This window comes from Micromonospora sp. NPDC092111 (assembly GCF_044755745.1).
Classification (GTDB): Bacteria; Actinomycetota; Actinomycetes; order Mycobacteriales; family Micromonosporaceae; genus Micromonospora.
Map to the genome: position 1 here is coordinate 421,604 of NZ_JBIVRQ010000003.1, position 46,825 is coordinate 468,428.

Sequence of the window (46,825 nt, forward strand, 5' to 3'; positions counted from 1 at the left end):
CTGATGGCGAGCACCACCCGCCGGCCGTTGATGGCCGGCAACTGGAAGATGAACCTGAACCACTTCGAGGCCAACCTGCTGGTGCAGAAGCTGGCCGCGAGCCTGACCGAGAAGCAGCTCACCGACGTCGAGACGGTGGTCCTGCCGCCCTTCACCGACCTGCGCACCGTGCAGACGGCGGTCGACGGCGACAAGCTGCTCATCGGCTACGGCGGGCAGGATCTGTCGCCGTACCAGTCGGGCGCCTACACCGGGGACATCTCCGGGGCGATGCTGGCCAAGCTGGGCTGCACGTACGTGACGGTCGGGCACTCGGAGCGGCGGCAGTACCACTACGAGGACGACGCCCTCGTCAACGCCAAGGTGGCGGCGGCGCTGGCCAACGGGCTCACCCCGATCCTCTGCATCGGTGAGGGCCTGGAGATCCGCGAGCAGCTCAAGCAGGTTCCGCACTGCTGCGACCAGCTCGACGGGGCGCTCAAGGGGCTCACCGCCGAGCAGGTCACCAAGGTCGTCGTGGCGTACGAGCCGGTCTGGGCGATCGGCACCGGCAAGACGGCCACCCCGGAGGACGCCCAGGAGGTCTGCGGGGAGGTTCGCAAGCGGCTGGTCGAGACCCACGACCAGGCCACCGCGGACCAGGTCCGGATCCTCTACGGCGGGTCGGTGAAGTCGTCCAACGTCGCGTCGATCATGGCCCAGCCGGACGTCGACGGGGCGCTGGTGGGCGGGGCGAGCCTGGACGCCGAGGAGTTCGCGAAGATCTGCCGGTTCCCGGAGCACACCGCCCGCTGATCGCTCGCTATCCTTGACTCCGCCCGTCCGTCGGTCGGTGCCGCCGTGCCCGATCTGTCCGGGCGAGGATCGTAACGAGAGGACTGACCCCAGCCATGCCGATCTGGTTCGCATACACGTTGATCGTGTTGCTGGTCATCACGAGCGTTCTGCTCACCATGCTCATCCTGCTGCACCGTGGTAAGGGCGGCGGGCTGTCGAGCATGTTCGGCGGCGGGGTCAGCTCCAGCCTGGCCGGCTCGTCGGTGGCCGAGAAGAACCTGGACCGTTACACGGTCCTGGTGAGTGTCGTCTGGTTCGCCTGCATCGTGGGGCTCGGCCTCTGGCTCCGCCTCCAGCTCAGCAGCGGGTCCTGAGCGACTCGATCAGGTCGTACAATCTGCGCGCGGTCCGTCACGGACCGCGCGCAGTTTTGTTCGTCGCCCGCCGTCCGCCCCCATCGGGCGGCGGTCCCCTCCGACGACAGGAGCGAGCAGCCGTGCCCAGTGGCAACGTCATCCGCGGCTCACGGATCGGATCCGGACCGGAGCGCCCCGCCGAACGCTACAAGCCGGCCCCGCGCCGCGCGGTCACCTACTGGTGCCGCAACGACCACGTGACCGAGATCCGGGTGGCGCTGGACGCCGAGGAGCCGGCCGTGTGGGACTGCCCGCGCTGCGGCCTGCCGGCCGGCCGGGACGCGGACAACCCGCCCGGCCGGGCCCGCCCCGAGCCGTACAAGACCCACCTGGCGTACGTGAAGGAGCGGCGCAGCGAGGCGGAGGGGGAGGCCATCCTGGCCGAGGCCCTGGCCGCGTTACGCCGCCGTCGCGGCCGGGCCTGACGCCCGGCACCCGGTCCGGGCCGGCGGCTCCGCCGGGCGCGCACCCCGCCGGGCGCGCACCCCGCCGGCTCGGGACCCGGGCCGCGCGCACCGTGCCGCCCCCGGACCCTCGTGCCGGCCGTGGAAGGAGCCGGGCAGCACCGTGCCCTTCCCGGACCCCGTCGTGCCGGCGGTGGAGTGCGCCGGCAGCACCGTGGCGGCCCCGGGTCGGTCGGACCCGGGACCGCCACATGATCGTTCAGCGCAGGCTGCGCAGCCGGGTCGGCACGTCGGCCGCCGCCGCCCGGTCCAGCAGCCAGAGGGTACGCGAGACGCCCTGCACGCCGGCCGCCGGCAACTGCACCGCGCCGGCCCCGGCCAGCGCCATACCGACCGCCCGGGCCTTGTCGGCCCCGCTGGCCACCAGCCAGACCTCCTCGGCCGTGTTGATCGCGGGCAGGGTGAGGGTGGTCCGCACCGGCGGCGGCTTCGGGCTGCCCCGCACCGCGCTCACCGGTCGGGTGTCGTGGTGCACCGGATGCTCGGGGAAGACCGACGCGACGTGCCCGTCCTCGCCGACGCCGAGCATCAGCACGTCGAAGTGGGGGAGCGTGGCGTGGCCGGGGCGGGCCGCCCGGGCCAACTCCTCGGCGTACGCGGCGGCGCCCGCCTCCGGGTCGGCGCCGGTCGGACCGTCGGACGCCGGCATCGCGTGCACCCGGGCCGGGTCGAGCGGCACCGCGTCCAGCAGCGCGGCCCGGGCCTGCGTCTCGTTGCGCTCCGGGTCGCCCGCCGGCAGGAAGCGTTCGTCGCCCCACCAGACGTCCACCCGGGACCAGTCGACGGCGTCGTGGGCCGGCAGCGCGGCCACCGCCCGGTACACCGCCGCGGCGATCCGCCCACCGGTCAGCACGACCGACGCCTGGCCCCGCTCGGCCTGCGCGTCGAGCAGCTTCACCACCAACCGGGCCGCTACCGCCTGCGCCAGCAGGTCGGTGTCGGCGTGGACGGCGACACTCGCCTCACTCATGTTGGCCTTCGTCTCCCGACCGCTGTGGCGCGGTCCTGTTCGTCCTGCCGGGGGCCGGTCGGCCCGCCGTCGCGGCACCCCGCCGCCACCGTGGGCGGCCCGGGCGGGCCGCCGTGGTGGGCGGTCAGGGTGTCGCGCTGGTGCCGGCGTGGGCGGTGACGCCCGCCTCCGCCCGCCGCGCGGTGGCCGGGTCCTTCCAGACGTGCACCCGCTGGGCCGGGCGCTGCTCCAGGCCGGAGAGACCCGCCGCGGTGCCCAGCGCCTCGGCGTACACCTGGTCGGCGTCGAGCCGGCGCAGCTCCTCGGCCAGTTCGTCGCCGAGCGGGCGGCGTACCAGCGGCAGCATCCGGTCCTCCTGGCCGGTACGCCGGAACGTCGCCATGCTGTCGTCCCGGGTGAGCGTCAGCTCGTCGCCGTTGGCGCACCGTAGCTGCACCTCGCGCATCCGTGGGTGTGCGTCGGTGTGCCGCCACTGCGGGTCGATGCCGAGCCGCGCGGCCAGCCAGCCGCGCATCAACGCCGCCGTCGGGTCGGTACGGGGCGCCTCCACGGTCGCCTCGGTGACCCGCGCCTCGGTGGTGTCGAACGCCCCGGCGACCAGGGTGCGCCACGGGGTGATCCGGGTCCACGCCAGGTCGGTGTCGCCCGGGGCGTAGTCCCGGGCCCGCTGGCGCAGCGCCTCGATCGGGTCGGCCGCCTGCGCGGCGTCGGTGATCCGCCGGTCGGCGACCACCCCGAGGAAGTCCGTGGCGATCTCGGCCGGCGGTTCGCCGTGCCACCAGGTGACCACCGGGACGTCCGGCACCAGCAGCGGCATCACCACCGACTCGGCGTGCAGGGCGAGCCGGCCGTACATCCGGGTCACCACCGCCTCGCACGGGCCCAGCCGGCCGCCGACGACGATCTCCGCGTCCAGCCGGTTGCGTTCCCGCTCCACGTCGGCGCGGACGACGACGAGCAGCCGGCACGGGTGGGCGGCGGCGGCGATGGTGGCCGCCGCCTCCGCCTCGCGGACCCGCTTCTCGTCCACCACCACGATCAGGGTGAGCGCCATACCGCTGGCCACCCCGCCCGCGCTTCGCCGCTCGGCGGCGAGCGCCTTGACCACCTCGTTGCCGGTGGTGTCCCACAGCCCGATCACTGGTGCCTCCCGGTCGGTCCGCTCTGCGTGTGCCCTGCGCGTTCGTTCACGCCCGCCGCCAGGCGCGGCCCTCGCGGGCCAGCATCTCGTCGGCGGCCCGTGGCCCCCACTCGCCGGCCCGGTACGGCTCCGGCTTGGTCCCCGTCCAGGCGTGCTCCAGCGGGTCGACCACCTGCCAGCTCTGCTCCACCTCGGCGGCGTCCGGGAAGAGCGTCCGGTCGCCGATCAGCACGTCCAGCACCAGTCGCTCGTACGCCTCGGGGCTGGACTCGGTGAACGCCTCGCCGTACTGGAAGTCCATCGCGATGTCGCGGACCTCCATCGTGGTGCCGGGCACCTTCGAGCCGAACTTGAGCACCACACCCTCGTCCGGCTGCACCCGGATGACCAGTTGGTTGTTGCCCAGCGACTCCATGTCGGCCTGGTCGAACGGCAGGTGCGGCGCCTTCTTGAACATCACCGCCACCTCGGTGACCCGCCGGGGCAGCCGCTTGCCGGCCCGGATGTAGAACGGCACCCCCGCCCAGCGGCGGTTCTGGATGCCCAGCTCGACGGCGACGTACGTCTCGGTGGTGGAGTCGGCCGGGACGCCATCCTCCTCCAGGTAGCCGACCGCCCGCTCGCCACCCACCCAGCCGGGCAGGTACTGCCCGCGCACGGTGCCGTGGGCGATGTCCCTCGGCAGGGTGATCGCCTTGAGCACCTTCAGCTTCTCGGCCCGGATCTCGTCGGCGTCGAAGCTGGTCGGCTCCTCCATGGCGACCAGGGCGAGCAGTTGCAGCAGGTGGTTCTGGAGCACGTCACGGGCGGTGCCGACCGAGTCGTAGAAGCCGGCCCGGGTGCCGATGCCGACGTCCTCGGCCATGGTGATCTGCACCGAGTCGACGTACTTGGAGTTCCACAGCGGCTCGAAGAGGTTGTTGGCGAACCGCAGGGCGAGGATGTTCTGGACCGTCTCCTTGCCCAGGTAGTGGTCGATCCGGAAGACGTCCTGCCGGGTGAACACGTCGTCGACCAGGTCGTTGAGTTCCTTCGCCGACGGCAGGTCGTTGCCGAACGGCTTCTCCACCACCACCCGGCGCCAGCCGCCGGACTTGTCGTTGTCGGCCATGCCGGTGCGGGCCAGTTGCTTGAGCACCACCGGGAAGGCCGCCGGGGGGATGGAGAAGTAGAAGGCGGCGTTGCCGTGGATGCCGTGGCTGTCGCGGAGCTGCTCCAGGGTGGCGGCGAGCTGGTCGAAGGCCGCGTCGTCGTCGAACGAGCCGCCGACGAACTTGATGTTGCCGGCCAGCCGCGACCACACCTCCTCCCGCCACGGGGTGCGGGCGTGCTTCTTCGCCGCCTCGTGGGCCAGCGACTCGAAGTCGCCGTCGCCCCAGTCCCGACGGGCGAAGCCCAGCACCACGAAACCGGGCGGCAGCAGCCCCCGGTTGGCCAGGTCGTAGACCGCCGGCAGCAATTTCTTGCGCGCCAGGTCACCGGTCACCCCGAAGATCACCAGGGCGCACGGCTCCGGGATCCGGGGGAGCCGTCGGTCCTGCGCGTCGCGCAGCGGATTCACGCTGCCTCCTCGCTCCGTGTGGTCCATGTCGTTCATCGTCACGCCCGCCATCGTCCGATCGCATCCAGGAGCTGGGCCAGTCCGGCCGGCCTGTCGGTCAGGTGCAGCCGCAGCACCGGTCGGCCCTGGTCGGCCAGGGCCGACCGGTCGCCGGCGGCCTGCGCCGCCTGCAACTGTCCGAGGGAGTACGGCCGACCGGGCACCGGCAGATCAACGTCGATCGCGCCGGTTAGCTGAAGATAGCCGCCAACCGGTGCACCGGTCTCGTGGCACTTTGCGGTGGAGTGCCGGCACCCCGGCCCCCAGCCGAAGGTCACCGGGCGTCCGGCCGCCGCCGCGAGCAGTGGCCGCAGCCGCGCCGCGTCGGCGTCGGCGACCCGGTCCAGGTACGCCGTCACGGCCAGGTGACCGTCCCCGGTCAGGCCGTCGACCAGCCCGCGCAGCACGCCGTCCAGGTCGGCCGGGCCGCCCGGTGGGGCGTACACCTCGACGGCGCCCTCGGTGAACGTGGGTGCCTGCGGCGGTGGACCGGATTCCAGGATCCGCCGGGTGTGTGCCGCCGAACGGGCGTCGTCCGGCTCCTCGAACGGGTCGACGCCGCGTGCCGCCGCCAGCACCGCCGCCGCGTACCTCCAGGCCAGGAAGTGCGCGCCGAGCGGGCCGAGGACCGCCAGGTCGGGCCCTCCGCCGCCCGGCACGTCGCCGGCGGTGAGCGCCCCGCCGTAGCTGACGGCCAGCACGCCGGGGCCGGTCGCGCCGGGGGCGGTCGGCGACTCGACGGGCACCGGCAGCAGGCCGGTCGGCCCGGCGAGCAGGTGCGCGATCCAGTCGCCCAGGCCGTCCAGGCCGGTGCCGTCCGGGATCAGGGCCACCGTGCGGCGGCCGGTGTCGGCCGCCACGGCGAGGGCGGCGCCGAGCGCCAGGGCCGGATTGTCCCGGTCCTGGCCCAGCGAGGCCGCGAACGCCTCGGCGTCGTCGAGCAGGTCGGCCACCGGCACCCCGGCCAGCGCGGCCGGGACCAGCCCGCAGGCGGTCAGCGCCGCGTGCCGGCCGGTCGCCCGGGGGTCGGCCGGGACGACCAGCACGCCCATCGCCTCGGCGACCTCCGCCAGCGGGGAGCCGGGGTCGGCCACCACCACGAAGTGCCGGGCCGCCTCGGCCTCGGTCATCCCGGCGTCGAGGAACGCCTGCCAGTACGTCCGGCGGTGGCTGTCGGCGGTGACGGCCGTACCGGAGCCGCCGGCCAGCACCACCACGGTCCGGTCCAGCCGGTCGGCCAGGGTCGCCCGGACCCGGCCCGGGTCGGTGCTGTCGAGCACGGTCAGCGGCCGGCCCAGGGTACGCGCGGCGGCTGCGGCGGCGAGCGGGACGCCGCCCGTCCCGGCCAGCACCACGTGGTCCAGGTCGACCAGTTCCGCCGTCAGCTCGGCGAGCTGGGGGAGCAGCTCCCGGCTACGGCGGTGGGTGTCCAGCCAGCCGAGGCGGGACCTCGCCCGCTCCTCGGCGGCCGGCCCCCAGAGGGTGGGGTCCTGCGCGGCCAGCGCCGCCGGGAAGCCCCGCGCGACCAGGGCGGCCCGCACGGAAGCGGGCGCGGCCTTCTCGACCGCGTCCGCCCCGTGCACCGCCAGACCGGCGGCGGCGTCGGCCGGGCCGGTCAACAGGTCACTCACGTCGCCACCCCGGTGGGGTGGACGGCGGCGTGGCGCGTCGCGGGGCGGACCCCGCGACGCCTCCGACGCCGTTCGTCACGCGTTGCCCCCGGCCCGTTCGGCGGCCTTCGCGTTGCCCTGGGCGGCCTGGTTCGGCGCGCCGGTGCCCTGCGCCGCCGCGGCCAGCGACGAGCGGACGCCGTCGAGCAGTTCGAGCCAGCTCGCCTCGAACTTCTCCACGCCCTCCCGCTCCAGGACGGCGATCACGTCGGACATGTCGACGCCGACCGACGCCAGGCCGGTGAAGACCTCGCGGGCCGCGTCGTACGCCCCGGTGATGGTGTCGGCGCGGGTCTCGCCGTGGTCGGCGTACGCGTTGATGACCGACTCCGGCATGGTGTTGACCGTGCCGGGGGCGATCAGCTCCTCGACGTAGATGACGTCCCGGTAGTCCGGGTTCTTCGTCGAGGTGGACGCCCAGAGCGGGCGCTGCGGGTGCGCGCCGGCGTCGGCGAGGGCCTGCCAGCGGTCGGAGGAGAACACCTCGCCGTAGCGCTCGTAGGCGAGCTGGGCGTTGGCGACGGCGGCCTTGCCGCGCAGCGCCCGGGCCTCGGCCGAGCCGATCTTCTCCAGCCGCTTGTCGACCTCGGAGTCGACCCGGGAGACGAAGAAGGACGCCACCGAGCCGATCTTCGACAGGTCGTGGCCGTTCGCCTTCGCCTGCTCCAGGCCGGCCAGGAACGCCTCCATCACCGCCGAGTAGCGGTCCAGCCCGAAGATCAGCGTGACGTTGACGCTGATCCCCTCGGCCAGGGTCGCGGTGATCGCCGGCAGGCCCGCCTCGGTCGCCGGGATCTTGATGAACAGGTTCGGCCGGTCGACCAGCCACCACAGCGCCTTGGCCTCGGCGACGGTCTTCGCGGTCTGGTGGGCCAGTCGCGGGTCGACCTCGATGGAGACCCGGCCGTCCAGGCCGCCGCTCTTGTCGTACGACGGGCGCATCACGTCGCATGCCCACCGCACGTCGTACGTGGTCAGCATGCGGACGGCCTCTTCGACCTCCAGCCCGCGGGTGGCGAGTTCCCGTAGCTGCCAGTTGTACTCGTCCGCGTCGCTCAGCGCCTTCGCGAAGATGGTCGGGTTCGTGGTCACCCCGGCCACGTGCTTCTCCCGGCGGAGCCGGTCCAGCCCGCCGGAGCTCAGCCGTACCCGGGAGAGATCATCGAGCCAGATCGCCACACCCGTGGCGGTGAGCTCGCTCAGCCTGTCCGTCATGCCGTCCACGCTCCCCTCAGTTGCCGGTCGTGAAACCGGTGATGTCGCCCACCCGGGTCAGCGCCGCGCGCGCGGCGGCCACGATCCGGTCGGGGGTGAACCCGAACTGCTCGAACAGCACGGTGTGCGGGGCGCTGGCGCCGTAGTGCTCCAGGCTGACGCTCTCGCCGCTGTCGCCGACGATCCCGCGCCAGGACATGGCGATGCCCGCTTCCACGCTCACCCGGGCCTTTACCCCGCGCGGCAGCACCGACTCCCGGTACGCCTCGTCCTGCTCGTAGAACCACTCCTGGCAGGGCATCGAGACGACCCGGGTGGGGGTGCCGCCGGCCTCCAGCCGCTCCCGGGCGGTGAGGCAGAGCTGCACCTCGGAGCCGGTGCCCACGATGATCACCTGCGGCTTGCCGGTGGACGCCTCGGCCAGCACGTAGCCGCCCTTGGTGACGCCCTCGGCGCTGCCCAGGGTCGCCCGGTCCAGGGTCGGCAGCGGCTGGCGGCTCAGCGCCAGCGCGGTCGGCCGGTCGGTGTGCTCCAGCGCCTGCCGCCACGCCCAGGCGGTCTCGTTGGCGTCGGCCGGCCGGACCACGTCCAGGCCCGGGATGGCCCGCAGCGCGGTCAGGTGCTCCACCGGCTGGTGGGTCGGGCCGTCCTCGCCGAGGCCGATCGAGTCGTGCGTCCAGACGTACACCACCGGCAGCTTCATCAGCGCGGCGAGCCGGACCGACGGGCGCATGTAGTCGCTGAAGACCAGGAAGGTGCCGCCGTAGGGCCGGGTGCCGCCGTGCAGGGCGATGCCGTTGAGGATCGCGCCCATGGCGTGCTCACGGATGCCGAAGTGCAGCGTGCGACCGTACTCGTGGCCCGGGAAGTCCTTGGTGGCGTGGGCGGCCGGGATGAACGACGGCTCGCCCTTCATGGTGGTGTTGTTGCTCTCGGCCAGGTCGGCCGAGCCACCCCACAGCTCCGGCAGCACCGGGGCCAGGGCCTCCAGCACCTTGCCGGAGGCGGCCCGGGTGGCCACGCCCTTGGCGTCGGCGGGGAAGGTGGGCAGCGCGTCGGCCCAGCCCGGCGGCAGCACCCGGCCGGCCATCCGGTCGTAGAGCGCCTTGCGCTCCGGGTTGGCCGCCGCCCAGCCGTCGAACGCCCCGGTCCACGCCTGCTCGGCCTCGACGCCGCGGGCCAGCACCGCGCGGGCGTGCTGGAGCACCTCCTCGTCGACCTCGAAGGTCTGCTCCGGGTCGAAGCCGAGGAGCTGCTTGGTGGCCCGCACCTCGTCGCCGCCGAGCGCCGAGCCGTGGATCTTGCCGGTGTTCTTCTTGTTCGGCGCGGGCCAGCCGATGATGGTGCGCAGCGCGATGAAGGAGGGGCGGCCGGTCTCGGCCTTCGCCGCCAGCAGCGCCTGGTAGAGCGCCTCCACGTCCTCGTGGTAGTCGCCCTGGTCGGCGTCGCCGGCGCGCCAGTCGACGGTCTGCACGTGCCAGCCGTACGCCGCGTAGCGGGCCGCGACGTCCTCGCTCTTGGCGATCCGGGTGTCGTCCTCGATCGAGATCTCGTTGTCGTCGTAGATCAGCGTGAGGTTGCCGAGCTGCTGGTGCCCGGCGAGGGCGCTCGCCTCGTGGCTGATGCCCTCCTCGATGTCGCCGTCGGAGGCGATGCACCAGATGTCGTGGTCGAAGACGGAGCCACCCGGCTCGCTCTCCGGGTCGAGGAGGCCGCGCTCGCGGCGGGCGGCCATCGCCATGCCCACCGCGTTGCCCAGGCCCTGCCCCAGCGGGCCGGTGGTGGTCTCCACCCCCGGGGTGTGCCCGTGCTCGGGGTGACCCGGGGTGAGCGAGCCCCACTGCCGCAGCGACTTCAGGTCGTCCAGGCCCAGCGGGTAGCCGGCGAGGAAGAGCTGGATGTAGAGGGTCAGGCTGGAGTGCCCGGCGGAGAGGACGAACCGGTCCCGCCCGGGCCAGTTCGGGTCGGCGGGGTTGTGCCGCATCACCCGGTTGAAGAGCAGGTAGGCCGCGGGCGCGAGGCTCATCGCCGTGCCGGGGTGGCCGTTGCCTGATTTCTCCACGGCGTCCATGGCCAGCACGCGGACGGTGTCGACGGCCCTGCGGTCGAGGTCGGTCCAGTTGAGTGCGGGGTGCTCGGGTCGGTTGGCAGCCACGATGGTTGTGCTCCTCGGCAGATGGGCGGAACCCTCACTGATGACCCTATCGAGCGGGCCTAAACGTCCGCCCGGGGATCTCTGCACGCTGTTACGTACGAGTCGTGCCGGATGGTTCGTTCACCCGGCAGGTGTGACGGCCCGCACCGTTGTCGGGTCGCCCGGGCAGCGAAAACGACGACGCGTAGTGTGTGGGTCGGTGTGTGGACCCTCGTGGGCCCCGCCGGACCGACCTCTCCCCTGCCGACGCCGGAAGGTGGCAATCCGTGAGCATGATCACCGAGCGCCCCGTCAGCAACCCTGCCGGGCAGCCGCCGGTGCGCACGGTGGCCGAGGAGCCGGCGGCCGGTCGACGGGACGTCCGGGCGGTGGTGTCGGCGTACGTCGCGCTGACCAAGCCCCGCATCGTGGAGCTGCTGCTGGTCACCACGGTGCCGGCGATGATGCTCGCCGACGGCGGCCTGCCGTCGCTGTGGCTGGTGGCCGTGGTGCTGGTCGGCGGCTCGCTCGCCGCCGGCGCGGCCAGCGTCCTCAACTGCTACATCGACCGGGACATCGACCAGCTCATGCGGCGGACCAAGCGCCGCCCGCTGCCGGCGCACACCGTGTCGCCGCGCAGCGCGCTGGTCTTCGGGCTGGTGCTGGCGGCGGTCTCGATCGCCCTGATGGCCACGTTCACCAACCTGCTGGCCACCGCGCTGACCCTGGCCGCGATCGCCTACTACGACCTCGTCTACACCCTCTGGCTCAAGCGCACCACGACGGCCAACACCTTCTGGGGCGGGGCCTGCGGGGCGGCTCCGGTGCTGATCGGCTGGGCCGCGGTGACCGGGTCGTTGGCGCCGGCGGCGTGGGCGCTCTTCGCGGTGGTCTTCTTCTGGCAGATGCCGCACTTCTACCCGCTCGCCATGAAGTACCGCGACGACTACGCCCGGGCCGGCATCCCGATGCTGCCGGTGGTGGCCTCGGCCCGCCGGGTCAACGCCGAGATCCTGATCTTCGCGTGGCTCACCGTGGCGACCTCGTTGGCGCTCTGGCCGATGGGGATGAGCGCCATCTACGGCGTCCCGACCGCGGTGGTGGGCGGCGTCTTCCTGGTCGAGGCGCACCGGCTCTGCCGCCGGGTCACCCGGGGGGAGGCGGTCAAGCCGATGCGGCTGTTCCACTGGTCGACGACCTACCTGACCATCGTCTTCGCCGCCGTCGCCCTCGACGCGCTGATCTGACCGGCGGCCGTCCGGCAACCCCTGCGCGGCGATCCACAGGTGAATTTCCCGCATCTTTTTCTGACTGATTAACGGCACCGCGAATCGGGCACATGGGGGCGATCCAGCCCGCCGTCTATGTGCCGAACTATCCGACTTATCCGGGCAATTTACCTGTGGTCTTCCTTAAACCCTTGGGTAATCGGCATCACAAATAGTTCATCATTCTCGCGCGTACGGGTGGAAGTCTGCTTAGGCTTCGCGTCATGGCAGAAGGTTCCGATACGACGTTGACGACTGAGCAGACCACCGAGCACGCCCCCGACGGGCTGGTCTCGGGCATCAAGTCGTTCGCCGCCGGGCACGGTGGTGCGAAGGCGGTCATCGAGTACGTCGGCAAGCGTGGCGCCCGGATCGTCCTCGTCGGCGCCGACGGGGAGTGGGGCGACCAGTTCGCCGACGACACCGTCGTCGCGCGGGAGGCGTGCGCCAAGGCGGGAGTCACCGTCGAGAACGCCTGGGAGCGTGAACTGATGGACCAGATGCGGCCGAGCAACGACCTGTGGCGGTCGATGGCCCGTCGCACGATGGCCCGTTGACGGCCGAGTTGACCCACCACCAGCAGTCGACCCGGGGGGAACCCCGGGTCGCTCTCGTCACCTGCTCCCGGCTGGCCGACCTCGACCCGGACGACCGACTGGTGCTCGCCCCGCTGGCCGCGCGCGGCGTCGCCGTCGAGACCGCCGTCTGGGACGATCCGCAGGTCGACTGGGCCGGCCACGACCTGGTCGTGCTCCGCTCGCCGTGGGACTACGCGCTGCGCCGCGACGAGTTCGTGGCCTGGGCGGAGACCGTGCCGGCCCTGGTCAACCCGGCGGACGTGGTCCGCTGGAACACCGACAAGCGCTACCTCGGGGAGCTCTCCGCCGCCGGGGTGCCCACCGTGCCCACCACCTGGGTCGGGCCGGGCGAGACCTGGACCCCACCCGCCACCCCCGGCGAGTACGTCGTGAAGCCCGCGGTCAGCGCCGGCAGCCAGGACACCGGCCGGTACGACCTGACCGACCCGGAGCACCGGGAACTGGCCGCCGCGCACGTCCGCCGGCTGTCGGCGGCCGGCCGGGTCACCATGGTCCAGCCGTACCTGAGCGCGGTCGACACCGCCGGCGAGACCGCGCTGCTCTTCCTGGCCGGCCCGGACGGCCTGGCGTTCAGCCACGCCATCCGCAAGGGCCCCATGCTGGACGGCCCGGACCTGGGCGTCGACGGGCTCTACAAGCCCGAGGAGATCAGCCCGCGCACCGCCACCGACGACGAGCTGGCCGTCGCGGCACGGGTGCTGGCCGAGGTCCCCGGCGGCCCGGACCGGCTGCTCTACGCCCGGGTGGACCTCATCCCGGGCCCGGACGGCGGGCCGGTCCTGGTCGAGCTGGAGCTGACCGAGCCGTCGCTGTTCCTCGGCTACGCAGACAGCGCCGCCGACCGCCTCGCCGAGGCGGTGCTGACCCACCTGTCCCGCCGCTGATCCCGTCCACCCGACCCGGTGCCGTTGATCCGCCCCACCCGACCCGCCGCGCAGTGACTCCGCCCCACCCGACCCGCCGCGCAGTGACTCCGCCCCACCCGACCCGCCGCGCCGGGCCCGCCGCGCAGTGACCCGCCTTGCCGGGCCCGACCGCCGCGTCCGACCCACTCGCCGCGTCGGGGCTCGCCGCGCCCGTCCCGCCGGGCCGCCGGGCCGCCGGGCCGCAAGATCGTGCTACTTCATGGTTGTAGTGGCCTCCCGATCCCAGGGAGGCCACTACAACCATGTTCAAGTGTGATCTTGAAAGCGGCCCCGCGCGGCCCCGGTCCCCGCGCGGCCCCGGTCCCCGCGCGGCCCCGGTCCCCGCGCGGCCCCGGTCCCCGCGCGGCCCCGGTCCCCGCGCGGGACCGGCCCGTGCGAGGGTGGCGTGGTGGTGTGCGGGGTGCGGGGTGAGAGCGGTCTGCCGTAGCGCCGTCCCCGGCGGCCCGGGGGCGTACACCGGCCGGCGGGCTCAGACGGTGGCCGGTACCCGCTCGTCGGCCCGGCCGGCCGCCGGCTCGGGCATGACCGGCCTGCGCTCCCGGGTCGACCACAGCACCGCCAGGGTGGCCAGCAGCACCAGGCAGGAGCCGAGCATGTGCGCGGCGACCAGCGCCCCGGGCAGGTTGGTGAAGTACTGCACGAAGCCGATCAGGCCCTGCCCCAGCTCCACCGCGACCAGTACCAGCGCGGCCCGGGCCGGGCCGGGCGCGCCGACCGCGCGGAACGCGAACACCAGCGCGACGGAGAGGCCGACCAGCAGGAACACCCCGTCGGCGTGCACCTGCGAGATGGTCTCCGGGGCCAGCCCGTTGCGGGCCGCGCCGTGGTCGCCGGCGTGCGGACCGCTGCCGGTCACCCAGGTGCCGATGACCAGCACCGCGCCGCTGGCCGCCGTGGTGAGCAGGGCCAGGGCGCGCAGCGGCCGGGGCACCGTGGGCGCCGTCGGCCCGTCCGGCTCGACGACGCGCCGCCAGAGCGCGTACGCCGCGGCGATGACCGCCATCGAGGCGAGGAAGTGCAGCCCGACCACCCACGGGTTGAGGTTGGTCAGCACGGTGATGCCGCCGACCACGGCCTGGGCCGGGATGCCGAGGAACACGGCCACCGCCAGCCCCAGCAGCCCCCGGCGCCGGGGCCGGTGCGCCAGCACCGCCAGTACGGTGGCCAGGGCGATGAACCCGACGGCGAAGGTGAGCAGCCGGTTGCCGAACTCGATCACCCCGTGCACGCCCATCTCGGCGGTGGTGGTGTACGAGGCGTCGGTGCACCGGGGCCAGGTCGGGCAGCCGAGGCCGGAGGCGGTGAGCCGGACGGCCCCGCCGGTCACGACGATGGCCACGTTCGCCACGATCGAGGCGTACGCGAGGCGGCGCAGCGGGGTGGCCGAGACCGGGAACCGGTCGACCAGGCGGACCAGCGCGGCGGGGACCGGGAACCGGACGGATCGCTTCACGGAGCGAATCCTACGCACCGTAGTTGATCCCGATCGGGTGACTCCGGGGACCCGGTGGGCGGGATCACCGGGCCCCGGGTTTGCGGGCCCCCGACGAATTACGTAACGTTGGCGTTGTGAAAAACGCGGCGGCGCTCTCCGGGCACCTGCCGGCGACCGCTCCGGTCGCCGGCGACGGCTCCAGGTCCCGACGCGGCGTCAGCCGCGCCGAGCAGGAGTTGTCGCCGGCCGCGTCCACCGATCTTTCCACCCGCGACCGGGTCACCTGGCTGCTGCTGGAGCGGGGGGCGACCACCGCCGCGCAGCTCGGCTCGGCGCTGGGGCTCAGCCCGGCCGCGATCCGCCGGCACCTCGACGCGATGCTCGCCGACGGCGACGTGGTCGCCCGGGAACAGGTCGTCCGGGGCAGCCGTGGCCGGGGGCGCCCGGCCAAGGTCTTCCTGCTGACCGACGCGGCCCGGGGTCGCTGTGGCACGCACCACTACGACAACATGGCCACCGCTGCGCTGCGCTGGATCGCCCGCAACGGTGGTTCGGCGGCGGTGGAGTCGTTCGCCGCCGACCAGGTCGCCGCCCTGGAGGCCCGCTGCCGGGCCGCCATGGAGGACGCCGGTGACGAGCCGCTCGCCCGGGCGGAGGCACTCGCCGGGGCGCTCACCGCCGAGGGCTACGCTGCGAACGCGTCCACGATCGCCTCCGGCGGTCAGCTCTGCCAGCACCACTGCCCGGTGGCGCACGTGGCCGCCGAGTTCCCCCAGCTATGCGAGGCCGAGACCGCGGTGATCTCCCGCCTGATCGGCACCCACGTGCAGCGCCTGGCCACCATCGCGCACGGCGACGGGGTGTGCACCACGCACATCCCGGCCCAGCCGCGTGCCCAGTCCGGTAACACCGCAACCACTGTGAGGACAGATAGATGACCGAGCAGATCGTCCAGCCCCTGACCCAGGATGAGCAGCTCGCCGCCCTCGGTCGCTACGAGTACGGCTGGGCCGACTCCGACGTCGCCGGGGCCGCCGCCCAGCGTGGCCTGAACGAGGCGGTGGTGCGGGACATCTCGGCGAAGAAGAACGAGCCGGCCTGGATGCTCGACCTGCGGCTGAAGGGCCTGCGGCTGTTCGGTCGCAAGCCGATGCCGGCCTGGGGCGCCGATCTCACCGGGATCGACTTCGACAACATCAAGTACTTCGTGCGGTCCACCGAGAAGCAGGCCACGAGCTGGGAGGACCTGCCGGAGGACATCAAGAACACCTACGACAGGCTGGGCATCCCCGAGGCGGAGAAGCAGCGGCTGGTCGCCGGCGTCGCGGCGCAGTACGAGTCCGAGGTGGTCTACCACAAGATCCGCGAGGACCTTGAGGAGCAGGGTGTCATCTTCCTGGACACCGACACCGCCCTCAAGGAGCACGAGGACGTCTTCAAGGAGTACTTCGGCACGGTGATCCCGGTCGGCGACAACAAGTTCGCCGCGCTGAACACCTCCGTGTGGTCCGGTGGCTCGTTCATCTACGTGCCGAAGGGCGTGCACGTGGAGATCCCGCTACAGGCCTACTTCCGGATCAACACGGAGAACATGGGCCAGTTCGAGCGGACCCTGATCATCGTCGACGAGGGCGCGTACGTGCACTACGTCGAGGGCTGCACCGCGCCGCTCTACTCCTCGGACTCGCTGCACAGCGCGGTCGTGGAGATCATCGTCAAGAAGAACGCGCGGTGCCGCTACACGACCATCCAGAACTGGTCGAACAACGTCTACAACCTGGTCACCAAGCGGGCGGTCTGCCACGAGGGCGCGACCATGGAGTGGGTCGACGGCAACATCGGCTCGAAGGTCACCATGAAGTACCCGGCGGTCTACATGACCGGCGAGCACGCCAAGGGCGAGGTGCTCTCGGTGGCCATGGCCGGCGAGGGCCAGCACCAGGACGCCGGCGCCAAGATGGTGCACGCCGCGCCGCACACCTCCTCGACCATCGTGTCGAAGTCGATCGCCCGTGGTGGCGGCCGTACCTCGTACCGGGGGCTGGTGCAGGTGCTGGAGGGTTCGCACCACAGCCGGAGCACGGTCAAGTGCGACGCCCTGCTGGTCGACACCATCTCCCGCTCGGACACCTACCCGTACGTCGACATCCGCGAGGACGACGTGTCGATGGGCCACGAGGCGACCGTCTCCAAGATCAGCGACGACCAGCTCTTCTACCTGATGAGCCGGGGCCTGAGCGAGGACGAGGCGATGGCGATGATCGTGCGCGGCTTCATCGAGCCGATCGCCAAGGAGCTCCCGATGGAGTACGCCCTGGAGCTGAACCGTCTGATCGAGCTCCAGATGGAGGGCGCGGTCGGCTGACGCCGCCCACGTTGCGACGGGCCGTGCCTGGCCCGGCCCGTCCTCCGGTTCCACTGACACCGCCGTCACGGATAGACACCAAGGAAGAGATGACTACCCAGGCTTCCGCGCCGCCCAGCACCAAGTCGCAGGCGCTCCGCTCGTACGACGTCGCCGACTTCCCGGCCCTCACGGGCCTGGAGGAGGATTGGCGTTTCACCCCGCTCAAGCGGCTGCGCGGGCTGGTCGGTGGCGCGCCGGCCGCCACCGGCACGGTCCGCCACGAGTACGGCGACCTGCCCGAGGGCGTCACCGTCACGCGGGTCGGGCGGGACGACCCGCGGGTGGGCAGCGTGCTCACCCCGGTCGACCGGATCAGTGCGCTCGCGTACGGCGGCGCCGGGCAGGCGCTGCTGGTCGAGGTCGCGGCCGACGCCGTGGTGGGCGCGCCGGTGACCCTGCGGGTGGTCGGCGACGACGCCGCCGGGTTGGCCTTCGGGCACACCTTCGTCGACGTCGGCCGGTTCGCCGAGGTGGTGCTGGTGCTGGAGCACGTCGGCTCGGCCACCCTGGCCGACAACGTCGAGGTCGCGGTGGCCGACGGGGCGAAGCTGACCCTGGTCACCGTCGCCGACTGGGCCGCCGACGCCGTCCAGGCCCAGCACCTGAAGGTCCGGCTCGGCCGGGACGCCAAGGTGTCGCACGTCCAGGTCAGCCTCGGCGGCGACCTGGTCCGGCAGTACACCTCGGTGGAGTACACCGGTCGGGGCGGCGAGGCCGAGCTGTACGGCGTCTACTTCGCCGACGGCGGCCAGCACCTGGAGCACCGCCAGCTCGTCGACCACAACGTGCCGGACTGCCGTTCCTACGTCGGCTACCGGGGCGCGTTGCAGGGCGACGACGCGCACACGGTGTGGGTGGGCGACGTGCTGATCCGGGCCGAGGCGACCGGCACCGACACGTACGAGATCAACCGGAACCTGCTGCTGTCCGACGGCGCGCGGGCCGACTCGGTGCCCAACCTGGAGATCGAGACCGGCGAGATCGCCGGTGCCGGTCACGCCAGCGCGACCGGCCGTTTCGACGACGAGCAGCTCTTCTACCTGATGGCCCGGGGCATCCCGGAGGGTGAGGCCCGCCGCCTGGTGGTGCGGGGCTTCTTCGCCGAGCTGATCAACAAGATCCCGGTCGAGGAGCTGCGCGAGCGGCTGGGGGACGCGATCGAGGCCCGGCTGGCGAAGGCCGGCGCCTGATGATCCGGATCTGCTCCACCGAGGACGTGCCGAAGGGCACCGTGATCAGGGCCGAGGTCGACGGCACCCCGCTGGCGCTGGTGCACGGCTCCGACGGCGGGTTCTACGCCGCCCACGACGAGTGCTCGCACGCCTCGATCGCCCTGTCCGAGGGTGAGGTCGAGGGGTGCACGCTGGAATGCTGGCTGCACGGTTCCCGTTTCGACCTGCGGACGGGTGAGCCCACCGGGCTGCCCGCCACCGAACCCGTACCCGTCTATCCCGTCGAAGTACGCGACGGCGACATCTACGTCAGCCTGACGCCGAGCAATGGAGTGACCCGATAATGAGCACCCTGGAGATCCGCGACCTGAAGGTGTCGGTCAAGCTGCCCGAGGGTGAGCTCAAGCCGATCCTGTCCGGTGTCGACCTGACCGTGAAGTCCGGGGAGACCCACGCCATCATGGGCCCGAACGGCTCCGGCAAGTCGACCCTGGCGTACTCGATCGCCGGTCACCCCAAGTACGAGATCACCGGCGGGTCGGTGACCCTCGACGGCGTCGACGTGCTGGCGATGTCCGTCGACGAGCGGGCCCGCGCCGGCCTCTTCCTGGCCATGCAGTACCCGGTCGAGGTGCCCGGCGTCTCGGTGGCCAACTTCCTGCGTACCGCCAAGACCGCCATCGACGGCACCGCCCCGAAGCTGCGCACCTGGGGCGGCGAGCTGCGCGGCGCGATGGAGCGCCTCCAGATGGACCCGGCGTTCGCCCAGCGCAACGTCAACGAGGGCTTCTCCGGCGGCGAGAAGAAGCGGCACGAGATCGTGCAGCTCGAACTGCTCAAGCCGAAGATGGCCATCCTCGACGAGACCGACTCCGGCCTCGACGTGGACGCGCTGCGCGTGGTCAGCGAGGGCGTGAACCGGGTCCGCGACAGCGGCGACACCGGCCTGCTGCTGATCACCCACTACACCCGGATCCTGCGCTACATCAAGCCGGACTTCGTGCACGTCTTCGTCGCCGGCCGGATCGTCGAGCAGGGCGGCCCGGAACTGGCCGACAAGCTTGAGGACGAGGGCTACGAGCGGTACGTCGCCGGGGCCGGCGCCGCGCGGGCCTGAACACAAGGACAGGGGCCGCTGAGATGACCACCATCGCCATCCCCGAGGGGATGCCGCAGTACGACGACGTGCCGCGTTTCGACGTGGCCGCGGTGCGCGCCGACTTCCCGATCCTCGACCGGGAGGTCAACGGGCACCGGCTGGTCTATCTCGACAGCGCCAACACCTCGCACAAGCCGCGGCAGGTGCTCGACGTGCTCGCCGAGCACTACGCGATGCACAACGCCAACGTGTCCCGTTCGGTGCACACCCTGGGCACCGAGGCGACCGAGGCGTACGAGGGCGCGCGAGCCAAGATCGCCGCGTTCGTCAACGCGCCGAGCGTGGACGAGGTGGTGTTCACCAAGAACTCCACCGAGGCGATCAACATCGTGGCGTACGCGTTCTCCAACGCCTCGCTGCGGCCCGACGCCGCCGTGCTGGCTGCTCCGTCGCGCGAGACGGACGACCGGTTCCGGCTGCGGCCCGGCGACGAGATCGTGATCTCCGAGATGGAGCACCACTCGAACATCGTCCCGTGGCAGTTGCTGGCCGAGCGGACCGGCGCGACCCTGCGCTGGTTTCCGGTCACCGACAACGGCCGGCTGGACGAGTCGGGGCTAACGGAGCTGGTCACCGAGCGGACGAAGATCGTCTCGCTGGTGCACACCTCCAACATCCTCGGCACCGTCAACGCCACCGCCCGGATCACCGAGCGGGTCCGCCAGGTGGGTGCGCTGCTGCTGCTCGACTGCTCGCAGTCGGTGCCGCACCTGCCGGTGGACGTGGTCGACCTCGACGCCGACTTCGTCGTCTTCACCGGGCACAAGATGTGCGGCCCGACCGGCATCGGTGTGCTGTGGGGCCGGGCCGAGCTGCTGGCCGCGATGCCCCCGGTGTTCGGCGGCGGCTCGATGATCGAGACGGTCAGCATGGCGCGTTCGACGTTCGCCGCCCCGCCGGCCCGGTTCGAGGCGGGCACCCCGCCGATCGCCGAGGCGGTGGCGCTCGGTGCGGCGGTGGACTACCTGTCCGGCATCGGGATGCGGGCGATCCAGTGGCACGAGAAGGAGCTGACCGCGTACGCGCTGGATGCCCTCGCCACCGTGCCGGGGCTGCGGATCTTCGGTCCGACGGTGCCGGTCGGCCGGGGCGGGACGATCTCGTTCGCGCTCGGCGACGTGCACCCGCACGACGTGGGGCAGGTCCTCGACTCGCTCGGCGTGCAGGTGCGGGTGGGGCACCACTGCGCGAAGCCGGTGTGCACCCGGTTCGGCGTACCGGCCATGACGCGGGCGTCGTTCTACCTGTACACCACGACGGCGGAGATCGACGCCCTGGTGGCGGGCCTGGAGCAGGTGCGGAAGGTGTTCGACTGATGCAGCTCGACCAGCTCTACCAGGAGATCATCCTGGACCACTACAAGCACCCGCACGGCCGTGGGCTGCGCGACCCCGACGACCCGGACGCCCGGGTGGCCGAGGCGCACCACGTCAACCCGACCTGCGGTGACGAGATCACCGTCCGGGTGGCCACCGACGGCGACACGCTCGGCGACATCTCGTACGACGGTATGGGCTGTTCGATCAGCCAGGCGTCGGCGAGTGTGCTGCACGAGCTGCTGCGTGGTCGGGGCGCGGGGGAGGCGTTCGCCGTGCACGAGGCGTTCGTCGAGTTGATGTCCGGACGTGGGCAGGTCACGCCGGACGAGGACGTGCTCGGTGACGGGGTGGCGTTCGCGGGTGTCGCGCGCTACCCGGCCCGGGTCAAGTGCGCGCTGTTGCCGTGGATGGCGTTCAAGGACGCCGCGGCACGCGCCGGGGTGGGCGTGAGCCCGACGGAGGTTAAGGCATGAGCAGCGAGGACACCGCTACCGCGGCGACGCCGGAGGCCGGTGACGCCACCGCGACTCCGGCGGCGGGCGCCGGGGCCGCCGACGCCGCGGCGACGCCGGTGGGTGGCCGGGCCGCGGTCGCCGACATCGAGGAGGCGATGAAGGACGTCGTCGACCCCGAGTTGGGCATCAACGTGGTCGACCTCGGCCTGGTGTACGGCGTGCACGTGGACGACGAGAACGTCGCCACCCTGGACATGACGCTGACCTCGGCGGCCTGCCCGCTCACCGACGTGATCGAGGACCAGGCCCGGCAGGCGCTGACCACCGGCCCCGGTGGCGGGCTGGTCGACGACATCCGGATCAACTGGGTGTGGCTCCCGCCGTGGGGGCCGGACAAGATCACCGACGAGGGGCGGGACCAGCTCCGTTCCCTCGGCTTCAACGTCTGAGCGGCTCCGGTCCGTCCCGGTCGAGCGCGGTATCCCGGCAGGGGTGCCGCGCTCGACGCGTCCGCCGTGGCCCGGCGGGGCGAAACTCGTTTCCCCGATGCCCTGGGTCGGCCCCAGAATGGCGGCCGTGACCGATCTCCGTCTGCACCGTGCCCTGCCCGCCCGCGCCGTCGTCGGTTCCGGGCGACAGCAGCGGGCCGCCGGCGGGAGGTGGCGGGGGTCCGCCCGCCATGGCTGACGCGCTCCTCGCCGGCCTGCTCGCCGGCTACGGCGTGGCCATCCCGGTCGGCGCCATCGCGATCCTGATCCTCGGCCTCAGCGCCCGCACCTCGTTGCGGGTCGGCGCGGCGGCGGCGCTGGCGGTGGCCACCGCCGACGGGCTCTACGCCGCCGTCGCGGTGCTCGGCGGGGCGGGGCTGGCCGGTGTGATCGCCCCGGTGGCCGGTCCGCTGCGGGTCGTCGCGGCGGGCGTGCTCCTGTTCCTCGCCGGCCACGGGCTGTGCCGGGCGTGGCGGTCCCGGCGGCCGTCCGGGGCCCCGCCGACGGTCCCCGGCAGCGGGCTCGGCACGCCGGCCGGCGCCTTCGCCGGGGTACTGGCGTTGACGCTGCTCAACCCGATGACGGTGCTCTACTTCGCCGCACTCGTCCTCGGTCGCCGCGACGCCACCGACCCGGAGCCGGCCACGGCCGCGCTCTTCGTGGCGGGCGTCTTCCTGGCGTCGGCCAGTTGGCAGCTCCTGATCGCGGGCGGCGGCACCTTGCTCGGTCAGGCCCTGGCCGGACCCCGGGGCCGGCTGCTCACCGGGCTGGCCTCCAGCGCGCTGATCGCGGTGCTCGCCGTCGTCACGGTGTGGCCCGGCTGACCGCCGGCGGCCGGTCGTGTCGTACGGTCGGATCATGAGCAGTCGACCCGCAGCCGGCGGCGGCCGATGGGTCGAGGTCGACCCGACCCGCGTCGCGCGCTGGGTCGAGGGCTTCGCCGACCGGCACGGCCCACCCACCACCACCATCGAGGGGTACGGGCTGCTGCTCGCCGCCCCCGACGGCGCGACCGCCGAGCTGCACGCTCCGCCGGGCGCTCCGGTCACCGGCGACGTGCCCGGGTTCGTGGCCGCCGCCGCCGCGCCGCGCCGGCTCGGCCTGCTGCTCGCCCGCAAGGGCGCGGTGGCGGTCGGCGTGGCGGCGGGTGACGAGCTGACGGTCTCCAAGGTCGACACCCGCTACGTGCAGGGGCGCACCGCCGCCGGAGGCTGGTCCCAGCAGCGGTTCGCCCGGCGGCGGGACAACCAGGCGAAGGCCGCCCTGGGCGACGCCGCCGAGCTGGCCGTACGGCTGCTGCTGCCGCAGGCGGCGACGCTGGCCGCGCTGGTCTGCGGCGGCGACCGGCGGGCGGTCGACACGGTACTGGCCGACCGGCGGCTCGCCCCGCTCGCCGCGCGCCGCGCGGACCGGCTGCTCGACGTGCCGGAGCCCCGGCACGCGGTCCTGGTGGCGTCGATCGCCGCCGCCCGCGCGGTCCGGATCCTGGTCCGCGACCCGGCCTGAGCCTGCGGCGGTCCGGGTTGGCCTGCGGCGGTCCGGCCTGAGTCTGCGGCGGTCCGGGTTGGCCTGCGGCGGTCCGGCCTGAGTCTGCGGCGGTCCGGGTTGGCCTGCGGCGGTCCGGGCGGGCTCTGCGGCGGTCCCGACGACGGCGGCCGGTGGGCTCGCCCACCGGCCGCCGGGTGACGCGGTCGGGTCGACCGGTCAGCGGCTGCTGCCGAACGTGTCGCAGGACTTCGGGTCGCCGGTGGTGTAGCCCTTGGTGAACCACTGCCTGCGCTGCGCGGAGGTGCCGTGGGTGAACTCGTCGGGGTTCACCGGGCGGCCGGAGCGCTGCTGGATCGCGTCGTCGCCGATCTTCTCGGCGGTGTCGATCGCCTGCTGGATGTCCTGCTCGGTGATGCTCTTGAAGATCTTCTGACCCCGCTCGTCGGCGGTGCCGGTGGCGTTCTTGGCCCAGGCGCCGGCGTAGCAGTCGGCCTGCAACTCCAGCTTCACCGACAGTGCATTGGCGTTGCCCGGGTCGCGCTGCTGCTGGCGGCGCATCTGTGCCTCCGTGCCGAGCAGGTCCTGCACGTGGTGGCCGTACTCGTGGGCCAGCACGTAGGGCTGGGCGAACTCACCGGCGGCGTCGAGCTGGTCGGCGAGGGTCCGGTAGAAGGTGAGGTCGATGTAGACCAGGTCGTCGGCCGGGCAGTAGAACGGCCCGACGCCGGAGTCGGCCTGGCCGCAGCCGGTGCTGACGCCCTGGCTGAAGAAGACGGTCTTCGAGGGCTGGTACGGCTCGCCGAAGACCGCCGGCATCGCCGTGGTCCAGTACGCCTGGATCGAGTTGACGTACAGGTTGTTGCGGCAGTCGAGCTGCTTCAGCGCGTCCTGCGCCGAGCACTTCTGCTCCAGCGCGGTGTTGTCGCCCTGACCGGCGCCGCTGTCGTCGCCGGTCATCGCGTTGAGCCCGAAGCCGCCGCCCAACAGGGCGACCAGCACGGCGATGACGATGCCCACGATCCCGCCCCGGCCGCCCCCGGTCGGGATCGGTATGCCCATCCCGCCGCCGCCTCCGCCGGACCCGCGCCGGTCGTCCACCTGGCTGGTGTCGATCCGTGCGTTCTCGTTCAGCTCCATTTTGACCCCGATCACCGATTCGTCACGTGTGGTGGTTGCGGTACCGGACCGGGTCCGGACGGCGGTTCGGTACCCGATGATCTTGCCTGGTAATCCGGGCGGGGTGCGCGGGGCCGCCCGGTACACTTGTCGGGTGCTGCGCTGCGAAGGCTGAACCGCCCCGCGCCGACGGGAACCATCGACCCGCCGGCGCTTTCGCGTGCCCTGAGTCAGCCCTTCCAGACCCCGAGAGCGAGTACCGGAAAATGATCAGTGTCACCGGCCTGGAGCTGCGCGCCGGCGCCCGCATCCTGCTGTCCGACACCACCCTGCGGGTGCAGCCCGGCGACCGGATCGGCCTGGTCGGCCGTAACGGCGCCGGCAAGACCACCACCCTCAAGGTGCTGGCCGGCGAGGGCCAGCCGTACGCCGGGCAGATCGACCGGCGCAGCGCCATCGGCTACCTGCCCCAGGACCCGCGCACCGGCGACCTGGAGGTCACCGGCCGGGACCGGGTGCTCTCCGCCCGGGGGCTGGACGTGCTGATGGCCCAGATGAAGGAGATCGAGGAGAAGCTCGCCGAGGACGCCGACGATCGGCTGGTCCGCCGCTACGGCGCGCTGGAGGACCAGTTCGCCTCGCTGGGCGGGTACGCCGCCGAGGCCGAGGCCGCCCGGATCTGCGCCAACCTGGGGCTGCCCGACCGGGCGCTCGCCCAGACCATCGGCACCCTCTCCGGCGGCCAGCGCCGCCGGATCGAGCTGGCCCGGATCCTGTTCCGCGACGCCGGGGAGAACGGCGGCGGCATCCTGCTGCTCGACGAGCCCACCAACCACCTCGACGCCGACTCGATCACCTGGCTGCGAAGCTTCCTCGCCAACCACAAGGGCGGCCTGATCGTGATCTCCCACGACGGCTCGCTGCTGGAGTCGGTGGTCAACAAGGTCTGGTTCCTCGACGCCACCCGCTCCGTGGTCGACGTCTACAACCTGGGCTGGAAGGCGTACCAGGAGGCGCGGGAGACCGACGAGCGGCGTCGCCGCCGGGAGCGGGCCAACGCCGAGAAGAAGGCCGGCGCGTTGATGGCGCAGGCCGACAAGATGCGGGCCAAGGCCACCAAGACCGTCGCCGCGCAGAACATGGCCCGCCGGGCCGAGAAGCTGATCTCCGGACTGGAGGAGGTGCGCCAGGCCGACAAGGTGGCCAAGGTGCGCTTCCCCACCCCGGCGTCGTGCGGCAAGACCCCGCTGACCGCGTCCGGGCTGTCGAAGTCGTACGGGTCGTTGGAGATCTTCACCGACGTGAACGTGGCGGTGGACCGGGGCTCCCGGGTGGCCATCCTCGGCCTCAACGGCGCCGGCAAGACCACCCTGCTGCGGATGCTCGGCGGCCTGCTCCCGCCGGACACCGGCGGGGTGCACGCCGGGCACGGGCTGCGGCTGGGCTACTACGCCCAGGAGCACGAGACCCTCGACGTGGACCGTACGGTGCTGGAGCACATGCGCAGCGCCGCGTTCGAGCAGTCCGACACCGACCTGCGCAAGATCCTCGGCGCGTTCCTCTTCTCCGGCGAGGACGTGGACAAGCCGGCCGGGGTGCTCTCCGGTGGCGAGAAGACCCGGCTGGCCCTGGCCACCCTGGTCTGTTCCGGCGCCAACGTGCTGCTGCTCGACGAGCCGACGAACAACCTCGACCCGGTCAGCCGGGAGCAGGTGCTCGACGCCATCGCCCGCTATCCCGGCGCCATCGTCCTGGTCACCCACGATCCCGGCGCGGTGCTCGCCCTCAAGCCCGACCGCGCGATCCTGCTGCCCGACGGCGACGAGGACGCCTGGAGCGACGACCTCCTCGAACTGGTCGAACTGGCCTGACCCGAGCTGGTCGTACCGCTGTCACCGGGCCGGACCGGCGGGAGGCCGGCCGGTCCGGCGGGCGAGGCGGGCGGTGCCGAGGCCGGGCGGTCCGGCGGTCAGCCGGCGAGGTCGGCCAGCCGGCCGACGACACCCGAGCTGACCAGGATCACCAGGCCGATGACGACGAAGATGGCCGGTACCAGCCAGTGGCCGGCCCGACCGACCAGCCGGACCACCCGGGGGTGGCCGCCGAGCAGCGCGGCGGCGGCGCACCAGATGGCGACCAGGGCCGCGAAGACCACCAGGTAGACCAGCCCGGTGCCCGGATCGAGGGAGCGGAACACCGGGACGTAGACGGCGATGTTGTCGGCGCCGTTGGCGATCGTCACCCCGGTCACCCCGAGCAGGCTGCCGACCACGGCCGGCGGGGCGTCGTCGTCGGTGCGGGCGAGCAGCGCCCGGACGCCGAGCCCGATCGGGAGCAGCCCGAGCAGGCCGGTCCACGGGTCCGGGACGACCAGCAGGCCGGCGGCGACCACCGCGCTGGCCGCGGCGAGGGCGCCGATGCCCAGGTACTGCCCGGTCACGATCTGCCACCGGCGGGGCCGGCCGCTGGCCCGCGCCGCGACGAAGAGCACGGTCAGCACCACGATGTCGTCGAGGTTGGTGGCGGCGAAGACGGCTGCCGCCCCGCCCGCGCTCCCCAGCAGGTCTGTCACGACAGGCAGGCTACGGGCCGGCGTACCCGACCGGCGAGGGGCAGGTGCCCGGGCCGGCGGATCGGTGTCCGCCGCTGTCCGCCGGTCGGGAGGATCACTCTATCGGGTAGGCGACACTGCATAGCGTGTCGGTTGGCGAAGAGTTGATATCTGGCGCATGATCGTTCGAGGCGGTCTAATAGGTGGGACCGTATCCGAACCGCACAGTCTGGGACGTGAGGAATCAGCATGGCAGCCACTGGCACAGCCACCAGCACTGAGAAAGGTCGCCGGATCGTCGGAGCCGAGCGTCAGACGCTCGCCAAGGACCTGGTAAAGCGGTACACCTCAGGGGAGAGCATCCGCGCGCTCGCGGCCTCGACCGGCCGATCCTACGGGTTCATCCACCGGGTGCTCACCGAGTCCGGGGTGCAGTTGCGACAGCGTGGCGGCGCCCGGCGCCGCAAGAAGGCGTGATCCGCCCACCAGCCGCGTCCATCAACGCGCCCCGGGCGGTCCGGTGACCGCCGAGACGACCGGGGTGCGACTCCACTGCGACGGGCCGGTCGCGACGGTCACGTTGTGCCGGCCCGACGTGCTCAACGCCCAGACCCCGGCGATGTGGCGTGCGATGAGCGACTTCTCCCGGGACCTGCCCGGCGACGTGCGTGTCGTCGTGGTACGCGGTGCGGGGCGGGCGTTCTCCGCCGGGCTCGACCTGTCGGTCGCCGGTGCCCAGGGCCCCGGCTCCTTCGCCGAGCTGTCCACCCTGCCCGAGCAGGAGTGCGCCGAGCGGATCGCCGAGTACCAGGCCGGCTTCACCTGGCTGCACCGCCCCGACGTCATCTCGGTGGCCGCCGTGCAGGGGCACGCCATCGGCGCCGGCTTCCAGCTCGCCCTCGCCTGCGACCTGCGCGTCCTCGCCGAGGACGCGAAGTTCTCGATGGCCGAGGTGACCCTCGGCCTGGTCCCCGACCTCGCCGGCACCAAGCGCCTGGTGGAGCTGGTCGGTTACGCCCGCGCGCTGGAGATCTGCGCCACCGGCCGGCGGATGGACGCCGCCGAGGCGGACCGGATCGGGCTCGCCAACCTCGTCGTACCCCCCGCCGAGCTGGACGGCGCGGTCCGGGACCTGACCGCCGGGCTGCTCGCCGGCGACCGGGACGCGGTGGTGGAGATCAAGGCGCTGCTCGCCGGGGCGTCCGGCCGCTCGCCCGCCGACCAGCAGCGCGCCGAGCGGGAGGCGCAGACCCGCCGGCTGCGCGACCTCGCCGGCCGGGGAGAATAGTAAGGACCGTACGGGAAGAGCCGGGTTACCACCGAGGTTGTCGTAGTCGTCGGGAGAATTGACCCGACGGCGCAGCCCGCGCCAGGGGCCGTCGACCGGTTCCGCCCGCCACGACCCGGAGGTGACCGATGTCCAACCCGATGGCGGGCGGCAACATGGCCGGGTGGAGCATGCTCCGGTCGATGCGCAGCCGGGACGAGGTCTCCACGCACCGACTCACCCGTGGCACCGCCGGGCGGATCGTGGCGTTCGCCCGTCCGTACCGGCGGGACATCGTCGTCTTCCTGGTGACCGTGGTGATCGCGGCGGTGATCGGGGTGGCCACCCCGGTGCTGGCCGGCCACGTGATCAACGCGATCAGCGGGGGTGGCCCCGGGGCGGGTGCCACGGTCGTCCGGCTCGCCCTGGTCATCGGCGTCCTCGCGGTCGCCGACGCGCTCTTCTCCCTGGCCCAACGGTGGTACTCGGCCCGGATCGGTGAGGGGATCATCCTCGACCTGCGTACCCGGGTCTACGACCACGTGCAGCGGATGCCGTTGCAGTTCTTCACCCGGACTCAGACCGGGGCGCTGGTCAGCCGGCTCAACAACGACGTGATGGGCGCCCAGCGGGCGTTCACCTCGACGCTGTCCGGGGTGGTCAGCAACGTCATCCAGTTGGTGCTCACCGCCGCGGTGATGTTCACCCTCTCCTGGCAGATCACCCTGCTCTCGCTGGTCATGCTGCCGATCTTCGTCGTCCCGGCGCGGCGGGTCGGCCGGCGGCTGGCCGAGATCACCCGGGAGTCGTACAACCTCGACGCGAAGATGAACGCGACGATGACCGAGCGGTTCGGCGTGGCCGGGGCGCTGCTGGTCAAGCTCTTCGGCTCGCCCGAGGTGGAGGCCCGCCGGTTCGCCGGACGGGCCGAGCGGGTGCGCGACATCGGCATCCAGTCCGCCATGTACTCGCGGACCTTCTTCGTGGCGATGCTGCTGGTGGCCTCGCTCGCCCAAGCGCTCACCTACGGGCTGGGCGGCTGGCTGGCCGTCACCGGCGCGGTCAGTGCCGGCACGGTGGTCACCCTCGCCCTGCTGCTGACCCGCCTCTACGGCCCACTGACCGCGCTATCCAACGTCCGGGTCGACGTGATGAGCGCGCTGGTCTCCTTCGACCGGGTCTTCGAGGTGCTCGACCTGCGCCCCGGCATCGAGGAGAAGCCCGACGCGGTGCCGGTGCCCCGGGGTGCCGGTCGGGTCGAGTTCCGCGACGTCCGGTTCCGCTACCCGGCCGCCGCCGACGTCTCGCTCGCCTCCCTGGAGGAGGTCGCCACCCTCGACCGGACGATCAACGAGCCGGTGCTCAGGGGCGTCTCGTTCAGTGTCGAGCCGGGGCAGATGGTGGCCCTGGTCGGGCCGTCCGGCGCCGGCAAGTCCACGCTGTCCATGCTGATCTCCCGGATCTACGACGTCACCGACGGCGCGGTGCGGGTCGGCGGGGTCGACGTCCGGGACGCCACCCTGGCCTCGCTGCGCGACGAGATCGGCGTGGTCACCCAGGACTCCCACCTGTTCCACGAGACGATCGCCGAGAACCTGCGCTACGCCAAGCCGGACGCCACCGACGACGAGATCTGGGCCGCGCTGACCGGTGCCCAGGTGGCCGACCTGGTCCGGTCTTTGCCCGACGGGCTGGAGACGACGGTCGGGGAGCGGGGCTACCGGTTCTCCGGCGGAGAGAAGCAGCGCATCGCCATCGCCCGGTTGCTGCTCAAGGCGCCGTCCATCGTGATCCTCGACGAGGCCACCGCCCACCTCGACTCGGAGAGCGAGGCGGCGGTGCAGCGGGCCCTGTCCGTGGCGCTGACCGGGCGTACCGCGTTGGTGATCGCGCACCGGCTCTCCACCGTCCGGGACGCCGACCAGATCCTCGTCCTCGACGGCGGCCGGATCGTCGAGCGGGGCCGGCACGACGAGTTGGTCGCGGTCGGCGGTCTCTACGCCGAGCTGTACCGCACCCAGTTCGCGGTCGCCGAGTCGTCCGTCCCGTACGCCGAGGCGGACCGGCCCGAGCCGGTCATCACCACCGTCCCGATGGGCACCTACGTCGCGCAGGAGGCGCTGCCCCCGGCCGCCGCCAACTAGCGCGGGGTCGCCATCACGCGCTGCGGCACGGTGTCGGCGTCGACCCCGTACACCGCCCGACACCGGTATGCCGCTGTGGCATACCGGTGCGGTGGCATACCGGTGTCGACGGTGGTCGCCCCCCGGCGCGTGGGTTGACTCGACGCGTGGGTTGACTCGGCGGGTGGGTTGACCCGGCGCGCGGGTCCACCGAGGGCAGCCGACAACCGGTAGTCACCGCACTAGCCGACGGCGGCCCGTAGCTCGCCGAAGGCGGCACCCAGCGTCTCCGGGGTGAAGTGGGCGTTCAGGCCGCTCGGGTTGGGCAGCACCCACAGCCGGGCGTCGGCCAGTGGCTCCGGCTGCGGGCCGAAGCCGGCCTTCGGCCGGGCGAAGCCGATCCGGTACGCGGTCACCCCGACCACCGCCACCCACGCGGGCCGGTACCGGGCCACCTTGGTGGCCAGGGACTCCGCCCCGGCCACCAACTCGGCCGGGGTCAGCTCGTCGGCCCGGGCGGTGGCGCGGGCCACCATGTTGGTGATGCCCAGCCCGTACCCGGGCAGGGTGTCCTGCTCGCTCGGGTGCAGCCGGCGCGGGGTGAAGCCGCCGCGGTGCAGGGCCGGCCAGAAGCGGTTGCCGGGCCGGGCGAAGTGCCAGCCGGTGGCCGCCGACCAGAGGCCCGGGTTGATCCCGACGAAGAGCACGTCCAGTCCGGTGGCGAGCACGTCCGGCAGGGTCCGGTCCGCCGCCGCGGCCAGCTCCGCCCGGGTCGGCCGGCGGTCCGCCGGGCTCAGCGAGCGGTCCGCCGGGCTCAGGCAGTGGTCAGCCGGGCTCAGGGAGCGGTCGGCCGGGCCGGGGGAGCGGTGGGCCGGGGTCACCGGCCGCGTAGGCCGGGACGCAGGGCGTGGGAGACGCCGAGGCCGGTGCTCGACGTCCGCGCCGAGGTGGACGGGACCAGGCCGATCGCGCCGCCGTCGGTGAGCGCGGCGGCCACCGTCCGGGCCGTCCGGACGCTGCCCGGGATGACCGTCTCGAAGACCAGCCGGTCGGTGAGTCCGCGATCCATGCCGCCGATCCTGCCGTACCGGGGTGCCGGGCGCGCCGGTGGGGAGTCAGCGGCGGGCGGGGCGCAGCAGGCGTACCCGGCCGGCGAGCTGCACGGCGACGGCGCCGCCGGTGCGGGCGACGGCCGGCAGCCGGCGGCGTCGCGGCGGGTTCCGCCCGTCGTAGCGGCCGGTCGCCTCGCGGACGGCCAACTCCTCCGCCCCGAGCGGGGGGAGGGTGTCCCGGTCCCGCAGGTCGCGGGCGAGGTCCCAGCCGTCGCGCAGCGAACCGGCGGTGGGTCGGTGCGCCGCCCAGTCGCGGAAGGTGCCCCACCAGGCGTCGCCGAGGCCGGCGGCGAGCAGCGGCCAGTGCCGGGCGACGTCCCCGGCCCGCTTGCGCAGCAGCGCCGCCCGGGCGGCGTCCACCGGGCCGGGTGCGAAGCCGGGTGGGGTGGGTGCGCCCGCGACCAGCGCCGCGACCAGCGCGGCCTGCCGGGCGGCCAGGTCGTCGCGCGGGCCGGACGGCCCGGGGTCGGCGGCCGCCCCGATCGGCCCGGCCGCCGCCGCGGCGGGGCTGTCCGGCGGTCCGCCGGGGGACGCGGCGGGCCGGGGGTCGGGCCCGGTCGCGCTCACGTGACCACCGGGTAGCCGGCGGTGCCGGCCAGCGCGTCCAGCTCTGCCCGTAGCGCGGCGGCGGGCGGGTAGTGACCGTCGCGCTCCAGCAGCAGCGCGGGCGGCCGGTGCCGGGCGCAGAGTGCACCGACCAGGTCCAGCACCTCCGCCGGCACCGGATCGGTGTGCGTGTCGTGGTAGAACCCGCCGTGCTCGGACCCGCCGGCCACGTGGACGTAGGAGATCCGCTCCAGCGGCAGCCGGTCCAGCAGGGCGACCGGGTCCTCCCCCCGGTTGCGGGCGTTGGCGTACACGTTGGCGACGTCGAGCAGTAGCCCCGCTCCGGTGGCGTCCAGGATCTCGGTGAGGAAGTCCGCCTCGTCCAACTCGTCGTCGGGCCAGTCGAAGAGCGCGGCGATCGGTTCCAACGCGATCGGCACCGGCAGCTCCGCCTGCGCCCGCCGGACGTTCGCCACCACCGCGGCCACCGCCTCCCGGCTGCGCGGCAGCGGCAGCAGGTGGCCGGCCTCCAGCCCGCCGGCCCGGACGAACGCGACGTGCTCGCTGACCAGCGGCGCGTCGACCAGCTCGGCGACCCGGGCCAGGTGCCGCACCCGGGCCGGGTCGACCGGCTCCGCGCCGCCGAGGGAGAGTCGCACCCCGTGCGGTACGACGGTGACGCCGGCCTCCCGCAGCGCGGCCAGCCCCGGCGGGAGCGGACCGCCCGGGGCGAGCGTCTCCGCCACCACCTCGACGAAGCGCAGCCCGGGCAGCTCGGCGACGAAACCGGCGATCTCCGGACGCCAGCCGATGCCCACCCCGCCCGGCTCGGTCATCCGCCGCACCCGCCGCCCCCGCACCCGCCGCCGCCCCCGCAGGACGAGCCGCCGCCGTCGGACGAGCCGCCCCCGCAGGAGGTGCCCGTCGACCCGGACGAGTAGCCGCTTCCGCTGCTGCTGTTCAGCGCCTGCCGCTGGATCTCCGCCTGCTCGGCGAAGCCCGGGTCGAGCGCCCAGAGCGAGACGGTGCCGTAGAGCGCCACGCCCATCGCCGCGCCGGCCGCCCCGTAGGTGGCGTACGAGGGGGCGGAGACCGGCGAGAGGTGGATGTTGCTCCGGCGCAGGCCGCGTAGCGCCACGTTCGCGGCCCGGGTCCGCCGGGGCGTGCGGGCCACCAGCGCGAAGGTCACCCCGAGCCCGAGCAGGGCGAGCAGCAGCCAGCCGACCGGGCGTCCGTTGACCAGGCCGGCGACCAGCCTCACCAGGCCCAGCACCAGCAGCCCGAGCAGCAGGTTCCGGCCCCGCCGCAGCGCCCGGATGCCGTCGGCGTCGATCAACAGGCCGTGCTGCTCCAGCCCCTGGCGCAGCCGCTCCAGGGCGCGGGCCACCCCGGAGTCGCGGCGCAGCTCCCGGGCCGCGACCGGCCGGCCGGCGGCCTGTCGGATCGCGTAGTCGAGCGGGGTGATCCCGGCCGGCAGCGGGCCGGCGGCGATCAGCTTGCGGTCCGGGCGTACGTCGATCGCGCCCGCCCCGCGCAGGCCGCCCAGCGCGGCCCAGACGGCTAGCTGGTCACCGCCGTTGAGATAGGCCACCTGCTGCGGGCCGAGCTGGTCGACGCCGACGGAGTCGGGGCCGGCGGTCAGCCGGCGCCGGTGCAGCACCGTGCCGACCACGGCCACGACGGCCACCATCAGGTAGAGCTTGAGAAAGAGCGGGCCGGGGATGCCCCAGGTGTCGCCCGGTGCGGCGATGACGGTCATGGCTGCTCCTGTCGCGCGAGGGAAACGCGCCCCATTGTGGAGCAGGCTCGCCACGTCGCCATCGGGCTGAGCGTCGGGTTACCAAGCCGAGACCCACCGGGGTCAGCGCCGGCGTACGGCCTCCTCGACCAGGTCCAGCACCGGGCCGAGGTCACCGGCGGGACGTCCCATCGCCAGGTGCAGCACCAGCCCGTCGTACGCCAGTTCGAGGAACTGGGCCAGCACGTCGATGCCGACGTCCTCCCGGAGCACCCCGGCCTCCCGCTGCCGGACGAGCCGTTCCCGGGTCGCCTCGGCGATGGCGGCGGAGCGCTCGGCCCAGCGGCGGGCGAAGGCCGGGTCGGTGCGCAGCCGGCGGGACACCTCCAACTGGCTGCCCAGCCAGCCGGTGGTGTCCGGGGAGACCGCCCGGGCCAGCAGGTCCCGCATGACCTGGACCAGGCCGTTGCGGGCCACCGTCTCGACCATCGCGGCGGCGTCGTCCTCGGCGACGGCGAGGAAGAGCGAGTCCTTGTCCCGGAAGTGGTGGAAGATCGCGCCCCGGGACAGCCCGGTCGCCTCCTCCAGCCGGCGGACGGTGGCTCCCTCGTAGCCGTGCCGGGCGAAACAGGCTCGGGCCGCGCCGAGGATCTCCTGCCGGCGCGCGTCGAGCTGGTCCTGACTTACTCTGGGCACGGGTCGATCGTTCCAGTTGACCCTCCGTTAGGCAAACCGTACGTACGGCTTGTTATTGCCCCGTCGGCTCGGGCCACCCGGCGCGACCCGGTTAGGATCGGCCGGTGACGACGACCCCGGTCACCTCCTCGTCCCGTCCCGCTGCCCCGCTCACCGTCGCCGCCGTACAGGCCGAGCCGGTCCCCGGCGACCTGCCCGGCAACGCGGCCAACGCCGCCCGGCTGGTCCGCCGGGCCGCCGACCGGGGCGTCCGGGTGGCCGTCCTGCCGGAGCTCTACCTCCCCGCGTACCACCCGCCGACGCTGGCCGCCGATCCGGCCGGCACCGACGTGCCGGCGGCCGGCGACGGCGCGGTCGCCGACCCACGGCTCGATCCGCTGCGGGTCGCCGCCCGGGACGGGCGGATCACCGTCGTCGTCGGCGCGGCGGTCCGTCACCCGGACGGCCGCCGGGTCATCTCCGCCCTGATCGTCGACCCGGCCGGCGACGTCCGCGTCGGATACGACAAGCAGCAGCTCTGGGGCGGCGAGCGGGACCTGTTCACCGCCGGCCACCGGGCTGCCACCCTGCTCGTCGACGACTGGCGGCTCGGCCTGGGCATCTGCTACGACGGCTGCTTCCCCGAGCACGCCCGGGCCGCGGCCGTCGACGGCGCCCACGGCTACCTCTGCCCCAGCGGCTACCTGGCCGGCTCGGCCCACCGCCGGGACCTCTACTACGCCGCCCGGGCGCTGGACAACACCATGTTCGTCGTCTTCGCCAACGCCGTCGGAGGCGTCGAACCCTGGCGGTTCAACGGTGGCGCGGCCGTCTACGACCCGGAGGGGCGACCGCTGGTGCGCGGCGCCGACGACGGCGAGGACGTGCTGGTCGCCACGCTCGACCCGGCGGCGCTGGCCGCCACCCGCGCCGCGCACACCATGCTCGCCGACCGACCCGCCGACCAGGGCCTCCCCCGAACCACGCTGCCGGCCTGACGGCTGTCGGCGGGGCCTCGACCCTGTCGGCGGCGGGTCATTCTCCCGTAAGGTGCCCCAGTGCCGCTGCTCCTGCTCGACCTGGACAACACCCTGCTCGACCGGGCCGGGCCGTTCCGCGCCTGGGCCGGGCGTTTCCTGGACGGCGTCGGCGCGCCGCGCACCGATCTCGACTGGCTGCTCTCCATCGACGCCGACGGGCTGACCGACCGGTGGGACGTGGCGGACGCCATCCGCGACCGGTACGCGCTGCGCATCCCCTCCATCGACCTGGTCGAGGAGCTGCACGAGGGGGTGGTCGCGAACACCCGGCTGGACCCGCTGGTCGCCTGCGCGCTGCGGATCGCCGACGGGGCCGGCTGGGTGCCGGTGGTGGTGACCAACGGCTCGGTCCGGGTGGAGGACGCCAAGATCCGGCGGACCGGCCTGGACCGTTACGTCGCCGACTGGGTGATCTCCGAGGAGGCCGGTGTCAGCAAGCCCAACCCACGGATCTTCGCGCTGGCCGCCCAGCGGTCCCGGCTGCCGCTGCGGGGCGCGTGGGTGGTGGGGGACAGCCCGGAGGCGGACATCGGCGGGGCCGCCGCCGTCGGCCTGCCCAGCGTCTGGCTGCACCGGGGGCGCACCTGGACCGACGGCCGGTTCGCGCCCACCCGTACGGTCGACACGCTGATCGCGGCGCTGTCGGTGGTGCTCGGCGGCTGATCGGGGCCGGCGGTAATTCGGTTGCTCCGCGCCGGGACGTGCGCCAGCATGGGCCCCGCGCGCCACGCGCAGCCGGGCGACGCCCGGTCGAGGAGGGGAGGTCGGTCATGGCCGTATTCGCAGGGTCGTACCACCTGCCTCCACCCGCCTCGACCAAGGGATCACCACACCCGTGCGCGAACACGACCTCCCGGCGCCGCAGCGTCGGGGACGCGGCAAGAGCCGCTTCGACGACGACGAACCACACTTCCTGAAGCCGGGCCGGCACCCCGAGCCGGCCCGCACCGAACCCGACGACGAGCCCGACCCGGCGGACCACTGGTCCTCCTGGGACGAGGCCGTGCACGGGCCCGAACCGTACCCGGACTGGCTGGTCACCGAGCTGGCCGCCCGGGACACCGAACTCGGCGTGCTCAAGACCGGCAAGGAGGCGGACGTCCACCTCGTCCGTCGTGCGGTGCCCGACACCGACCGGTCCTGCCTGCTGGCCGTCAAGCGCTACCGGGACGCCCAGCACCGGCTGTTCCACCGCGACGCCGGGTACCTGGAGGGGCGCCGGGTGCGCCGGTCCCGGGAGAACCGGGCGATGGCCGGGCGCACCGCCTTCGGCCGGCAGATGATCGCCGGCCAGTGGGCCGCGGCCGAGTTCGCCGCGCTGGCCCGGCTCTGGGAGATCGGCGCCGAGTCAGGACGGATCGCGGTGCCGTACCCGGTGCAGCTCCTCGGCACCGAGCTGATGCTGGAGTTCGTCGGCGACCCGGACGAGGGGGCCGCCGCGCCCCGGCTGGCCCAGTTGCGCCCCGAACCGGCCGAGCTGCGCTCGCTCTGGGAACAGTTGGTGGACGCCCTGGTCGTGCTGGCCCGGGCCGGCTACGCCCACGGCGACCTGTCGCCGTACAACCTGCTGGTGCACGCCGGTCGGCTCGTCATGATCGACCTGCCGCAGGTGGTCGACGTGGTGGCCAACCCGCAGGGGCCGGAGTTCCTGGCCCGGGACGTCCGGGTGGTCGGCGCCTGGTTCGCCGCGCGGGGGCTGCCGGCGGCGCGGGCCGACCCGGCCGAGCTGACCGGTTTGCTGCTGCGCGAGGCGGGCGTCCGCTGAACCGACGGTGCCCCGGACGGTCCCGCCGACCGTCCGGGGCGCCGGGCGTTCACTGTAGGTAGCGCTCGACCTCCGGCAGCGGTCGTTCGCCCTGCGCCTCCGGGTCACCGTGGGCCTGCCGGGCCGCCCGGCGGCGACGCAGCAGGTCCCAGCACTGGTCCAGCGACTCCTCCAGGGCGCGCAGCCGGTCCCGGGCCTCGTCGTCGGTGCCGGACTCGTTGGCCTGGGCCGACGACCGTAGCCGGCGCTCCTCGTCGACCAGTTCCGAGATCCGGTTCAGGATGGTCATGTCGTCCATGCCATGAGCCTGGCACAGGGGGACCGGACGCGCCCGGATTCGGGCCGGCGCACCCGCCGGCGGTGCGGTAGGTTGCCCAGCCGTGACCGTTACCGTGCGGGCGCTGCGCCCCGCCGACACCGCCGTGGTGGCCGGGGTGCTGGCCGCCGCGGCACCACACCACCTGATCACCGCGGAGTGGCTCGACTGGCGCGCCGCCGGCGGGCCGGCCGCCGAGCGCTTCGGCGTGCTGCTGGCCGTCACCGGCGACGAGGTGGTCGGCGCGGCGCTGACCGGCCTGTTGCACGAGAGTGCCGAGCCCGGACTGGCCTTCGCCAACCTCACCGTGCACCCGGACCGGCGACGGCGGGGCGCGGGCGGGGCACTGCTCGCCGCCGCCGAGGAGCGGCTCGTCGGGCTCGGCGCCCGGGTCGCGTACGCCAAGGTGGCCGACGAGCCGGCGGCCACCGGCTTCGCCCAGCGGCGCGGGTACCGGCGGGGCCGCCGCGCCGAGTACCTGGGCCTGGACCTGACCCTCGCCGAACTGCCGCCGGCCGGTGCGCCCCCGGCCGGGGTACGGCTCCGCGCCGCCGCCGAGCTCGCGGATCCCCGCCCGCTGTACGAGGCGGACCTGGACGCCTCCCGCGACGAGCCGGGCGAGACGCCGATGGCCGACATCAGCTACCCCGACTGGCGGGCCGCCTACTGGGACCGTCCCGACCTGGACCGCCGGCTGACCACGCTGGCCATGGTGGACGGCACGGTGGCCGCCTTCACGATGGTGCTGACCGACGGGCGGGAGCGGCTCCGCTCGGGGATGACCGGTACCCGCCGCGCCCACCGAGGCCGGGGGCTCGCCCGCATGGTCAAGACGGTGGCGCTGCGCCGGGCCCGGGACGGCGGACACCGCTGGGCGGTCACCACCAACGACGCGGGCAACGCCCCGATGCGCGCGATCAACCACGCGCTCGGCTACCGGCAGGTCGCCGCCGAGTGGCGGTACCGGCGCGACCTGGACCGCTGACCAGCCGCTCGTCCGGCACCATCCACGATGGCCGGAACCGCCCCGGACCTGCGCGACCGGCCCGGTCAGCCTGGTCGGCGAAGGTTGAGCGATGACGGTGGGGACTGCTAGCGTGCGCCGGGTTCAGGTGTGTCGTGACGCGTCCGGCGTCCGGCGGCCACGGTCCGGCCCGGGGGCGGGTGTGATGGGTTCCGGAAGCACACGTCTGCGCACCAAGGTCGTCGCCCTGCTGGCCTCGCTCGTCGCGCTCTGGTCCTTCGCCGCCTGGGTGACCGTCCAGGACGGCTTCAACCTGCTCTGGGTCCAGACGCTGAACAGCCGGGTCGCCGAACCGGGGGAGTCACTGCTCACCGCGTTGCAGGACGAGCGCCGGCTCGCCACCGCCTACCTGGGACAGCGCGGGCAGCCGGCACGCGACGCGCTGACCGGTCAGTGGCAGCGCACCGGCGCGGCGGCGGACGCCTTCCGTGCCTCGGTGGGGAGCTGGCAGGCCGAGCTGGCCACCGGGGACGACGCCCGCCGCCGGGTGGACGAGGTGCTGACCGGCCTGGACGGGCTCCCCGCCGTCCGCGAGTCGGTGCGCAGCGGTCGGCTGAACCGGGTCGAGGCATCCGACGCGTACACCGCCGTCCTCGCCGCGCTGCTGCGGATGTACGGCTCGCTCGGCCAGCTCGACGACGCGCGGATCGCCGCCGAGAACGGCGCACTGGTCGCCCTGTACCAGGCGCGGGAGCTGATCTCCCAACAGGACGCGCTGGTCACCGGGGTGCTGACGGCGGGCCGGCTGACCGACGACGAGTACGCCCGCTTCGTCCGGCTGGTCGGTGCCCAGCGCTACCAGACCGCGACGGCGGTCGCCGAGCTGTCGCCGACCGACCGGGAACGGTACGACCGGCTCGCCGGGTCGGCGGCCCTGGCCCGGTTCCGGATGCTGGAGGACCGGTTGGTCCAGCAGGCCCGGTCGGCGACCGTCCTGCCGCTGACCGCCGAGGAGTGGCAGTCGACCGTCGGTGCGGCGCTGACGGCCCAGGAGGACTTCGGGGTGACCGTCGGTGACGCGCTCGTCGCGCGGGCCACCCCGGTCGCCGTGGGCGTCATCGTCCGGCTGGTGCTCGCCGCCGGGCTCGGCCTGATCGCCGTCATCGCCTCGATCGTGGTGTCGATCGGCACCGCCCGTGACCTGGTCCGTGGGCTGGAGCGGCTGCGCGACGCCGCCCTGCGGCTGGCGCACGAGCGGTTGCCCGCGGTGGTGGACCGGCTGGGCCACGGCGAGCGGGTCGACGTGGCCCGGGAGGCCCCGCCGCTCGACTTCGGCGACGGCGAGCTCGGCCAGCTCGGCCGGGCCTTCAACGCCGTGCAGGAGACGGCCGTACGGACCGCGGTCGAGCAGGCCGAGCTGCGTCGTGCCGTGCGGGGCGTGTTCCTCAGCCTGGCCCGACGTACCCAGGCGCTGGTGCACCGCCAGCTCACCCTGCTCGATGCGATGGAGCGGCGGGAGCACGACGCGGAGGAGTTGGAGGACCTGTTCCGGGTCGACCACCTGGCCACCCGGATGCGGCGCAACGCGGAGAACCTGATCGTGCTCTCCGGCTCCACCCCAGGCCGGGCCTGGCGACGCACCGTGCCCATGGTGGACGTGGTACGCGGCGCGGTCGCCGAGGTCGAGGACTACACCCGGGTGGACGTGCTGCCGTTGGGGTCGGTCGCGCTCGCCGGCCGGGCGGTCGGCGACGTGATCCACCTGCTCGCCGAGCTGATCGAGAACGGGCTCTCCTTCTCGCCGCCGCACACCACCGTCGAGGTACGCGGCAGGCTGGTGGCTACCGGGTTCGAGATCGAGATCGAGGATCGTGGCCTGGGCCTGACCGGGGAGGAGTTGGCCGCCGCCAACCACCGCATCGTGGACCGGTCCGAGCTGAACCTGGCCGACGCGTCCCGGCTCGGGCTCTACGTGGTGAGCCGGCTGACCGAGCGGCACGGGGTGCAGGTGCGGTTGAAGGAGTCCCCGTACGGTGGCACGACCGCCGTAGTGCTGATCCCGTCCGAGCTGGTCGTGGCCGGCGACCCGAGCCCGTCCGGCGCGCTGCCGGTCGTCGCCGAGGTCCCGCCCGGCACCGTCGGGGTGCCGTCGGCGACCGCCGCCGCGCCGCCGGTGGCCGCGCCGCTGTCGGGGTCCGCGACCCCGGCCGAGGGCTCGGGTGGATCGTCCGTGCCTTCCCCACCGGACCGGGTGGCGGCGGGCCCCGCCGGGGACGGCGCGCGGCCCGCGGAGCCGGGTTCCGGCGCGGCCGGCACGCCACCGGACGGGCCGGGGTCGCCGCCGTCGCACCCGACCGGGCTGCCGACCCGGTCCCGGAAGCGGCCGACGTCGGGTGCGTTGCACGCGCCGACCGTGCCGACCGGCCTGCCGGTGACCGGCACCCGGGCGTCCACCCCGGACGGCGGCCCGCCGGGCGGACCCGGGGCGGACCGGCCGGACGGGGCGCGTCCGCCCGTCGCGGAGACCCGGGACGGGTGGACCGTGGCCGACGGGGACGGCCCGCCGTCGCCTACTGTGGAGGGGTCGGTGACCGACGCCGGGCTACCGGTGCGGGTCCGGCAGGCGAACATGGCGCCCGAGCTGCGGGCCGCCCCGGCCGCCGGGGCCGACGGCCCGCTCCGGCGCGCGCCGGAGCAGGTACGCCAGATGATGAGCGCGTACCAGGCGGGTACCCGGCGCGGCCGGACCGAGGCGGCCCGGCTGCTGGACACCCGCACCGGGGACGGGTCGGACCCCGGGGACGGCCCGGCGACCTGACGACGGGCGGGCGTACCCGACCGGGAACGCCAGGACGGCAAGCGAGCACGGCGGGACCGCCGGGGAGAAGAGGACGACGAGTGGGGCAGACGACGGCATCGGGTGCCGACCTGACGTGGTTGCTGGACGATCTGGTCGGCCGGGTGCAGCAGGCCGAGCACGCCGTCGCGCTCTCCACCGACGGGCTGCTGATGGCCGCCTCCCAGGGGTTGGGCCGGGACGACGGCGAACACCTCGCCGCGATGGCCGCCGGCATCCAGAGCCTGGCCCGGGGCGCGGGCAAGCGGTTCGGCGGCGGGCAGGTCCAGCAGACCATCATCGAGATGCAGTCGTCGTTCCTGTTCGTCACGGCCGCCGGGCCGAACGCCTGCCTCGCCGTGCTGGCCGGTGAGGACGCCGACGTCGGCCTGATCGCGTACGAGATGGCGATGCTGGTCAGCCGGGTGGGCAAGTACGTCGCGTCGCCGACCCGGGGTGTCGACCAGCCGGCCGGCGGGAGCTGACCGCGATGACCGGTGAGGGCGGCGCCACGGAGGACCGGTGGGTCGACGACCACGCGGGCCCGGTGGTGCGTCCGTACGCGGTCACCCGTGGTCGGGCCCGCCCGGTGACCGGCACGTTCGACCTGATCTCGCTGGTGACGGCGACCCGCGCCGACGTTGACCAGGAGGCGGGGCTGGGCCCCGAACACGTGGCGATCGTGGCGCTGACCCAGCGGATGCAGTCGGTGGCCGAGATCGCCGCCCGGCTGGACCTGCCGTTGGGCACCGTACGGGTGCTCCTCGGCGACCTGATGGCGCGGGGCCTGATCCGGGTGCAGGAGCCCCGGGAACCGGCCGGTGTGACCGATGAGAGCATTTTCGAGGCGGTGATCAATGGACTACGGGAACTCTGATCGTCCGGCGGGGGCGCGGGTACTGCCCACCGCGCTGAAGGTCCTGGTGGCGGGCGGGTTCGGGGCGGGCAAGACGACGCTGGTCAGCGCGGTGAGCGAGAGTCGCCCGCTGCGCACCGAGGAGATGCTGACCGAGACCGGCATCGGGGTCGACGACCTGTCCGGGGTGGAGCGGAAGACCACCACCACGGTGGCGATGGACTTCGGCCGGATCACCATCAGCAGGGACCTGGTGCTGTACGTCTTCGGCACCCCGGGACAGGACCGCTTCTGGTTCCTCTGGGACGAGCTGGCGGTGGGGGCGCTCGGTGCGGTGGTGCTGGCCGACACCCGGCGACTGGCCGACTGCTTCCCCTCCATCGACTACTTCGAGGGCCGGGGCACGCCGTTCGTGGTGGCGGTGAACTGCTTCGACGGTGCCCGGCGTTTCGGCCTCGACGAGGTGCGGGCGGCGTTGGACCTGGACCCGGAGGTGCCGTTGCTGCTCTGCGACGCCCGGCAGCGGGAGTCCGGCCGGGACGTGCTGGTCACGTTGCTGGAGCACGCGATGAAGACCCGGGACGCCCGCCGCCGCGCGCACTGAGGCACACCGTCGGCGAACGGCCCCTCCCCGCGAACGCGGGAAGGGGCCGTCTGCGTGGTGCGTCAGTTGGCGATCATGCGGCGCAGCACGTACTGGAGGATGCCGCCGTGCCGGTAGTAGTCCGCCTCACCGGGGGTGTCGATCCGGACCACCGCGTCGAACTCCACGCCGGTGTCGGTGCTGACCCGCACCGTGCGCGGGGTCTCGCCGTCGTTGAGCGCGGTCACCCCGGTGATGGAGAAGGTCTCCGTGCCGGTGAGGCCGAGCGACTCGGCGTTCGTGTCGACCGGGAACTGTAGCGGCAGGACGCCCATGCCGATCAGGTTCGACCGGTGGATCCGCTCGTACGACTCGGCGATGACCGCCTTGACGCCGAGGAGCATGGTGCCCTTGGCCGCCCAGTCGCGCGACGAGCCGGAGCCGTACTCCTTGCCGGCCAGGATCACCAGCGGGACACCCTCGGCCTGGTAGGCGGTGGAGGCGTCGTAGATGGTGGTCTGCTCGCCGGTCAGGTGGTTGACCGTGAAGCCACCCTCGACCCCCGGCACGAGCTGGTTGCGCAGCCGGATGTTGGCGAAGGTGCCCCGGATCATCACCTCGTGGTTGCCCCGGCGCGAGCCGTACGAGTTGAACTCGTGGCGCGGCACGCCGTGCTCGGCGAGGTACGTGCCGGCCGGGGAGTCGGCCTTGATCGAGCCGGCCGGGGAGATGTGGTCGGTGGTCACCGAGTCGCCCAGCTTGGCCAGCACCCGGGCGTCGGTGATGTCGACGACCGCGCTCGGTTCCTGCCGCATGCCCTCGAAGTACGGGGGCTTGCGGACGTAGGTCGACTCGCCCTCCCAGGCGAAGGTGTCGCCGGTCGGGGTGGGCAACGACTGCCAGCGCTCGTCACCGGCGAAGACGTCGGCGTACGCGGCGCTGAAGCCGGTGGCGCCGATCGCCTGGGCGATGACGTCCTGGATCTCGGCGCTGTTCGGCCAGATGTCGCGCAGGAAGACCGGGTCGCCCTGGGCGTCCTCGCCGAGCGGCTCGTTGGCCAGGTCGATGTCCATCGTGCCGGCGAGCGCGTACGCGACCACCAGCGGCGGGGACGCCAGGTAGTTCATCTTGACGTCCGGGTTGATCCGGCCCTCGAAGTTCCGGTTGCCGGACAGCACCGAGACGACGGCGAGGTCGTTCTCGTTGACCGCGGCGGAGACCTCCTCCGGCAGCGGGCCGGAGTTGCCGATGCAGGTGGTGCAGCCGTAGCCGACCAGGTTGAAGCCGAGCTTGTCCAGGTAGGGCGTCAGGCCGGCGCGCTCGTAGTAGTCCATGACGACCTTGGAGCCCGGTGCCAGGGTGGTCTTCACCCACGGCTTGCGGGCCAGGCCCTTGTCGACGGCGTTGCGGGCCAGCAGTGCCGCGCCGATCATCACCTGCGGGTTGGAGGTGTTGGTGCAGGAGGTGATCGCGGCGATCACCACGGCGCCGTGGTCCAGCTCGTACTCGACGCCGTCGGCGCCGGTGACCCGGATCGGGTTGCTGGCCCGGCCGCCGGCGCCGACCGCGGCGGTCTCCAGGTCGCGCGGCTCGTCGGCCGGGTCGCTGAACTGGTTGGCCGGCGGGTCGCTGGCCGGGAAGGACTCGGCGCTGGCCTCGTCGGCCGGGCCGTTGGTGCCCCGGGGGAGCTGCTCGCGGGCGACGCCGGGCTTCGGGTCGCGCTCACCGGAGTCGTCGGCGACGTAGTCGGTCAGCGCCGAGCGGAACAGCGTCTTGGCCACCCCCAGCGGCACCCGGTCCTGCGGGCGCTTCGGCCCGGCCAGGGACGGCTCGATGCTGCCCAGGTCGAGCTCCAGGCGCTCGGAGTACTCCGGCTCGTGGTCCGGGTCGTGCCAGAGGCCCTGCTCCTTGGCGTACGCCTCGACGAGCGCGACCTGCTGCGGGTCGCGGCCGGTCAGTTCCAGGTAGCGGACGGTCTCGGCGTCGATCGGGAAGATCGCGACGGTGGAGCCGTACTCCGGGGACATGTTGCCGATGGTGGCCCGGTTGGCCAGCGGCACCGCGCTCACGCCGGGGCCGTAGAACTCGACGAACTTGCCGACCACACCGTGCTTGCGCAGCATCTCGGTGATGGTGAGCACCAGGTCGGTGGCGGTGGTGCCGGCCGGCATCTCGCCGTGCAGCTTGAAGCCGACGACCCGGGGGATCAGCATGCTGACCGGCTGGCCGAGCATCGCGGCCTCGGCCTCGATGCCGCCGACGCCCCAGCCCAGCACGCCCAGGCCGTTGACCATCGTGGTGTGCGAGTCGGTGCCGACCACGGTGTCCGGGTACGCCTGGCCGCCGCGCTCCATGATGGTGCGGGCCAGGTACTCGATGTTGACCTGGTGCACGATGCCGGTGCCCGGCGGGACGACCTTGAACTCGTTGAACGCGGTCTGGCCCCAGCGCAGGAACTGGTAGCGCTCCTTGTTGCGCTCGTACTCCAGCTCGACGTTGCGGGCGAAGGCGTCCTCACGGCCGAACAGGTCGGCGATGACGGAGTGGTCGATGACCAGCTCGGCCGGGGCGAGCGGGTTGACCTTGGCGGCGTCGCCGCCGAGGTCGCGGACGGCCTCCCGCATGGTGGCCAGGTCCACGACGCAGGGCACGCCGGTGAAGTCCTGCATCAGCACCCGCGCCGGGGTGAACTGGATCTCCACGCTCGGGTCCGCGGTGGGGTCCCACGCGCCGAGCTGTGCGATGTGGTCGGCGGTGATGTTCGCGCCGTCCTCGGTCCGCAGCAGGTTCTCCAGCAGGATCTTGAGGCTGTAGGGCAGCCGGTCGTGCCCCGCCACCTTGCCGATCTTGAAAATCTCGTAGCTCGCGTCTCCGACGCGTAGCTGGGTCTTCGCACCGAAGGTGTCGAGGCTCGCCACGTCGTACTCCTTCACACCAGCGACCGTGAGTAGTCCCTGAGCAGTCTGTCGCACCGGCCGGAGCGCTGCCCGGGTTAGGCAACACTTACCGCCGATTCTCGTCGTCAACAAAACCGTACGTCCGTCTTGCTATTCGCGCAACCCCGCGCCAGCATCGCCGCCCCTCGACGACCGGCTGGCCGGCGCCGGTATCCGGTCACCTGGGGGGGTGACGACGAGCTGCCCGCGATGCGCCGCTTCCACACCGCGGACCCGCACGGCAACCGGCGGGAGTTCGTCGCGCCGCCGGCCGGCTGACCGGCCCATCCCGGCCGGCCGGCGCGGGTAGGGTTCGAGGTCGGGTCGGGAAGGGGTGCGGTAGTGGTCGACGTACAGCACTGGCTCTCCGCGCTGCCCCCGGTCGCGGTCTACCTGATCGTCGCCGGGGTGATCGGCGTCGAGAGCATGGGTGTCCCGTTACCCGGTGAGATCGTGCTGGTCAGCTCCGCGCTGTTGGCCGCGACCGGGGTGGTCGAGCCGGAGTGGGTGGCCACCGCGGCGGCGTTCGGCGCGATCGTCGGCGACTCCGTCGGCTACGCGGTCGGCCGGCGCGGCGGCCGTCCCCTGCTCGTCCGGCTGGGCCGGCGGTTCCCGAAACACCTGGGCACCGCGCAACTCGCCCGCGCCGAGCAGAGCTTCGCCCGGCACGGCGTCTGGGCGGTCTTCTTCGGCCGGTTCGTCGCGCTGCTTCGCATCCTGGCCGGGCCCCTGGCCGGTGCGCTGCACGTGCCGTACCGCCGGTTCCTGCTGGCCAACGCGGCCGGCGGTCTGGTCTGGGCCTTCGGCACCACCTACCTGCTCTACTACCTCGGCCGGGCGGCCGAGCACTGGCTCAAGGACATCTCCTGGGCCGGGCTGGTCCTGGCGGTCCTCGCCGGCCTGGGCAGCACCTGGTGGCTGCGCCGCCGTGCCCGGCGGCTGGAACGGGCGGAGACCACCGACGAGGCCGAGCCGGCCAGGGCCGGCAGCGACCGCTGACCCCACGCGCCTCTCACCACGACGACGAGCGTCGCGAACAGCGCCACCCTCGCCAGCACGAACCGGCCGGGGCCGACGACGACCGGGCCGACCCCGGATGGGGGTCGGCCCGGTCGGATCGGATGCTCGGGTCAGGAGGTGTAGCCGCGGGTGGCGATCCAGTCGGCGAGGTTGTCCACGCTGATGCGGTAGGAGGCCTGGTTGGGGTTGGCGGAGTCGGCGATGGTGACGATCTTTCCGTCGTTGTGGTAGCCGACGACGCTGATGTAGTGGCCGCCTTCGAAGGAGTGGGTGGTGCC

The 46,825-nt window shown here is 73.4% G+C and carries 46 protein-coding genes and 2 pseudogenes (1 of these 48 only partly in view); 30 read left to right on the top strand and 18 right to left on the bottom strand.

The window, feature by feature from the left end; all coding sequences use genetic code 11:
- The 4 genes from ACIQG9_RS10355 to ACIQG9_RS10370 all read left to right on the top strand — a co-directional run.
- Nucleotides 1-4: the end of a phosphoglycerate kinase gene (locus ACIQG9_RS10355; RefSeq protein WP_400399988.1), read on the top strand. It extends 1,196 nt beyond the left edge of the window; only the last 4 of its 1,200 coding nucleotides appear in the window; its start codon lies off the left edge, out of view; it ends in the stop codon at nt 2-4.
- Nucleotides 4-795: a triose-phosphate isomerase gene (gene tpiA, locus ACIQG9_RS10360; protein WP_400399991.1), complete on the top strand. Its 792-nt coding sequence runs from the start codon at nt 4-6 to the stop codon at nt 793-795. Before ACIQG9_RS10355 ends, tpiA begins: the two co-directional genes overlap by 1 nt.
- 95 nt (nt 796-890) lie before the next feature.
- Complete coding sequence (gene secG, locus ACIQG9_RS10365) at nt 891-1,151, top strand: preprotein translocase subunit SecG (protein WP_400399993.1); 261 nt, start codon at nt 891-893, stop codon at nt 1,149-1,151.
- Nucleotides 1,152-1,273: 122 nt separating this feature from the next.
- Nucleotides 1,274-1,618, top strand: a complete 345-nt coding sequence (locus tag ACIQG9_RS10370) for an RNA polymerase-binding protein RbpA (RefSeq protein WP_400399995.1) — start codon at nt 1,274-1,276, stop codon at nt 1,616-1,618.
- 238 nt (nt 1,619-1,856) lie between these two features.
- On the opposite strand, the gene pgl is transcribed toward ACIQG9_RS10370, so the two are convergent.
- The 6 genes from pgl to tkt form a co-directional block, all read right to left on the bottom strand.
- Nucleotides 1,857-2,627, bottom strand: a complete 771-nt coding sequence (gene pgl, locus ACIQG9_RS10375; RefSeq protein ID WP_400399997.1) for a 6-phosphogluconolactonase — start codon at nt 2,625-2,627, stop codon at nt 1,857-1,859.
- A 124-nt stretch (nt 2,628-2,751) separates the two neighbouring features.
- Complete coding sequence (locus ACIQG9_RS10380; protein WP_400399999.1) at nt 2,752-3,768, bottom strand: glucose-6-phosphate dehydrogenase assembly protein OpcA; 1,017 nt, start codon at nt 3,766-3,768, stop codon at nt 2,752-2,754.
- 46 nt (nt 3,769-3,814) lie between these two features.
- Nucleotides 3,815-5,356, bottom strand: a complete 1,542-nt coding sequence (gene zwf / locus ACIQG9_RS10385) for a glucose-6-phosphate dehydrogenase (protein WP_400400125.1) — start codon at nt 5,354-5,356, stop codon at nt 3,815-3,817.
- 11 nt (nt 5,357-5,367) lie between these two features.
- Entirely contained in the window at nt 5,368-6,999 is a 1,632-nt protein-coding gene (locus tag ACIQG9_RS10390) for a glucose-6-phosphate isomerase (RefSeq protein ID WP_400400001.1), read from the bottom strand.
- A gap of 75 nt (nt 7,000-7,074) precedes the next feature.
- A complete protein-coding gene (gene tal, locus ACIQG9_RS10395; RefSeq protein ID WP_400400003.1) occupies nt 7,075-8,253 on the bottom strand; it encodes a transaldolase in 1,179 nt (392 codons plus the stop codon).
- 16 nt (nt 8,254-8,269) lie between these two features.
- Entirely contained in the window at nt 8,270-10,408 is a 2,139-nt protein-coding gene (gene tkt / locus ACIQG9_RS10400) for a transketolase (protein ID WP_400400005.1), read from the bottom strand.
- Between the two features lie 266 nt (nt 10,409-10,674).
- Between tkt and ACIQG9_RS10405 the strand changes: the two genes are divergently transcribed.
- From ACIQG9_RS10405 to ACIQG9_RS10415, 3 genes are all read left to right on the top strand, one after another.
- A complete protein-coding gene (locus tag ACIQG9_RS10405) occupies nt 10,675-11,634 on the top strand; it encodes a heme o synthase (RefSeq protein ID WP_400400007.1) in 960 nt (319 codons plus the stop codon).
- Between the two features lie 245 nt (nt 11,635-11,879).
- Nucleotides 11,880-12,212, top strand: coding sequence for a hypothetical protein (locus tag ACIQG9_RS10410; protein ID WP_400400009.1), 333 nt, complete (start codon nt 11,880-11,882; stop codon nt 12,210-12,212).
- A gap of 8 nt (nt 12,213-12,220) precedes the next feature.
- On the top strand, nt 12,221-13,138 hold the full coding sequence (locus ACIQG9_RS10415) for a RimK family alpha-L-glutamate ligase (RefSeq protein ID WP_400400127.1): 918 nt from the start codon (nt 12,221-12,223) through the stop codon (nt 13,136-13,138).
- 511 nt (nt 13,139-13,649) lie between these two features.
- Here ACIQG9_RS10415 and ACIQG9_RS10420 read toward each other — a convergent pair.
- Nucleotides 13,650-14,633, bottom strand: coding sequence for a heme A synthase (locus ACIQG9_RS10420; RefSeq protein ID WP_400400011.1), 984 nt, complete (start codon nt 14,631-14,633; stop codon nt 13,650-13,652).
- A gap of 218 nt (nt 14,634-14,851) precedes the next feature.
- Between ACIQG9_RS10420 and ACIQG9_RS10425 the strand changes: the two genes are divergently transcribed.
- The 10 genes from ACIQG9_RS10425 to ACIQG9_RS10470 all read left to right on the top strand — a co-directional run bounded on the left by ACIQG9_RS10425 (nt 14,852) and on the right by ACIQG9_RS10470 (nt 23,121).
- Entirely contained in the window at nt 14,852-15,553 is a 702-nt protein-coding gene (locus tag ACIQG9_RS10425; protein WP_400400129.1) for a helix-turn-helix transcriptional regulator, read from the top strand.
- Entirely contained in the window at nt 15,550-16,980 is a 1,431-nt protein-coding gene (gene sufB, locus ACIQG9_RS10430) for a Fe-S cluster assembly protein SufB (RefSeq protein WP_400400013.1), read from the top strand. The genes ACIQG9_RS10425 and sufB overlap by 4 nt, the downstream gene beginning before the upstream one ends.
- A gap of 89 nt (nt 16,981-17,069) precedes the next feature.
- Nucleotides 17,070-18,212 carry a Fe-S cluster assembly protein SufD gene (sufD, locus tag ACIQG9_RS10435; protein WP_400400015.1) on the top strand — a complete coding sequence of 381 codons (1,143 nt, stop codon included), beginning with the start codon at nt 17,070-17,072 and terminating at the stop codon, nt 18,210-18,212.
- Entirely contained in the window at nt 18,212-18,538 is a 327-nt protein-coding gene (locus tag ACIQG9_RS10440) for a non-heme iron oxygenase ferredoxin subunit (RefSeq protein ID WP_400400017.1), read from the top strand. Before sufD ends, ACIQG9_RS10440 begins: the two co-directional genes overlap by 1 nt.
- A complete protein-coding gene (sufC, locus tag ACIQG9_RS10445; RefSeq protein ID WP_400400019.1) occupies nt 18,538-19,311 on the top strand; it encodes a Fe-S cluster assembly ATPase SufC in 774 nt (257 codons plus the stop codon). The genes ACIQG9_RS10440 and sufC overlap by 1 nt, the downstream gene beginning before the upstream one ends.
- Before the next feature lie 23 nt (nt 19,312-19,334).
- On the top strand, nt 19,335-20,669 hold the full coding sequence (locus ACIQG9_RS10450; RefSeq protein WP_400400021.1) for a cysteine desulfurase: 1,335 nt from the start codon (nt 19,335-19,337) through the stop codon (nt 20,667-20,669).
- Nucleotides 20,669-21,145, top strand: a complete 477-nt coding sequence (gene sufU, locus ACIQG9_RS10455; RefSeq protein WP_400400026.1) for a Fe-S cluster assembly sulfur transfer protein SufU — start codon at nt 20,669-20,671, stop codon at nt 21,143-21,145. The genes ACIQG9_RS10450 and sufU overlap by 1 nt, the downstream gene beginning before the upstream one ends.
- The gene (locus tag ACIQG9_RS10460; protein WP_400400028.1) at nt 21,142-21,576 is read left to right on the top strand and encodes a metal-sulfur cluster assembly factor; all 435 of its coding nucleotides are present in this window, start codon (nt 21,142-21,144) and stop codon (nt 21,574-21,576) included. The genes sufU and ACIQG9_RS10460 overlap by 4 nt, the downstream gene beginning before the upstream one ends.
- Before the next feature lie 230 nt (nt 21,577-21,806).
- A complete protein-coding gene (locus tag ACIQG9_RS10465; RefSeq protein ID WP_400400030.1) occupies nt 21,807-22,439 on the top strand; it encodes a LysE family transporter in 633 nt (210 codons plus the stop codon).
- 34 nt (nt 22,440-22,473) lie between these two features.
- On the top strand, nt 22,474-23,121 hold the full coding sequence (locus tag ACIQG9_RS10470) for an acVLRF1 family peptidyl-tRNA hydrolase (RefSeq protein ID WP_400400032.1): 648 nt from the start codon (nt 22,474-22,476) through the stop codon (nt 23,119-23,121).
- A gap of 198 nt (nt 23,122-23,319) precedes the next feature.
- Here the strand turns inward: ACIQG9_RS10470 and ACIQG9_RS10475 are convergent, their stop codons facing one another.
- The gene (locus ACIQG9_RS10475; protein WP_400400034.1) at nt 23,320-24,240 is read right to left on the bottom strand and encodes a neutral zinc metallopeptidase; all 921 of its coding nucleotides are present in this window, start codon (nt 24,238-24,240) and stop codon (nt 23,320-23,322) included.
- A 245-nt stretch (nt 24,241-24,485) separates the two neighbouring features.
- Between ACIQG9_RS10475 and ACIQG9_RS10480 the strand changes: the two genes are divergently transcribed.
- Complete coding sequence (locus ACIQG9_RS10480; protein ID WP_400400038.1) at nt 24,486-26,090, top strand: ABC-F family ATP-binding cassette domain-containing protein; 1,605 nt, start codon at nt 24,486-24,488, stop codon at nt 26,088-26,090.
- Between the two features lie 98 nt (nt 26,091-26,188).
- On the opposite strand, the gene ACIQG9_RS10485 is transcribed toward ACIQG9_RS10480, so the two are convergent.
- On the bottom strand, nt 26,189-26,791 hold the full coding sequence (locus tag ACIQG9_RS10485; RefSeq protein ID WP_400400040.1) for a cadmium resistance transporter: 603 nt from the start codon (nt 26,789-26,791) through the stop codon (nt 26,189-26,191).
- A gap of 228 nt (nt 26,792-27,019) precedes the next feature.
- On the opposite strand from ACIQG9_RS10485, the gene ACIQG9_RS10490 reads away from it, so the two are divergent.
- From ACIQG9_RS10490 to ACIQG9_RS10500, 3 genes are all read left to right on the top strand, one after another.
- Entirely contained in the window at nt 27,020-27,247 is a 228-nt protein-coding gene (locus ACIQG9_RS10490) for a helix-turn-helix domain-containing protein (RefSeq protein ID WP_007462679.1), read from the top strand.
- A gap of 43 nt (nt 27,248-27,290) precedes the next feature.
- The gene (locus tag ACIQG9_RS10495) at nt 27,291-28,058 is read left to right on the top strand and encodes an enoyl-CoA hydratase/isomerase family protein (protein WP_400400045.1); all 768 of its coding nucleotides are present in this window, start codon (nt 27,291-27,293) and stop codon (nt 28,056-28,058) included.
- Between the two features lie 140 nt (nt 28,059-28,198).
- Nucleotides 28,199-30,181 (top strand): ABC transporter ATP-binding protein, encoded by a 1,983-nt coding sequence (locus tag ACIQG9_RS10500; protein WP_400400131.1) that lies wholly within the window; start codon nt 28,199-28,201, stop codon nt 30,179-30,181.
- Nucleotides 30,182-30,402: 221 nt separating this feature from the next.
- On the opposite strand, the gene mug is transcribed toward ACIQG9_RS10500, so the two are convergent.
- From mug to ACIQG9_RS10530, 6 genes and pseudogenes are all read right to left on the bottom strand, one after another.
- Complete coding sequence (mug, locus tag ACIQG9_RS10505) at nt 30,403-30,999, bottom strand: G/U mismatch-specific DNA glycosylase (RefSeq protein WP_400400134.1); 597 nt, start codon at nt 30,997-30,999, stop codon at nt 30,403-30,405.
- 44 nt (nt 31,000-31,043) lie between these two features.
- Nucleotides 31,044-31,240: pseudogene (locus ACIQG9_RS10510) on the bottom strand (oxidoreductase); the annotation flags it as partial.
- A gap of 35 nt (nt 31,241-31,275) precedes the next feature.
- Complete coding sequence (locus tag ACIQG9_RS10515) at nt 31,276-31,755, bottom strand: hypothetical protein (RefSeq protein WP_400400136.1); 480 nt, start codon at nt 31,753-31,755, stop codon at nt 31,276-31,278.
- A gap of 80 nt (nt 31,756-31,835) precedes the next feature.
- Nucleotides 31,836-32,654, bottom strand: coding sequence for a DUF692 domain-containing protein (locus ACIQG9_RS10520; protein ID WP_400400050.1), 819 nt, complete (start codon nt 32,652-32,654; stop codon nt 31,836-31,838).
- Complete coding sequence (locus ACIQG9_RS10525; RefSeq protein WP_400400054.1) at nt 32,651-33,577, bottom strand: TIGR04222 domain-containing membrane protein; 927 nt, start codon at nt 33,575-33,577, stop codon at nt 32,651-32,653. The genes ACIQG9_RS10520 and ACIQG9_RS10525 overlap by 4 nt, the downstream gene beginning before the upstream one ends.
- 102 nt (nt 33,578-33,679) lie before the next feature.
- Complete coding sequence (locus ACIQG9_RS10530) at nt 33,680-34,252, bottom strand: TetR/AcrR family transcriptional regulator (protein WP_400400058.1); 573 nt, start codon at nt 34,250-34,252, stop codon at nt 33,680-33,682.
- Between the two features lie 104 nt (nt 34,253-34,356).
- Here ACIQG9_RS10530 and ACIQG9_RS10535 point away from each other — a divergent pair, with 104 nt between their 5' ends.
- From ACIQG9_RS10535 to ACIQG9_RS10545, 3 genes are all read left to right on the top strand, one after another.
- Nucleotides 34,357-35,229: a carbon-nitrogen hydrolase family protein gene (locus ACIQG9_RS10535; RefSeq protein WP_400400063.1), complete on the top strand. Its 873-nt coding sequence runs from the start codon at nt 34,357-34,359 to the stop codon at nt 35,227-35,229.
- A gap of 60 nt (nt 35,230-35,289) precedes the next feature.
- Entirely contained in the window at nt 35,290-35,934 is a 645-nt protein-coding gene (locus tag ACIQG9_RS10540; protein ID WP_400400066.1) for an HAD family hydrolase, read from the top strand.
- Between the two features lie 172 nt (nt 35,935-36,106).
- Complete coding sequence (locus tag ACIQG9_RS10545; protein WP_400400068.1) at nt 36,107-37,036, top strand: serine protein kinase RIO; 930 nt, start codon at nt 36,107-36,109, stop codon at nt 37,034-37,036.
- Nucleotides 37,037-37,085: 49 nt separating this feature from the next.
- Here ACIQG9_RS10545 and ACIQG9_RS10550 read toward each other — a convergent pair whose 3' ends face one another.
- Complete coding sequence (locus tag ACIQG9_RS10550) at nt 37,086-37,334, bottom strand: DUF2630 family protein (protein WP_400400070.1); 249 nt, start codon at nt 37,332-37,334, stop codon at nt 37,086-37,088.
- An 82-nt stretch (nt 37,335-37,416) separates the two neighbouring features.
- Between ACIQG9_RS10550 and ACIQG9_RS10555 the strand changes: the two genes are divergently transcribed.
- The 5 genes from ACIQG9_RS10555 to ACIQG9_RS10575 all read left to right on the top strand — a co-directional run bounded on the left by ACIQG9_RS10555 (nt 37,417) and on the right by ACIQG9_RS10575 (nt 42,612).
- On the top strand, nt 37,417-38,337 hold the full coding sequence (locus tag ACIQG9_RS10555; RefSeq protein WP_400400072.1) for a GNAT family N-acetyltransferase: 921 nt from the start codon (nt 37,417-37,419) through the stop codon (nt 38,335-38,337).
- 184 nt (nt 38,338-38,521) lie between these two features.
- The gene (locus ACIQG9_RS10560; protein WP_400400074.1) at nt 38,522-41,134 is read left to right on the top strand and encodes a nitrate- and nitrite sensing domain-containing protein; all 2,613 of its coding nucleotides are present in this window, start codon (nt 38,522-38,524) and stop codon (nt 41,132-41,134) included.
- A gap of 80 nt (nt 41,135-41,214) precedes the next feature.
- Nucleotides 41,215-41,637, top strand: a complete 423-nt coding sequence (locus tag ACIQG9_RS10565) for a roadblock/LC7 domain-containing protein (RefSeq protein ID WP_400400076.1) — start codon at nt 41,215-41,217, stop codon at nt 41,635-41,637.
- A gap of 5 nt (nt 41,638-41,642) precedes the next feature.
- A complete protein-coding gene (locus ACIQG9_RS10570) occupies nt 41,643-42,029 on the top strand; it encodes a DUF742 domain-containing protein (RefSeq protein WP_400400078.1) in 387 nt (128 codons plus the stop codon).
- A complete protein-coding gene (locus ACIQG9_RS10575; protein WP_400400080.1) occupies nt 42,010-42,612 on the top strand; it encodes a GTP-binding protein in 603 nt (200 codons plus the stop codon). Before ACIQG9_RS10570 ends, ACIQG9_RS10575 begins: the two co-directional genes overlap by 20 nt.
- 62 nt (nt 42,613-42,674) lie before the next feature.
- Here the strand turns inward: ACIQG9_RS10575 and ACIQG9_RS10580 are convergent, their stop codons facing one another.
- The gene (locus tag ACIQG9_RS10580; RefSeq protein ID WP_400400082.1) at nt 42,675-45,524 is read right to left on the bottom strand and encodes an aconitate hydratase; all 2,850 of its coding nucleotides are present in this window, start codon (nt 45,522-45,524) and stop codon (nt 42,675-42,677) included.
- A 345-nt stretch (nt 45,525-45,869) separates the two neighbouring features.
- On the opposite strand from ACIQG9_RS10580, the gene ACIQG9_RS10585 reads away from it, so the two are divergent.
- Nucleotides 45,870-46,526: a DedA family protein gene (locus ACIQG9_RS10585; protein ID WP_400400084.1), complete on the top strand. Its 657-nt coding sequence runs from the start codon at nt 45,870-45,872 to the stop codon at nt 46,524-46,526.
- A gap of 131 nt (nt 46,527-46,657) precedes the next feature.
- Here ACIQG9_RS10585 and ACIQG9_RS10590 read toward each other — a convergent pair.
- Nucleotides 46,658-46,825, bottom strand: a pseudogene (locus ACIQG9_RS10590) (phytochelatin synthase); the annotation flags it as partial.

Coding starts and splice junctions, on each gene's coding strand:
- tpiA (WP_400399991.1), top strand. CDS start 4: ATGGCGAGCACCACCCGCCGGCCGTTGATGGCCGGCAACTGGAAGATG.
- secG (WP_400399993.1), top strand. CDS start 891: ATGCCGATCTGGTTCGCATACACGTTGATCGTGTTGCTGGTCATCACG.
- pgl (WP_400399997.1), bottom strand. CDS start 2,627: ATGAGTGAGGCGAGTGTCGCCGTCCACGCCGACACCGACCTGCTGGCG.
- zwf (WP_400400125.1), bottom strand. CDS start 5,356: ATGGACCACACGGAGCGAGGAGGCAGCGTGAATCCGCTGCGCGACGCG.
- tal (WP_400400003.1), bottom strand. CDS start 8,253: ATGACGGACAGGCTGAGCGAGCTCACCGCCACGGGTGTGGCGATCTGG.
- ACIQG9_RS10410 (WP_400400009.1), top strand. CDS start 11,880: ATGGCAGAAGGTTCCGATACGACGTTGACGACTGAGCAGACCACCGAG.
- sufB (WP_400400013.1), top strand. CDS start 15,550: ATGACCGAGCAGATCGTCCAGCCCCTGACCCAGGATGAGCAGCTCGCC.
- sufD (WP_400400015.1), top strand. CDS start 17,070: ATGACTACCCAGGCTTCCGCGCCGCCCAGCACCAAGTCGCAGGCGCTC.
- ACIQG9_RS10440 (WP_400400017.1), top strand. CDS start 18,212: ATGATCCGGATCTGCTCCACCGAGGACGTGCCGAAGGGCACCGTGATC.
- sufC (WP_400400019.1), top strand. CDS start 18,538: ATGAGCACCCTGGAGATCCGCGACCTGAAGGTGTCGGTCAAGCTGCCC.
- ACIQG9_RS10450 (WP_400400021.1), top strand. CDS start 19,335: ATGACCACCATCGCCATCCCCGAGGGGATGCCGCAGTACGACGACGTG.
- sufU (WP_400400026.1), top strand. CDS start 20,669: ATGCAGCTCGACCAGCTCTACCAGGAGATCATCCTGGACCACTACAAG.
- ACIQG9_RS10460 (WP_400400028.1), top strand. CDS start 21,142: ATGAGCAGCGAGGACACCGCTACCGCGGCGACGCCGGAGGCCGGTGAC.
- ACIQG9_RS10465 (WP_400400030.1), top strand. CDS start 21,807: ATGGCTGACGCGCTCCTCGCCGGCCTGCTCGCCGGCTACGGCGTGGCC.
- ACIQG9_RS10470 (WP_400400032.1), top strand. CDS start 22,474: ATGAGCAGTCGACCCGCAGCCGGCGGCGGCCGATGGGTCGAGGTCGAC.
- ACIQG9_RS10475 (WP_400400034.1), bottom strand. CDS start 24,240: ATGGAGCTGAACGAGAACGCACGGATCGACACCAGCCAGGTGGACGAC.
- ACIQG9_RS10480 (WP_400400038.1), top strand. CDS start 24,486: ATGATCAGTGTCACCGGCCTGGAGCTGCGCGCCGGCGCCCGCATCCTG.
- ACIQG9_RS10490 (WP_007462679.1), top strand. CDS start 27,020: ATGGCAGCCACTGGCACAGCCACCAGCACTGAGAAAGGTCGCCGGATC.
- ACIQG9_RS10500 (WP_400400131.1), top strand. CDS start 28,199: ATGGCGGGCGGCAACATGGCCGGGTGGAGCATGCTCCGGTCGATGCGC.
- ACIQG9_RS10520 (WP_400400050.1), bottom strand. CDS start 32,654: ATGACCGAGCCGGGCGGGGTGGGCATCGGCTGGCGTCCGGAGATCGCC.
- ACIQG9_RS10525 (WP_400400054.1), bottom strand. CDS start 33,577: ATGACCGTCATCGCCGCACCGGGCGACACCTGGGGCATCCCCGGCCCG.
- ACIQG9_RS10550 (WP_400400070.1), bottom strand. CDS start 37,334: ATGGACGACATGACCATCCTGAACCGGATCTCGGAACTGGTCGACGAG.
- ACIQG9_RS10560 (WP_400400074.1), top strand. CDS start 38,522: ATGGGTTCCGGAAGCACACGTCTGCGCACCAAGGTCGTCGCCCTGCTG.
- ACIQG9_RS10570 (WP_400400078.1), top strand. CDS start 41,643: ATGACCGGTGAGGGCGGCGCCACGGAGGACCGGTGGGTCGACGACCAC.
- ACIQG9_RS10575 (WP_400400080.1), top strand. CDS start 42,010: ATGGACTACGGGAACTCTGATCGTCCGGCGGGGGCGCGGGTACTGCCC.